The organism is Mesorhizobium sp. M4B.F.Ca.ET.214.01.1.1 (assembly GCF_004791545.1).
In the GTDB taxonomy this organism is placed as follows: Bacteria; Pseudomonadota; Alphaproteobacteria; order Rhizobiales; family Rhizobiaceae; genus Mesorhizobium; species Mesorhizobium abyssinicae.
Genome location: NZ_SRUX01000011.1, coordinates 169,604 through 226,182, shown reverse-complemented (window position 1 = coordinate 226,182; position 56,579 = coordinate 169,604). Strand labels below are relative to the sequence as shown.

Genomic DNA, 56,579 nt, shown 5'->3' with positions numbered 1-56,579 from the left:
CGCCCCGAACGTACCGATCGGGCTTTCGACCGCGAAATCCTTGAACCCATAGGTTCCATCGAGCCTTTCCCATACCGGCAGCGCGGCAAGCAGCAGCGACTTGAGCTGCGCCTGGTTCGCCTTCAGCGCCGCTTCGTCCTCATTGGCCACGGCAAAGGCCAGCAGGTCGAGCAGCGGCTTGCTTCGCACGCCCTTGCCGTTCGCGGTCACCGACAGCTCCGGCGACTTTATCGTCACCGGAAATTTCATTCCGCTCTCGGGATCGTCGAAATTGACCGCCTCTGTAAAGCTCGACATCTTCTGCGTCATCGTGACGTCAACGCCGCCATTGGCGGCCTTGGTCGCGGCGAAGTTCGCCGTGCCGGCGCCGAAGCTGGCGTCAACATGCTGTTTGGCGTCCTTGGACGTCATCGTCATGCTGGCTATGGTGCTGACGCCGCTGGTGAAGGCTGCGAGCGCGGGGTCATAGACGCCGCTGCCCTTGCCGTCCTTCACGGTGAACTGGGTGCTTTGCAGCCCTTCCGGCCCGTTGAACTCGAAGGACGCGCTCTGCGAGAAATCCATCGAGACGTCCCAGGATCCATCGCTGCGCGGCTTCACCTTCAAGGCATAAGGCGCGACGTCGAACTTCAGCAGCTTCTGGTCCGGCAGGGCCTCGACCAGCGCCTTGAAATCAATGGCGATCCGGTAGGCGTCGCCTTCGACGGAGACCTTCAGCACGCCGGTGTCGAGCGCCTTCTTGCCGACGTAGCGGGACAGGTCCTCGGAAAGCTGCTTGGCGCCTTGGCTATCGACCGTCTGGGCGAAAGCCGGCGCGCCGAGCGCGAGAAGGAAAACTAGGGGCAGGACACGCTTCACGTCGATTCTCCGTTTGGGCTCGGAAGACAAAATCGCTTCGCGCTGCTGGTAGGCAAATACCATCACAGCCGCAAGACAAAGGCTAGTCGCCTTCCTAAAGCACCAGCCGCATCAGCGGCCGGCCGGGCTTGCGCTCGACAAGCCGCTCGAAGCCCGCCTTCTCGAACACCCGTGACGAGCCGACGAACAGGCCGATCGAACGCGAATCGCGCGACAGGTCGATCGGGCAGGCCTCGACCAGCCGCGCGCCGTTCCGGCGGGCAAAGTCGATGCCGCCTTCGACGAGGCGATGGCTGATGCCCCTGCCCCGCGCCTTGACGCGGATGAAGAAGCACGAGATCGCCCAGACTCCCGCGTCGGCGGCATCGGCCAGATCGACCGGCGCCGACCCCCTGCCCTGGTTGTTCCATTCGGGCACGTCGGCGCGCGGCCCGATCTGCATCCAGCCGACCGCCTTGCCATCCTCGAAAGCCAGTAACCCCGGCGGCGGCCCGGCTTCGATGCGCGCCTTGATATGGTCCTTGTTGCGCTGCTTGTCGTTGGCCCGTCGTACCGCCGGCGCCAAACGGAAATGCGTGCACCAGCAGCCGTAACAGGCGCCCTGCTTGCCGAAAAGATCCTCGAAATCCGCCCAGAGCTCGGGCGCCAGCGGCGCGATGGTCGTGCTCATGCGTTCTCCCCAGGCCAACCTTGTTGCTTGCCCTGCGCTGTCGTACCATTGCGTTTGTTCTCTTTATGTTCGCAGCAATGGCGGCTCCTGTCAACAATCCCGAACACGGTTTTTGCCGTGACTGCCTGGCCTTGCAGCGCGGCGATGCACGTCGCTGCGAGCGCTGCGGCAGCCCCAGGCTTGCTCGCCATGCCGAACTCTACCGGCTGCATCTTGCCCATATCGACTGCGACGCCTTCTACGCCGCCATCGAAAAGCGCGACAATCCCGCGCTGAAGGACCGCCCAGTGATCGTCGGCGGCGGCCGGCGCGGCGTCGTCTCCACCGCTTGCTACATCGCCCGCATCCACGGCGTGCGCTCGGCGATGCCGATGTTCAAGGCGCTGGAAGCCTGTCCTGAGGCGGTGGTCATTCCTCCCGACATGGAGAAATATGTCCGGGTCGGGCGTGAAGTCCGCGCGTTGATGCAGGCATTGACGCCGCTGGTCGAGCCGCTCTCCATCGACGAGGCCTTCCTCGATCTTGCCGGCACCGAGCGCCTGCACGGCATGCCCCCTGCCCTCGTCCTGGCGCGTTTCGCGCTGTCCGTGGAAAAGGAGCTCGGCATCACCGTCTCGGCCGGTCTTTCCTACTGCAAGTTCCTCGCCAAGGTGGCGTCCGACTTCCGCAAGCCGCGCGGCCTTTCGGTGATCGGCGAGGCCGAGGCGATGGACTTCCTGGCCGAACAGCCGGTGACGATGATCTGGGGCGTCGGCAAGGCCTTCGCCGCCACGCTGGGACGCGACGGCATCCGCAGCATCGGCCAGCTTCAACGCATGGAGCGGGCCGAGCTGATGCGCCGCTATGGCGTGATGGGCGACCGGCTTTACCGGCTCTCGCGCGGCGAGGACGACCGCCGGGTCGACCCGGATGGCGACGCCAAGAGCGTGTCGGCCGAGACCACCTTCGACACCGACATCGGCGCCATGGCCGAACTGGTGCCGGTGCTGCGGGCGCTGTCGGAAAAGGTCTCGGCGCGGCTGAAGAAATCGGGCATTGCCGGGCGCACCGTGGTGCTGAAGCTGAAGACACAGGACTTCAAGCTCCGCACGCGCAACCGCCAGCTTGCCGATCCCACGCGTCTGGCCGACCGGATTTTCCAGACCGGCCTCGACCTCTTGCGCCGGGAAGCCGACGGGACAAAATACCGGCTGCTCGGCATCGGCGTCAGCGATCTGTCCGATGACGGGAAGGCCGACCCGCCCGACCTGGTCGACATCCAGTCGCGCAAGCGCGCGCTGGCCGAGGGCGCCATCGATTCATTGCGCGACAAGTTCGGCAAGAAGGCCGTGGAAACCGGCTATACGTTCGGCAGGGGCCGCGGCGCCAATCCGCCGGAGCCGATCGAGGAGTGATCGAATCCGGCTTCCGCCACTCACGTGCGTTTGAGATCGATCCGGCTTGTCACCACCGTCTTGCCGGTTTTCGGATCGGCGTCTGTCACGGTGAGCCGCATGCCGTCCCCGCTGGTCTTCTCGACGGTTAGCCGCGCTGTCCGGTCGCCATTCACCTCTTTGGCCCATCGGATTGCGAGGCTGAGCGCATTGCCCGACCGCTTGCCATTCAACTGCGCCGGCCCGGTACGGGAGCCGACATAAACGCCGGTATAGCCTTTGCCGTTGGATTTCAAATCCGCGCTGATCGCCCGCGTCACCAGCACGAGACCTCGGCAATTGCCGTCGAGCGACAGCGAAGTCGACGTCGCGCCGGAATTGAAGGTGCAGGAGACGTTCACCGTCGGCGCATTGGTGGTCACCTTGACGGTGCCGTTGCCGGCGAAACTGCCCTGGAACGAGCGCAGGAAATCGGCATCGTCGGCATGCGCGGGGCTCACGGCGGTCAGGCCGCCGGCGAGCAGAAGCAGCAGCATTGATTTCATCAAAGGTCTCCCCCGGTAGAATCGGAAATGCCTAAGCGCGGATATAGGGACTCGAACGCCTGCGGCGACCCCAGGTTCCGCCTTCAACGTGACTGTTTTTTAACGAGGCTGGCCCAGTCGAATGCGCCGACTAGCGGTTGCCCTCGAAGGTCCGGCTTGCGACATAGCGCGCATGGCACCCGCTCCCTCGATCCCCAAGGCCGCGTTCTGGATGGCGCTGTCGATCGCCTCGTTCCTGGCGATGTCGGTCGCCGGCCGCGCCACGACGGCGGAGCTCAACGTCTTCCAGGTGCTGGAGCTGCGCTCGGTCATCGGCTTCCTCATCCTGCTGCCGCTGGTGATGATGAGCGGCGGCTTCGCGGCGATGCGCACCGAGCGTCCGCTCGCCCATCTTGCCCGCAACATCGTCCACTATTCCGGTCAGGCCGCCTGGCTCTACGCGCTCACCCTGATCCCGCTGGCGGTGCTGATCTCGATCGAGTTCACGACACCGATCTGGACCGCCATCCTCGCCGTCAGCTTCCTTGGCGAAAAGCTTTCGCGGCCAAGGCTGGCGGCGATCGTGCTCGGGCTGATCGGCGTGGTCATCATCGTACGGCCCGGGCTAGGCACCATGAATCTGGGGGAGCTTATCGTACTGGGCGCAGCGGTTTGCTTCGGTACCTCGGTGGTGTTGGTCAAGTCGCTGACCCGCACCGACAGCGTCGTCAGCATCATCTTCTGGATGCTCATCATCCAGTCCGTGCTCGGCCTGGCTCCGGCGCTCTACGAATGGCGCAACCCGCCGCTCGAGCTCTGGCCGTGGATCGTGGTGATCGCCTTCACCGGCATGTCGTCGCATTTCTGCATGGCCCGCGCCCTTACCCATGCCGACGCCACACTCATCTCGCCTATGGATTTCCTGCGCGTGCCGCTGTCGGCGTTGATCGGATGGCTGCTCTACCACGAGCAGATCGATGTCTTCACCGCCGGCGGCGCACTGCTGATCCTGACGGGCAACCTGCTCAACCTGAAAAGGCACCGCAGCCGGCCGAGATCGCCGCTTCATAGCGGCGCTGCGCGCCACCTCCGCGACATCAGACCGGCCTCGCCTCGATAACGCTGATGCGTGGCCCCGCTTCGATGATATCGGCGACCTCGAAGCCGCCCTTTGCCAGCAGCGACCGAAACTCTTCGGCCGTGCGCTCCTCGCCGCCGGGCGCGACCAGCATGTTGAGGTCGGCGAATTTGGCCGTCGCCCCTTCATTGGGCGGCGCGAGCACGGCCTCGAACACCAGCAGCTTCCCGTCCGCGCGCATGGCCTTGCGGCAATTTTTCAGGATCGAGATGTTGGTCTCGTCGTCCCAGTCATGCAGGATCCATTTGAGCAGCAGCGCGTCCGCCGCTGAGGGCAGCGCCGCGAGGAAATCACCACCTACGATGTCGCAACGTTCGGCCACGCCTTTCTCGGCCATCACCCGGCCGGCCGCAGCCACCACATGCGGCTGGTCGAACAGAATGCCGCGGCTGCGGGGATTGGCGGCGAGGATTTCGGCGAGCAGCGCACCTTGCCCGCCGCCGACATCCATGATGACCGGGAAGCGCGAGAAATCATAGGCCGCAAGGATCGCCGCCGCGACGCCGCGCGAGTTCGCCGCCATCGCAAGATCGAAAATGCCGGATTCCTCGGGGTGTTCGGCCCGGTATTCCCAGACGCCCTTGCCATGCGCGTGGCGGAACGCATTCCTGCCGCACTGGATGCTGTAGAGCAAATCGCTCCACGCCTGCCGATAGTAAGGCCGACCGACAAACGCCGCCCAGGGCGCTGCTGAATGCTCGGCGTCGGAGCGCAAGGCGCCGCCGAGCGGCGTCAGCGAGAACTGCCCGTCTTCCGCCTCGTGAAATATGCCGGCCGCCGCGAGCGCGCGCAGCAAGCGGTAGAGCGCGCGCGGATGGGTGCCGGTCAGGCTCGCGAGATCGACGGCCGAGCGCTTGCCATCCTTGATGTGGTCGGCGATGCCGAGCATCGCCGCGACCGAGATCGCTTGCGACACCCGGTACTCATTGACCATGCGTATCACTTCGAAAGCGGCTGTTCGCGGGTCCATGCCTCCCCCCATCCGCAGGCTTGGAGATGGTACCGCTTCTCCTAGATAAGTTCCACTTCCACCACGCCCTGCACCGCGCGCATGGCGGACGCGATTTGCGGCGAGACGCGGTAACGACCCAAATCGATCTCGATCTCGCCCTGCGCTTCTCCCTTGAGAAGGATGATGCTGACCTGGCTGTCGCCGCGCTGCTTGAGCTGGGCCTGAATGATCGACGATGGCCTATCGTCCCTGACAAAGATGCGTAGGGCCTTCTGGATGCGGCTGGCCTCATCCTCCAGCGACTGCACCGTCTGGATGCGCAGATTGATGCCCTCCGGCCTGTCTTCGGCCGAAACCGTGATCACCACCGAGCGGCCAGGCTCCAGCATGTCGCGAAATTGCGCCAGGCCTTCGGAGAACAGCACCGCCTCGTATTGCCCCGTCGTGTCGGAAAATTGCACCACGCCCATCTTGTTGCCGGTGCGCGTCTTTCGCTCCTGCTTGGTGGTGACCGTGCCGGCGAGTCGCCCGGCGGCGGCACCTCGCTTGACGGCGGCCGAGAACTCCGCCCAGTTCTGCACCCGCATCTTCTGCAGCGCCGCTTTGTACTCGTCCAGCGGGTGCGCCGAGAGATAGAAGCCGACCACCTGGAATTCGCGGTGCAGCCGGTCGGCCGCCAGCCACGGTTCGGTCGCCGGCAAATTGAGCGCCTGCGACTGGGCGCCGAGCGAGGCGCCGAATATGTCGGCCTGGCCGGAGACGGCATTCTGCTGCGCCAGAGAGGCCAGCCCCATCATCCGCTCGACGCCGGCCATCATGGCGGCGCGGTCATGGCCGAAGCAGTCCAGCGCGCCGGCCATGATCAGGCTTTCGAAGACGCGCTTGCCGACGATCTTCGGATCGACCCTTTCGCAGAAGTCGGCCAGGCTCTTGAATGGTTTTTCGCCGCGCATGGCGACGATGTGCTCGACCGCCGCGTCGCCGACGCCTTTGAGCGCGGCCAGCGAATAGAAAATCTTGTTCTGGCCGACCTCGAAGGGGCGGAAGCTCGACATCACCGACGGCGCCACCACCTCGATGCCGAGCCGCAGCGCATCCTGGCGGAAATCGGCGAGCTTGTCGGTGTTGCCCATGTCGAGCGTCATCGATGCCGCGAGGAATTCGACCGGATAGTGCGCCTTGAGGTAGGCGGTCTGATAGGACACGACCGCGTAAGCCGCGGCGTGCGACTTGTTGAAGCCGTAGTCGGCGAACTTCGCCAGAAGGTCGAAAATGAAATCGGCCTGCGGCTTGCCGACGCCGCGCTCGACCGCGCCCGTGACGAAGCGCTCGCGCTGCTTGTCCATCTCGGCGCGGATCTTCTTGCCCATGGCGCGGCGCAGAAGGTCGGCTTCGCCGAGCGAATAGCCGGAAAGCTCCTGCGCGATCTGCATCACCTGTTCCTGGTAGACGATGACGCCCTGCGTCTCCTTCACCAGATGGTCGATCTTGGGATGGATCGAGGCCATCTCCTCCTCGCCATGCTTGCGGGCGTTGTAGGTCGGGATGTTCTCCATCGGGCCGGGGCGGTAGAGCGCCACCAGCGCGATGATGTCCTCGATGCAGTCCGGCCGCATGCCGATCAGCGCCTTGCGCATGCCGGCGCTTTCCACCTGGAACACGCCGACCACCTCGCCGCGCGACAGCATGGCGTAGGTATCGGGATCGTCGAGCGGGATCGTTGCGAGATCGATGTCGATGCCGCGACGGCGGATCAGCTTCACCGCCGTTTCCAGCACGGTCAGCGTCTTCAGGCCGAGGAAGTCGAACTTCACCAGCCCGGCCTGCTCGACATATTTCATGTTGAACTGGGTGACCGGCATGTCCGAGCGCGGATCGCGGTACATCGGCACCAGTTCCGACAAAGGCCGGTCGCCGATGACGATGCCGGCGGCATGCGTCGAGGCATGGCGATAAAGGCCTTCGAGCTTCTGCGCCGTATCGAGAAGCGTCTGGACGATCGGCTCCTTCTCCGCCTCCTCGGCGAAGCGCGGCTCGTTGGCGATGGCGTCCGCCAGCTTGACCGGATTAGCCGGATTCTGCGGCACCATCTTGGAGAGCTTGTCGACCTGGCCATAAGGCATCTGCAGCACGCGGCCGACGTCGCGCAGCACCGCGCGCGCCTGCAGCGTACCGAAGGTGATGATCTGCCCGACCTGGTCGCGGCCGTATTTCTGCTGGACGTAGCGGATCACCTCCTCGCGCCGGTCCTGGCAGAAGTCGATGTCGAAGTCAGGCATCGAGACGCGATCGGGATTGAGGAAGCGCTCGAACAGCAGCGAGAAGCGCAGCGGGTCGATATCGGTGATGGTCGTCGAATAGGCGACCAGCGAACCGGCGCCCGAACCGCGTCCCGGCCCGACCGGAATGCCTTGCGACTTCGCCCATTTGATGAAGTCGGCAACGATCAGGAAGTAGCCCGGGAATTTCATCTTCTCGATGATGCCGAGCTCGAAATCGAGCCGCTCGCGATATTGCTCGACCGTATAGCCCGGCGTCGGACCGTGCGCGGCCAGCCGCGCCTCCAGCCCCTCGCGCGCCTGGCGGGCGAGCTCGGCCGCCTCCGCCTTCTCCGCCGCATCCTTGTCGGCGATATCGCCGCCGGTGAAGCGCGGCAGGATCGGGCTGCGGTTCTTCGGATAGTAGGAACAGCGCAGCGCGATCTCGACCGTGTTGTCGATTGCTTCCGGCAGGTCGCAGAACAGCTTCGCCATCTCCGCCTGGCTGCGCAGGAAATTGTCCGGCGAGAGCCGCCGGCGATTGTCGGCGGCGACCACCGAACCCTCGGCGATGGCGACCAGCGCGTCATGCGCCTCATAGTCGTCGCGCCTGGAAAAGAACGCCTCGTTGGTGGCGACTAGTGGCAGATCGTGGCTGTAGGCAAGGTCGACCGTCGATTTCTCGATCATGCGGTCGTAGCCCTGGACCCGCTCCAGCTCGACGTAGAGCCGATCGCCGAACATCGCCTTCAGCGTCAGCAGCCGCTGCTCGGCGAGGTCGCGGCGGTCCTCCTTCAAGGCGCGGCCGATCGGACCGCGCGGACCGCCGGTCAGGCAGATCAAGCCGTCGGATTGTCCCTCGAGCATCGCGCTGGTCAGGTGCACCGGCTCGCCGGGCGGCGTTTCCAGATAGACCCGGCTGATCAGCCTGACCAGATTGGCGTAGCCGGCCTCGGTGGCGGCGATCAGCACGACGGCGTGCATCTCCGGCCCCTGGCGGCGGCGGTCGCGCTGGCCATCGCCCGCCTCGCCGGAAAAGGCGAGATCGATCTGGCAGCCGAGGATCGGCTGGATGCCGTCCTTCACCGCCTTCTGCGCGAATTCCAGCGCCCCGAACAGATTGTTGGTGTCGGTGACGGCGATCGCCGGGCACTCGTCCTTGACCGCATGGCCGACGATGGCGCCGAGCTGCAAGGCGCCTTCGAGCAGCGAATAGGCAGAGTGCACGCGCAGATGGATGAACGGCCGCGCCGGCGTTTCCGGACGCGCTTCCTTTACCGCTGCTTCGCGCAGCAACGGGTCGCGTGGAAGTCGTTCATCCGCCATGGGGCTCGCGTCGCTCGAAAGGACTCAACAATCAGTGCAGATGTATTGTCCGGGAGCGCGGGATGCGAGTCCAGCGATCTCCTGTGCACAGGTCAGGCGAATTCCATGATCACCGCATCGACGGTGAGACTGTCGCCCGGTTTTGCGTTGAGCCTGGACACGGTGAGGTCGCGTTCGGCGCGCAGCACGTTCTCCATCTTCATCGCCTCGACCACGGCCAGCGTCTCGCCGGCCTTGACTTCCTGTCCCTCGGCGACGGCGATCGATACGACGAGGCCCGGCATCGGGCAAAGCAGCATCTTCGACGTATCCGGCGGCAGCTTTTCCGGCATCAACCTTTCGAGCTCGGCGGTGCGCGGCAGCATGGCCTGGGCCGTCACCGACATGCCTTTCCAGGCGATGCGCAAGCCGTTCAGCGCCGGGCGCACCTGTGCCGCGACCGTGTTGCTCCCGACCGTGCCGCGCCAGATGAGATCGCCCGGCCGCCAGTCGGACGCCACCGTCAGCGGCTTGCCGCCATCGATCGACAGATCGACTTCCATGGGGATCGAGACCATGCCTTCGAGAACAGCGGCCGAAAGGTAGTCGGCGCCGATCTTGACCACCCAGTCCCGCTTGAGGATGCCCGAATGCGGCGCCAGCCGTCCGCTCAGCCGGTCGAGCCGGTCGCGGCGCAGCAGTTCCATCGCCGTTGCGACCGCCGCCAGCACCGCCTTTTCTTCGGCGTCCGGCGCGATCGGCGCGAATCCGTGCGGATATTCCTCGGCGATGAAGCCGGTCGACAGTCGCCCCTCCCGCCAGCGCGGATGCTGCATCAGCGCCGCCAGGAACGGAATGTTGTGCTCGATGCCATCGACGACGAAACTGTCGAGCGCCTCCGACATGGCGTCGATCGCCTCGAGCCTGGTCGGCGCCCAGGTGCAAAGCTTGGCCACCATCGGATCGTAGAACATCGAAATCTCGGAGCCTTCGGTGACCCCGGTATCGTTGCGGATGACCACATCGCCGAACGTCCCCTCCTCCGGCGGCCGATAGCGCGTCAGCCGGCCGATCGAGGGCAGGAAATTGCGGTACGGATCCTCGGCATAGAGGCGGCTTTCCACCGCCCAGCCGTTCAGTTTCACGTCGCTCTGCTTGATGGCGAGCTTCTCGCCAGCGGCGACACGGATCATCTGCTCGACCAGATCGATGCCGGTGACGAGCTCGGTCACCGGGTGCTCGACCTGCAATCGCGTATTCATTTCAAGGAAATAGAAGTTCTTTTCGCTGTCGACGATGAATTCCACCGTGCCGGCGCTCTGGTAGCCGACGGCCCTGGCCAGCGCCACCGCCTGCTCGCCCATCGCCTTTCGGGTCGTGGCGTCGAGGAATGGCGACGGCGCCTCCTCGACCACCTTCTGGTTGCGCCGCTGGATCGAGCATTCGCGCTCGCCGAGATAGAGCGCAGTGCCATGCGCGTCGGCCAATACCTGGATCTCGATATGGCGCGGATCGACCACGAACTTCTCGATGAAGACTCGGTCGTCGCCGAACGAGCTTTTCGCTTCCGAGCGCGCCCGATCGAAGCCGTCGCGCACTTCCGCCTCGCCCCAGGCGATGCGCATGCCCTTGCCGCCGCCGCCGGCCGAGGCCTTGATCATCACCGGATAGCCGATCTCGCCGGCTATTCTTTCGGCATGGTCGGCGTTCTCGATGACGCCCAGCCAGCCGGGCACTGTCGACACTTTCGCCTCGTTGGCGAATTTCTTCGATTCGATCTTGTCGCCCATCGCCCTGATCGCCTTGGGCTTCGGGCCGATGAAGACGATGCCTTCCTTCTCCAGCGCCTCGCAGAAGGCGGCGCGTTCGGAAAGAAAGCCATAGCCGGGATGCACGGCCTCCGCTCCGGTCTGCTTGCAGGCGGCAAGGATCTTGTCGGCGAGCAGATAGCTTTGCGCCGCGGGCGAAGGCCCGATATGCACGGCTTCGTCAGCCATCTCGACATGCACGGCGTCGCGATCGGCGTCCGAATAGACCGCGACGGTGGCAATCCCCATCTTGCGCGCCGTCTTGATCACACGGCAGGCGATCTCGCCGCGATTGGCGATCAGGATCTTCTTGAACATTCGGGCGTCGTTCCTCCGGCGAGAAACCAGTTCTATGGACAATCCCGCCATGGCTCAAGTGGCCGGGCGACGAGCATCCGCCCTGCCCGGATTGCGAATACCGCGCCGAAAAACGTCGCAAGGAAGTTGGCCGCCGTCGCCGAACTCTGTAGAGTGGCGCGTGGCTCATTGCGGAGGGCTGGCGGGCATTTCGCTTCGCCGGGCAGGCTCAACAAGCCGGCCACATCAGAGTTTGTCTATTGCCTTGGGAGGAACTGCCTCATGAAAACGCGCGCCGCTGTTGCTGTCGCCGCCGGAAAGCCGCTGGAGATCATGGAGGTCGACCTCGAAGGGCCGCGCGACGGCGAGGTGCTGGTCGAGATCAAGGCGACCGGCATCTGCCACACCGACGAGTTCACGCTGTCGGGCGCCGATCCGGAAGGCCTGTTTCCGGCGATCCTCGGCCATGAAGGCGCCGGCATCGTCGTCGACGTCGGCAGGGGCGTGACCTCGGTCAAGAAGGGCGACCACGTCATCCCGCTCTACACGCCCGAATGCCGCCAATGCCCGTCCTGCCTCTCGCGCAAGACCAACCTCTGCACCGCGATCCGCGCCACGCAGGGGCAAGGCCTGATGCCGGACGGCTCGTCACGCTTCTCGATCGGCAAGGACAAGCTGTTCCACTATATGGGCTGCTCGACTTTCTCCAACTTCACCGTGCTGCCCGAGATCGCGCTGGCCAAGGTCAATCCCGACGCTCCGTTCGACAAGATCTGCTACATCGGCTGCGGCGTCACCACCGGCATCGGCGCGGTGATCAACACCGCCAAGGTCGAGCAAGGCGCCACCGCCGTGGTCTTCGGCCTCGGCGGCATCGGCCTCAACGTCATCCAGGGCCTGAAGCTTGCCGGCGCCGACATGATCATCGGCGTCGATCTGAACAACGACAAGAAGCCGTGGGGCGAGCGGTTCGGCATGACGCATTTCGTCAATCCGAAGGAGATCGACGGCGACATCGTGCCTTATCTGGTCAACATGACCAAGCGCGGCGCCGACCAGATCGGCGGCGCCGACTACACCTTCGACTGCACCGGCAGCACCAAGGTGATGCGCCAGGCGCTCGAGGCCTCGCATCGTGGCTGGGGCAAATCGGTCATCATCGGCGTCGCCGGCGCCGGCCAGGAGATTTCGACACGTCCGTTCCAGCTGGTCACCGGCCGCACCTGGATGGGCACCGCCTTCGGCGGCGCGCGCGGCCGCACCGACGTGCCGCGGATCGTCGACTGGTACATGGAGGGCAAGATCCAGATCGATCCGATGATCACCCATACGCTGAAGCTGGAGGACATCAACAAGGGCTTCGACCTCATGCATGAGGGCAAGTCGATCCGCAGTGTCGTGGTTTACTGAGGAAGCCGCACGCCGCCGGCCTACCGGCCAGCGACCTCTGTGGTGAAACATGGGAGGAATGGAATGCCGGAAAAACTGCATCCTAGAATCGACAATGGCCTGCCCAAGGAAAGCGCGAGCTTCTCCGGCGGCACGCTGGTCTGCGCCTGCACCAGCAAGCCGGTGAAGGTGAAGGTCAAGGGCCAGATCGCCCACAACCACGCCTGCGGCTGCACCAAATGCTGGAAGCCCGAGGGCGCGATCTTCTCCGTCGTGGCCGTTGCCGGCACCGGCGACGTCACCGTCGTGGAGAATGGCGACAAGCTGAAAGTGGTCGATCCGAGCGCGCTGATCCAGCGCCATGCCTGCACCGGCTGCGGCGTCCACATGCACGGACCGGTCGAGCGCGACCATCCGTTCAAGGGCCTGAGCTTCATCCATCCCGAGCGTTTCGAGGAGGACGGCTGGTCGCCTCCGGGCTTCACCGCCTTCGTCTCCTCGATCATCGAATCCGGTGTCGATCCGAAACGCATGGACGGTATCCGCGCCCAGCTGAAGTCGATCGGGCTCGAACCCTATGACTGCCTCAACCCCGGCCTGATGGACTACATCGCCACCTGGACGGCCAAGAAGTCCGGCGCCTTGCCGGCCTGACAAGTTCGAGAATTTCTGCCATGGGGCCGGTCAAAACCGGCCCCATGTTCGTTTTGGAGGGACGATGCCCGCACCCATCATCTACGTCGATGCCGACGCCTGCCCGGTCAAGGCGGAGGTCGAGAAGGTGGCGGAGCGCCACGGCGTCATGGTCACCTATGTCTCCAATGGCGGCCTGCGCCCATCGCGCGATCCGATGATCCGCAACGTCGTTGTATCCAAGAGCGCCGATGCCGCCGACGATTGGATCGTGGAGAATGCACTGTCCAACGACATCGTGGTGACGGCCGACATCCCGCTTGCCGCGCGCACCGTGGCGCTCGGCGCGCATGTGTTGGGCCCGACCGGCCGTCCCTTCACGCCTGAAACCATCGGCATGGCGGTGGCGATGCGCGACCTCAAGCAGCATCTGCGCGAGACTGGTGAAAGCAAAGGCTACAATGCCGGGTTCACGCCGCAGGACCGCTCGCGCTTTCTTGGCGAACTCGACCGCATCTTGCGGCGGGCGCTGAAATCCGCCACACCGGACTGATCTGGAGGCCGGGCCATGGGTGACGACGACACATCCGTCAAAACGCCGATGCATCCGCATATCCAGTTCGCTTTGTCGGCGGCCATTGGCATTGTCGCTTTGTTGCTGGCCTCGCTGCTGCGCGTGCCGCTCGCCTATTCGATCGGCGCGAATGTCTTTTTTGCCACCTACATCATTCTCGTCCTCGCCTTGATGCCGAGGCTTACCGGCCGCTATCTCAGCAAGAACGCGCGCGCTACCGATCTCCCGGTACTTGGTATCTTTGCGGTTACCCTTTTCATCGTCGGCGTCGCCACCGTTTCGCTGTTCCATCTGATCAACCAGAAGGAGGCCGCGCATCCATTCGAGCTCAGCTTCGCCATCCTGTCGATTCCGCTCGGCTGGTTCACGATCCACGCCATGGCCTCGCTCCACTACGCGCATGTCTACTGGATGAACGGCGAAGAGATCGACGTCGCCACCAAGAAGAAGGTTCCGGTCGGTGGTCTGGATTTCCCCGGCGACAAGCGTCCCGAGGGCTGGGATTTCCTCTATTTTGCGACCGTCATCGGCATGACCGCGCAGACCGCCGACACCGCCATCACCACCTCGCACATGCGCCAGGTGGTGCTCATCCATTCGATCCTGTCGTTCTTCTTCAACACGGTGATCGTCGCGGCGGCGGTGAATCTCGCCGTCAGCCTGAGCAGTCCTTGACCGCTTGCCCGTAATAAATCCGTGATCGGATGAAACATCGCTTTGGCTGGCGACGTATTGGGAGGAGAACGAAGAGCTACAAGGCCGGGAGAACGAAGGACGATGGAAACCGTTGCCAGGAGCGAGCCCGCCGCCGATGCGCAAGCCGCATCGAAGGACGCGACGCTGATCTACCGCCAGTCCCGCTGGACGCGACTGACCCACTGGCTCTGGGCGATCGCGCTGTTCTTCATGCTGCTTTCCGGCCTGCAGATATTCAACGCCCGCCCCCAGCTTTATATCGGCAAGGAATCCGGCTTCGGCTACAACAACACCATCTTCGCCATCGGCGCCGAAAACACCGACCAGGGTCCGCGCGGCTACACCGAAATCTTCGGCAAACACTTCGACACGACCGGCGTGCTCGGCTGGTCCGGACCGCCCGGACAGGAGTCGCCCCGCGCTTTCCCGTCCTGGGCGACGATCCCCTCCTACTATGATCTCGGCACCGCCCGCGTCGTTCATTTCTTCTTCGCCTGGGTGCTCTCCGCCACCTTGCTCGTCTGGCTGGTCGCCGGCCTGATCAACGGCCATGTCAGGCGCGATCTCGCCCCGCGCCTCGACGATCTCCGGCGATTGCCGCGGGACATCGTCGACCACGCGAAGCTGAAGTTCCATCACACGCGCGAATACAACACGCTGCAGAAAATGGCTTATGGCGGCGTGCTGTTCGTGCTGTTGCCGCTAATGATCATCACCGGCCTCGCCATGTCGCCGAGCATGAATTCGGTGCTGCCCTGGCTAAATGATGTGCTCGGCGGCCGGCAGACGGCGCGCACCATCCACTTCACTGTCATGGTGCTGCTCGTCGGCTTCTTCATCATCCACATGCTGATGATCCTCGCCGCCGGCCCGATCAACGAATTGCGCTCGATCATCACCGGCTGGTACCGCACCGACCCGCCGGCGCATGACGACAGCTCGTCCGAGAGGAGCGCCTGATATGGCCAAGTTTCAAATCAACCGCAGGAAATTCCTCACCTCCGCCAGTCTCGGCCTGTCCGGCATCGCGCTGTCGGGCTGCGATGCCTTCGACGGCGGGCTCGGCATCGGCGGCGGTCTGCGCAGCTTCCTCGAGAATGCCAATGGCCTGACATACCGGGCCCAGCGCCTGCTCGCCGGCCGCGACGCGCTGGCGCAGGAGTTCACCGAGGCCGATATCCGCCAGCCGCAGCGGCCGAACGGCGTCACCGCCCCCGACGACGACACCTATAAGGGCCTGCTTGCCAACAACTTCGCCGACTGGCGCCTCGAGGTCTCCGGCCTTGTCGAGAAACCGCTGTCGCTGACCCGCGAGCAGCTGCAGAATATGCCGAGCCGCACCCAGATCACTCGCCACGACTGCGTCGAGGGCTGGAGCTGCATCGCCAAATGGACCGGCACGCCGCTGTCCCTAGTTCTCGACCAGGCGGTGGTGAAACCCCAGGCCCGGTATGTGATGTTCCACTGCCTCGACACGATCGACCGCAGCCTCTCGGGCGACGTCAAATATTACGGCACCATCGACCTGATCGATGCCCGCCACCCGCAGACGATCCTCGCCTACGGCGTCAACGGCAAGCCGCTGCCGGTCGAGAACGGCGCGCCGCTGCGCGTACGCGTCGAGCGCCAGCTTGGCTACAAGATGCCGAAGTATCTCTACAAGATCGAACTGGTCGACAGCTTCGCCGCGATCGGCGGCGGCCGCGGCGGCTACTGGGAAGACAATGGCTACGACTGGTACGGCGGCATTTGATTTTCCTCGCCTGCGGGCTGAGCACGATCTTGCGCCGACCGAGCTCAACGCCATTGAGGAACGTCTCGACGGCGACAACCGGCGTCTGACAGGCCGCGACGATGATCGCGGCCTAGTCTTTCTGCTGCGGGACACAGCCGGACGCCCGATTGGCATCGCTGCGGGCCATTCCTGGGCGGGGATCGCCGAACTAAAGCTGATGTGGGTCGACGAGGCCTGTCGAGGTCTTGGCCATGGCAGTAAGCTGCTCGATGCCTTCGTAGCCGAGGCTTCCGCGAGAGGAGTTCGACGCATCTGGGTCGCAACGCACGACTTCCAGGCACCGGGTCTCTACGAGAGGGCGGGCTTCGAGCGTATGGGCGAATTCGCCGGGTGGCCCGAAGGCCATTCCAACATCATTCTCTGCAGGACGGTCGCCGCCTAGGCGACCTTATCCAGCAGCGGCTTCAGTGCCGGATGGATTTCCGGCGAGGCGTGCTTGATCAGCGTCAGCAGCGCGCGCTCGTTCTCGCTGAGCGGCCGGTTCGGGCCGATCCGCTCCGCCAGCCACTTCGCTTCGCCGGCGTCGACCGTCTCGGCGCGGCGGGCCATTGCCTCGACGGCCCGGTTCCTGGCTTCCCAATCGGCCTCGATATCGTCGGGCGAGCGGTAGGCCTCCATGATGCCGGCAAGCCCGCCGGAAACCATGCGGCCGAAGAAGCCGCCGATGTTCGGCTCGCCCGCATCGAGGAAGTTCTCCTGGCGCAGCGCCACATCCCGCGTCGGCGCTTCGTAGCCGGCCGAGCACATGACGAAGTTGGCGATCGCCTTCACGAACAGTTCGTTCCAGGACGGATCGTTGCTGGCCACCGCCGTGCTCTCGTTGATCCTGAACAGCACGTCTGCCTCGGCGCGGGTTATCGCGATATTGCCGTCGCCGCCGTAGGCGTAGAGGATGCGGCGCAACAGGTCGACTTCGGCCTTGGCCACCAATCCCGGAACCAGTTGGCCGCCCAGCATCAGCGGCCCCTTGCCGTCGACCACCGCATGCGAGACCTGCTCCAGCGCATAGGCGGAAAGCCGGCTGGGCGACGATTTGGCTTTCTCCAGCACATGCACCAGGAGCTCGAGCTCGGTCAGGCTGTCGACCATGCCGTCGCGCGAGATCGTCCGGATCAGCCAGTCGGCATTGTCCTCGGAGATATAGCCCGTCGGCTTTTCCTGGTGGACGATGTAATCGGTGACCGCCTCGACGAAGAACGCCGGCCATTCCTGGCATTTGTCGCGCGCCGTCTGGTCGAGCGCGAACAGCGCCTCGGCCTCGCCACGGCTTACCACGCCGTCACCAAATACTTCGCGGCGCAGCATCACCACGTCTTCGGCCGTGATTCGGTTCTTGGAGGTCAGCCCCGCCACCGGAGCGCTCATGATCAGTTCGCCCATTTTTGTCCCCGTCGCCGCCGGCCTTAGCCGGACCCAAAGGTCGTTTCGACCCAACATACCAGCAGTGTCTTGAAAAACCGGCAAACCGCGTGGTTAGCGAAGACTTGTCAGCAAGATGTCGCAGGCAGGTGACAAGGTGTCGTTGACGGGCTATGGATGAGGAGTCGAGGGCTCAACCCTGAGTCCTACCTGTTTGCGGGAGAGAGCAGCGAGAGCTGCCGCCGAAGGGGAAATCGCCCGAAATCTCTCAGGCAAAAGAACCGTAGACGGGAAAGACACTCTGGAAAGTCGGGGCTCGTGCCCCGCGCCGAAGGTGTAAGCGCTGCCGACAGAGTTACGGGGCGCGAGTCTCTCAGGCTTCAGACAGAGGGGCACGGACTGGTCGCCATCAGCGGCCGATTGCGTGCGACTCTGGAGATGACATGACGGGCGACGAAACCAAACACCTACCCCTCGAAGATCTGCATACGGCTGCTGGCGCGCGCTTTGGTGCGTTCGCCGGCTGGTCGATGCCGCTCACCTATCCTGCCGGGGTGATGAAGGAGCACCTTCACACCCGCGAGCATGCCGGCCTGTTCGACATTTCGCACATGAAGCTGTTCCTGGTTAGCGGCCCGGGCGCGATTGCCCTGCTCAACCGCGCCTGCCCGCTCGATGCCGGCGCGCTTGAGATTTCCCAGTCGAAATACACCTTCTTCCTCAACGAGGCCGCCGGCATCATCGACGACCTCATCATCACCAGGCTTGGCGACGACCGCTTCATGGTCGTCGCCAATGCCGGCAACGCAGCCGTCGACGAGAAGCATCTGCGGGCACTGGCCGGGGATTTCGAGGCAAAGGTGGATGCGCTCGACCGCGTCTTCCTCGCCATCCAGGGTCCCGAGGCCTGGGCCGCCCTCGCCCGCGCCGGCATCGAGACCGGCTCGCTGCTGTTCATGCACGGCATCGAGCCGCGCCAAAACTGGTTCATGAGCCGTTCCGGCTACACCGGCGAGGACGGCTTCGAGATCGGTCTGCCGGAAGCGGATGCGCGGGATCTGGTCGCGACATTGCTCAAGGACGAGCGCGTCGCTTGGATCGGCCTTGCAGCTCGCGACAGTCTGCGGCTGGAAGCGGGGCTCTGCCTCCACGGCCAGGACATCACCGAGGAATTCGACCCGACCAGCGCCGGCCTGATGTGGGCCATCCCCAAGGACATCCGGGCGACCGGCTCCTTCATCGGCGCCGACGCGCTGCGCGCCATCCTGGAGCGCGGCCCGGCGCAGAAACGTGTCGGGCTGAAGCCGGAGGGCCGCCAGCCGGTGCGTGCGGGCGCTGCCCTGTTCGACGCCGACGGCAATCGGGCCGGCCATGTCACATCGGGCGGTTTCGGCCCCTCGGCTGGCCATCCGGTTGCCATGGGCTATGTCAACACAGCACTGGCCAAGCCCGGAACAAAACTGTTCGCCGATGTGCGCGGGGCGAAAATCCCGATCGATATCAACCCCTTGCCCTTCACACCTCATCGCTACCGCAAAGGATAAGTCCCGATGGCAAAAACCTATTTCACCGAAGACCATGAATGGCTCCGTGTCGAGGGCGGCGTCGCCACGGTCGGCATAACCGACTATGCACAAGAGCAGCTCGGCGATCTCGTCTTCGTCGAATTGCCGGAAACCGGCCGCAAGCTGACCAAGGGCGACACCGCCGTCGTGGTCGAGTCTGTCAAGGCGGCATCCGACGTCTATGCGCCGGTCGACGGCGAGATCACCGAGGCCAACAGCTCGCTCTCGTCGGACCCCTCGCTGGTCAATTCGGCCGCCACCGGCGACGGCTGGCTGTGGAAGATGAGGCTTTCCAACGAAAGCCAGCTCGAAGGCCTGCTGGATGAGGCCGCCTACAAAGCCCATATCGGCTGAAAAGCAGGACAGTTACGATGACCGCAGCACCATACCCCTTCTCGGCCCGCCATATCGGCCCCGGCCTCAACGATGTCCGAGCGATGCTGGCCGTGATCGGCGTTCCGTCGGTCGAGACGCTGATCAGCCAGGCCGTGCCGAGATCGATCCGCCTCGACCTGCCGCTGACCCTGCCCGCGCCGGCCAGCGAAGCCGAGGCGCTGGCCGAATTGTCTGCGACGATGGCGAAGAACAAGGTGCTGAAGAGCTTCATCGGCACCGGCTATCACGGCGTCCACGTGCCGCCGGTCATCCAGCGCAACCTGTTCGAGAACCCGGCCTGGTACACCGCCTACACGCCCTACCAGGCCGAGATCAGCCAGGGCCGGCTGGAAATGCTGTTCAACTTCCAGACCCTGGTCACCGAATTGACCGGCCTGCCGGTGGCGTCGGCCTCGCTGCTCGATGAGGCGACAGCCGTCGCCGAAGCCGTCGGCATTGCGCTGCGCCATCATCGCGACAAGCGCACCAAGGTGGCGCTTGCCGGCACGCCGCACCCGCAGACGCTGGACGTCGTGCGCACCCGCGCCGAGCCGCTCGGCACCGAGGTCGACGGCGAGACGATCGACGACAACACCGCCGCTCTTCTCGTTTCCTGGCCCGACACGTTCGGCGTCTACGGCGACCACAAGGCGGCGATCGAGAAAGCCCGCGCCACCGGCGCGCTGGTCATCTTCATCGCCGATCCGCTCGGCCTGACGCTGACCGACACGCCAGCCAAGCTCGGCGCCGACATCGCCGTTGGCCCGATGCAGCGCTTCGGCGTGCCGATGGGTTTTGGCGGCCCGCATGCCGCCTATTGCGCCGTTTCCGACAAGTTGACCCGGCTGATGCCTGGCCGCCTCGTCGGCCAGTCGACCGACAGCAAGGGGCGTCCCGGTTACCGGCTGGCGCTGCAGACGCGCGAGCAGCACATCCGCCGCGACAAGGCGACCTCCAACATCTGCACCGCCCAGGCGCTGCTCGCCAACATGGCGACCGCCTATGCGATCTGGCATGGTCCCGCCGGCCTGCAGGCGATCGCCGAGCGCATCCATGGGCTCGCCAGCCGCCTGGCCGCCGGCCTAACCGCATCGGGCGTTTCCGTGCTCGGCGCCAGCCACTTCGACACGGTGACGGTCGAAGTGAAGGGCAAGGCGAAATCGATCGCCGCCGCCGCCGAGAAGATCGGCCGGCTGCTGCGCGTCATCGACGCCGACCATGTCGGCGTCGCCTTCGACGAAACCTCGACCGAGGCCGACCTCGAGGCGATCGCCGCGCTGTTCGCCGCCAAGGCCGCCGCAGCGGCCGATCGCACCGTACCGGGAAAACCGCGCGGCAAGGAGTTTTTGACCCAGCCGGTCTTCCACGAGAACCACTCCGAGACCGACATGATGCGCTTCCTGCGCCGGCTGGCCGACAAAGACCTTGCGCTCGACCGCGCCATGATCCCGCTGGGATCCTGCACCATGAAGCTCAACGCTGCGGCCGAAATGATGCCGGTCAGCTGGCCTAGCGTCGCCAACCTGCATCCCTTCGCGCCTGCCAGCCATTCGGCGGGGTATCGCGCCATGGTCGGCGAACTGGAGGGCTGGCTGTCGGAGATCACCGGCTTCGACGCGGTCAGCCTGCAGCCCAATGCCGGCAGCCAGGGCGAATATGCCGGGCTGCTCGCCATCCGCGCCTATCACCGCTCGCGCGGCGAAAGCCATCGCACCGTATGCCTGATCCCCTCCTCCGCGCATGGCACCAATCCGGCAAGCGCGGCTATGGCGGGAATGAGCGTCGTCGTCGTGCGCTGCCTGGAGGACGGCAATATCGACATGGACGATATGAGGGCCAAGGCCAACGAGCATTCCAAAAATCTCGCGGCGCTGATGTTCACCTATCCCTCGACGCATGGCGTTTACGAGGAAGGCGCGCGCCACCTCTGCGCCCTCATCCACGAACATGGCGGCCAGGTCTATTTCGATGGCGCCAACCTCAACGCCCTGGTCGCCCTTGCCCGTCCCGCCGACATCGGCGCCGACGTCTGCCATATGAACCTGCACAAGACCTTCTGCATCCCGCATGGCGGAGGCGGCCCCGGCGTCGGCCCGATCGGCGTCAAGGCCCACCTGAAACCCTATCTGCCGGGTCATGTCACTGAAGGCTCTGCGCATGCGGTGGCGGCAGCACCCTTCGGCAGCGCGTCCATCCTGCCGATCACCTGGATGTACATCCGCATGATGGGCGCTTCCGGACTGAAGCAGGCTACCGAGACCGCCATCATCTCGGCCAACTATGTGGCGACACGGCTCGCGCCGCACTTCCCGCTCCTCTACAAGGGCAGGCACGATCGCATCGCCCACGAGTGCATCCTCGACACCCGCGTGCTCAAGGAGAGCGCCGGCATCAGCGTCGATGACATCGCCAAGCGCCTGATCGACTACGGCTTCCACGCGCCGACCATGTCGTTCCCGGTCGCCGGCACGCTGATGGTGGAGCCGACCGAGTCCGAGCCCAAGCGCGAGCTCGACCGCTTCTGCGAGGCGATGATTGCCATCGCCGGCGAGGCGGCCAAGGTGGCGAAGGGCGAGTGGCCGCTCAACGACAACCCGCTGGTCAACGCGCCGCACACCGCGGCGGAGGCGCTGGCCGGCGAGTGGTCGCATCCCTATTCGCGGCTGGAGGCGGCCTATCCCGCCGGCGATGCCGACACGTCGGCCAAATACTGGCCGCCGGTATCGCGCATCGACAATGTCGCCGGCGACCGCAACCTCGTCTGCTCCTGCCCGCCGCTGTCGGAATATCTGGGCGCCGCCGAGTAGCCTGGCCGGCAATCAGGCGGAACGCAGGGCCGGCCCGCCGGCCTTGCTCTCCTTGTCGAGGACGAGCACGCGGTTCCGTCCGGCGTGCTTGGCGGCATAGAGCGCCTTGTCCGCCTCGGCCAGCACTTCGTCCAGGCTGCTGCCGCCGGCCGCGCCAAAGCCGATGCCGCCACTGACGGTGCTTCGCAACGGACCGCGCGGCGTCGGCACGACCTCGGCGCCGAAGGCGACGCCGATCTTGCTGGCAAGATCGTAAGCTTTCTCTTCCGTCATGCGCGAGATGACCAGCGCGAACTCCTCGCCGCCCAGGCGGAAGGCATCGACGCCGTTCCTGCCGTACTTCCTGATGATCGCGGCGAAGCGGCACAAGACCTTGTCGCCAACCGGATGGCCGAACAGGTCGTTCGTCCTCTTGAAATGGTCGAGGTCGAACATGACGACCGCCATGAACGGACCGAAGGCACGCTCGCCGTAGAGCGAGTTCAGCGCCCGCCGGTTCATCAGCCCTGTCAGCGGATCGGTCAGCGTCTCGGCCTTCAATTCGATCTGCGCCTGCAGATGATGCAGCGAAAGCGTCAGCGCGCCGAGACCGGTCATGCAGGCGACCGCCACGACGGTATTCAGCCGCTCCGCCCAGTTATCGGGCGCCACGCCGAGCACCCATTGTCCATGGATCGCCAGCATCGCGCCGCATAGCGCGAAGGACACCGCACAGGTACCGCTGAGAAACGAGACGACCAGCAGGATCCGACGATCGTGACCGCCCTTGGTCCAGAACATCACCCCGATCACGGCGAGCAGCGCCGTGACGGTCGTATAGGTGATGATGAAGCCGACACCGTCAAAGCCGAGATAGGTCACGAGCGCGCAGACGGCCATGGCCGTCACCGTCGGCACAACGACGCTGCCCTGGTTGCCGACACCCAGATATTGCATGGCCGACAGGCAGATGATGAGGAAGCCGAGGCTGAGCAGCGCCAGCACCGCCTGGCAGAGCCAGGGGTTGGGCTCTTTGGTGTACTGCCAGAACAGCACGACATGCGCAACGAGCACGAGGATGCCGCACGCCACCGTCAGCACGAAGCGCGCCCGCGGAGCGGTGAACCAGATCGCCAGCATGGTTATGCTTAGGCACGTGCCCGACAGCGCCGCGGCGAGCAGGAGCGAACTAAAATCCAACATTCTTGAGCGCAGCCTCTTGGGAGTCGTCGGTTGCACCCCCATTCTAGGTTAACGGCGGCCCGCCGACACCGTTTTCCGCTAACCTTTCGACCCTACTTTCAGACAAGGTTTACAAAGCGTCCACTACTTGGCATGGCAGATATGAAGACTAGGAACGTTATGGTTTATATTGGAACAGTTCTGTTGCGACCCCGTGTCGATCCCTCCCAAGGAGGACGCACGCCGATGTTGTGAATCGGACAAGCCAGCGGACGAGGCGGGCCGTCCGCCAGCGCGAAACCAACCGGCGAATAGCCGGTGAATTCGAGCGGAACGACCCAGTCCAGCCTGGTAAGGCCTCTAGCTCTTGTTCAGCAGTGCCAGATTGGCGTCGACGACGGTCTGGTCGGCCATGTGGGCCTTGGCCTCGAGCAGCAGGACCCTGGCCTTCTTCTTGTTGCCGCGCAGCAGCTGCGAATAGCCCATATTGTTGACGATCTGCGGCTTGCGCCCGGCGACCTTCAGGAGCTGGTCGTAGGCGCGGTCGGCGAAGTCGAAACGGCCGAGCTCGTCATAGGAAGCGGCGAGCCCCATCCACGCCTCGGCATTGTCGGCCTTGAGCTCGACCGCCTTGCGGAAATGCTTTTCGGCAAGGCCGTAATTCGCTTCGCGGAACTGCGCCTTGCCTTCCGCCAGGTCCGACGCGCTGACGTCCTTGGACGTCGGCTGGATCGCGGTCGTCTTGGTCGTGTCGACGGCGTTGTTGGTCGTGCAACCGGTGATCATCAAGACGGCTGCCAGTGCGGCCGCTGCCGTGGGAAGTCTGTGACGCATGCCCCTGCCCCATCGCCCGATTTGCCGGGTCGTTCTTCAGGAAGCACTCTACAAGAGGGCGATTAACCTTCGGTGCCGAAACGCGCCTAAGAATTGGTTTCGAACAAAGGTCCAATTCGACCCAAGGTCTGTTGAGACTCAGGTCAGGCCGAGCCGGAGTCGGAGACGGGCGCGAAGCGACCAAACTAGGCGGATTCCGAGAACCGGCGCGGAGCGTAAACCTTAGTGCGCCGTCATTTTGACGATGATGGGAATGATGGCGATCATCAGCACCACGGGCAGGATGCACACCGTCACCGGCACCGACATCTTGGCCGGCAAGGCATGCGCCTTTTCCTCGGCGAGCGACATGCGCTTGTGGCGCATTTCGTCGGAGAAGACGCGCAGCGCGCCCGACAGGCTGGTGCCCAACTCCTTCGACTGCTGCAGCAGCGTTGCGAAGGAGCGCACCTCGTCGAGGCTCAAGCGATCGGCGAGCGCCTTCAACGCGTCGTCGAGGCTGCGGCCAGCCCTCAGCTCCAGCGAAACCAGCTGCAGGTTCTGGCTGAGTGCCGGATAGGTCTTGGCGAGCTCCTTAGAGACGCGCTCGATGCCGGCCTCCATGCTCATGCCGGCATCGGAGCAGACGATCATCAGGTCCATGAAGTCGGGAAAGCCATTGCGGTATTCGCGCATCTTCTCGCGCACCTTCTGGCTCAGCACCAGGCCGGGCAGGAAGTAGCCGGCGGCGCCCGAAAGGATGACGAAGCTCCAGCGGCTGGTCATGGTCGAATCGGCGCTGGCCATCCAGTGGTTGACCAGGAAGGCGCCGAGAGCCAGACCGATGAAGGCCGCGAAGCGGATCAGGAAGAAGGTGCCGATCGCGCGCGGTTCCATGTAGCCGGCCTGGATGAGCTTCATGCGCAGCCGCGCGACATTTTCCGGGTCGCTCTTGGCGTAGAATTCCTGCGCCCGCTTTACCGCCTTCTCGCGCACCGCGTTGGAATTCTTGCGCGGCGCCGGTTCGGCCTGTTCGACGGGTTTGCTCGCCTCCTCGACCTTCAGCCGGCGCTTGACCTCGTTGCGGTCGCCCTTGGCAACGACCAGCGGCCAGGCCACCGCGCTGCCGCCGAGCAGGAGCAGCAGCACTGCCACCGGCATCAGCGAGGTCGGCGCGAGCGAGGCGAGGAATTCGATCACGCGCTGCATGTCAGAACCGGAAGTTCGACATCTTGAACATGATGGCGTTGCCCAGCATCAGCCAGGTTATCGAGCCGCCCAGCAGGTACCAGGTCTTCGCTTCGCCCCACACCTCGCGATAGAACCGCGGCATCAGCACCATGATGGCGGCGAACAGCAGCGCCGGCACCGCCGTCAGGATGTAGGCGGACATGCGGCCCTCGGTCGAAATCGCGCGCACCTTTCGGCGCAGCTTGCCGCGCTCGCGGATCGTCGACGACAGCCCGTCCAGGATTTCGCGCAGATTGCCGCCCGAGCTGGTCTGGATCGAGACCGCGGTGACGAACAGCGGCAGGTCTTCGTGGCCGACGCGGTCGAACAGCGAGTTCAGCGCCGACACCAGGTCCGAGCCGTAGGTCACCTCGTCGGCGATGACGCCGAACTCGGTACCGATCGGGTCCGGCATCTCGCGCGCCACCATGGCGATGGCCACCGGCACCGGATGGCCGGCCTTGAGGCCGCGCGTGATCAGTTCCAGCGCCTCCGGCAACTGCATGCCGAACCGCTTCAGCCGGCGGCCGCGCTGGAAACGCATCGCCATGACCGGCAGCACCGGCAGCAGCACGACAAACAGGAGAAGGCCCATCAGCAGCGGCAGTCCGTACCAGACGGCCACGCAGCCCAGCACCAGCGCCACGCCGGAGGTGATGGTCAGGAACTTGGACAAGGGCATCGTCATGCCGGACTGGGTGCGCAACGCGCGGAACCGGTCGAGCGAGAACGCCGAGGCGCCGGCCTCCAGGCCGCGTTCCTTGCGCAGCTGGATCAGCACCTGCTCCTGGCTGATCTTGTTCTCCTGCAGCTTCATGCGCCGGTTGATGGCCGTGCGCTTGTCGCTGCGGCCGGCATAAAGCAGGTAGCACACCTCGGCGATCATGATGCCGGTGAGCGCGGCGGCGGCGTAGACGACGTAGATCGCGCTAAAACCCTCGAACACCGTTCACTCCTGCGGACGGCCGGGTTCGAAATACTTGCCCGGGAATTCGATGCCCATGGCGCGCAGGTCCTCGAGGAAACGCGGGCGGATGCCGGTCGCCTCGTAATGGCCGAGGATCTTGCCGTCGGCCTCCATGCCGGTGCGCACGAAGCGGAAGATCTCCTGCATCTGGATGACGTCGCCTTCCATTCCGGTCACCTCGGCGACGCTGGTCACCTTGCGCTTGCCGTCCGACAGGCGGGTCAACTGCACGATGATGTCGATGGCGCTGGCGATCTGGCTGCGGATCGACTGCACGGTCATCGGCATGCCGGTCATGCCGAGCATCTGCTCAAGGCGCGAAATGGCGTCGCGCGGCGTGTTGGCGTGGATGGTCGCCATTGAGCCTTCATGGCCGGTGTTCATCGCTTGCAGCATGTCGAAGGCTTCCTCGCCGCGGCACTCGCCGAGGATGACACGGTCGGGACGCATGCGCAGCGCGTTCTTGACCAGGTCGCGCTGTTTCAATTCACCGTGGCCTTCGATATTGGCCGGGCGCGTCTCCATGCGCGCGACATGCGGCTGCTGCAGCTGCAGTTCGGCCGCGTCCTCGATGGTGATCAGCCGCTCGTCCTCGGGGATGAAGGCCGACAGCGCGTTCAGCATCGTCGTCTTGCCGGTGCCTGTGCCGCCCGAGATGATCGTGGTCTTGCGCGCGTGCACGGCCGCCGCCAGCACCTCGGCCATGTTCTGGGTGATGGCGCCGAACTCGACCAGCTTGTGCAGGCCGAGCTTGTTCTTGGAGAATTTCCGGATCGACACCAGCGGCCCGTCGACGCCGACCGGCCGGATGGCTGCGTTGAAGCGCGAGCCGTCGAGCATGCGCGCGTCCACCATCGGCGCCGATTCATCGACGCGGCGGCCGACAGCGGCGACGATTTTGTTTATGATTCGAAGCAGATGCGCCTCATCCTTGAACGGGATGTGCACCTGCTGCAGCTTGCCGCGCCTTTCGACGAAGCAGTTCTGGTGGCCGTTGATCAGGATGTCGTTGATCTCCGGGTCCTTGAGCAGCGGCTCCAGCGGGCCGAGGCCGACCATCTCGTCGACGATGTCGTCGACCAGCGCGTCGAGTTCGGCGGTGTTGATCGCCATCCGCTCCTGGCGGGTCTTTTCCGAGACGAATTCATGCACCTGCCGGCGCATCTCGTCCTTCGGCAGGCGCTCCAGCGCGACGAGGTTGATCTCCTCCAGCAGCATGCGGTGGATGCGCACACGCGCGTCGAGCACCTTGTTGGTGTTCTTGCCGGGCGCTGCTTCGGCCTTGGGCGCCACGGGCTTGCGGGTCGTCGGGATGACGACGGCATGGTGCGCGACCGGAGCGGCCTCGGCCGGGCGCTGGGGACGCAGGTCGCGGTTCTGCAGGGTTGAAAAGCGGCTGGTCATCCGGCCTTCCTCTTCAAGAGACCCTTGCCGATGCCGAACAGCGACTTCGACTTGACCGTCGTCGTCACCGCTTCCTCGGGCAAGATGATCTTCTTGAGATCGTTGACGACATTGGCGTTCGGATCGATGTCGTGCAGCGGCACGCCACGGTCCACGGCTTCGCGCACCAGCCGGTAGTTGTTCGCGATGCCGCCGACGAAATGCTCGCCGAGGATGTCCTGGACGTCGGCCTGCTTGATGCCGTTGTCGAACATCTTCTGCTCGAAGCGGTTGACGATGACGTTCGGCTTCACTTCCCTGCCGGCGGTCTCGTAGATCGCCTGGATCAGGCGCTGCGTGTGGCGCAGGCACGGCACCGTCATCTCGGCCACGATGTAGAGCTTGTTGGAACCGAGCAGCACCGTCTCGGTCCACGGGAACCAGGTGCGCGGCATGTCGATGACGACATTGTCGAAATAGGCCGAGACGAGATCGAGCATGCGCACCACGACGTCGGTCTTGAAGGAGCGCATTTCCGATGGGCGCGTCGGTGCGGCCAGTACGCACAGCCCGCTCGCATGCTTGGACAGCATCACATCCAGCAGCTGCCGGTCGAGCCGCTCAGGCTGGTTCTCGATTTCGGTGATGTCGAAGCGCGGCTCGAGGTCGAGATATTCGGCGCAGGCGCCCTGCTGGAAATTGAGGTCGACGACGCAGGTCGAGGCGCCGCGCGTCACCGAATGATGCAGCTGGAAGGCGGTCTGCAGCGCCAGCGTCGTGGTGCCGACGCCGCCGGCGGCGGGCATGAAGGTGTAGATCTGCGACTCGGTGTTTTCCTCGCGCCCCGGCCCTTGCAGCGCCCGCACCACGGAACGCACCAGGTCGGCGGTGGTGATCGGCTTGACCAGGAAGTCGGCGACCTGGAGCTGGACCAGGATGCGCACCGCCGCGGCGTTGAATTCCTGCGTGACCACGACGACCGGCACGCGGCCCTCCAGCCGGCGCATGACGCGCTGCAGCGACTCGATCTCCTCCAGCTTGGCCGCGTCCATGTCCACGATCAGCGCGCCGAAATCCGCCTCCTGGACCTCGCCGCGCAGCTCGGTGACGTTCTTCTCGACCGTCAGAAGCTCGATGACGTCCGAGGCGGCGAACGCCGTGCGGGTGTCCTGCAGGAACGTCCTGTCGGTGGATACGAGCAGGATCTTCTTGCTCTTGATGCCGCTTGCCATGTCGTCAACCCGTCAGGTCAAAGAAATCAGTTGGTTGTCGTGCTCGTCTGCGCCGTCTTCTCGCCTGCCGCCTGGTCGGCGCCGCCGCTGGCGGTCGCGCTGCTGCGCTGCGCCGGCACCAGCAGCCTGGTGTTCTGGACGCCGTATTTCCATGGATCGACCATCTGCATGACCGTATTGGCCGCCTGCGCGTTGCCGGCGGCGGGCGACACGCCCTCGGTGCGCACATAGTCGTCGCTGGTGCAGCCGCAGAGGCCGGCGAGCAACAGGGCTAGCATCAGTCGCGGAACCGGACGCATGGCTTCAATCCTTCGGCAGATCGAGGAAATGCCCGGCCGTCGGCGCGGCAGGCTGGGTGACGCGGCCATCGGCCATCGCCACGGCGCGGTTTGAATCGGAAACCTTCACTTCCTCGGTGTTGTTGAGGAAATAATCCGAATTGCTGGCCGGCTGCGTGCCGTCGGTCGGCTCGACCATCTTCTTCGACGGATCGACCGGCTTGACCAGATAGGGCGTGACGATGATCACCAGATCGGTCTCGCGCCGCTGATAGGCCTTGGACGAGAACAGCGAACCCAGCACCGGCAGCTTGCCGAGACCTGGAAGGCGCGACGTGGTGATGTCGTTCTGCGACTGCAGCAGGCCGGCGATCATGAAGCTCTGGCCGTTCTTCAGGTCGATCGAGGTCTTGGCCCGGCGCACGATGAAGCCCGGCACCGAGATCTCGCCGATATTGTAGGAGGCCGACGCATCGATCGACGACACTTCCGGCGCGATGTCGAGGCTGACCAGCCCGTCCTTCAGCACGGTCGGGGTGAAATCGAGGCTGACGCCGTATTTCTTGTAGCTGACGCTGATCTTGCCATTTTCTTCCGAGACCGGGATCGGAAATTCGCCGCCGGCGAGGAAGCTTGCCGTCTGGCCCGAGCGGGCGATCAGGTTCGGCTCGGCCAGCCGCCGGGCGAGGCCGCGCTCCTCCAGCGCCTTGATGGCGATGTCGATCGAGACGCCGTTGGATAGCAGCCGGCCGATGATCTCGCCGGTTCCCGCCGCCGGGATCGTTCCCGGATCGATCGTCACGTCGCGGCCGCCGAGGCCGTACGCGAAATTGGCGCTGTATTTGGCGCCGAGATCAATTCCGGCCTGGCGGTTGATCTCGACGAAGCGGACGTTGAGCTGGACCTGCTGCGAGGACGAGATGTTGACCGAGTTGATCACCTCCTCGTTGCCGGAAAAACGGCTGGCGATCTTGTTCGCCTTCTCGGCGGCGACCGCATCGTCCGCCTCGCCCGACAGCACCACGCGGCCGTTGGCCGAGCCGACGTTGATCTTGGCGTCCGGCACGCTGGCGCGGATGGTGTTCGCCAGCTGCTCGGTGTCGAGCGTCACCTCGATGTCGATCGTGCCGACCAGCTGCTTGCTCTCGTTGAACAGCGCGATGCCGGTGGTGCCGAGGTTGTTGCCGAGCACATAGAAGGACTTGTCGGTCAACGGGTTGACGTTGGCGATCTCCGGATCGCCGATGACGATCTGGTAGAAGGCCGCGCTCGTCATGATCGTCCGCGGCTTGCCCTTGGCAACCTTGATCGAGGCGTTCTTGGTCGCCGAGACATAGACGACGTCATTGCCGGCTCGCGCCGGCCCGCCGAACGCAAGCACTCCAGCCCCGGCCAGCGCAACCGCCACGACGAGCGCGCCTGCGAGGCGCAGCCCCTGCGTCAAGCTATGTGTGTTCAGCCCAAACATTATCCCTGTCCCCGCCGGTCCCCACCGGCTATTGCTGCTGCTGGTCCGGCGAAGGCACCTTGTACTCTTCCGCCTGCGTGCCGCGCGTCACGATGATCGTCTTGAACTTCGGCTTCTCAGGCTCCGTGGCCACCGCGTTGAACAGCGAGCCGGCCGCCGCCCCCGCGGTTGCCGCCACCGAACCGCCGAAGGACGAGATCGTGGTGAGACCGTCCGTGCCGGCGCTGCTGTCGCTGGCCGAGCGGAGCGACAGCGACAGCGTGCCGACGGTGCGGGCCAGCGCCACCTGCTTCGCGCCGTCGGTCGTCACCTCGAGGGTCACGGAATTGGCAACCTGCGGCTCGGTCTGGCGTTCGTCAGCGCCCTGGCCGACCGACAGAACCTTGGCATCGGCGACCACGATCTCGGACGTGATCGTCGAGCCGGATGCGCCCTGCGCGTTCTTGGCCACTTCCTGGATATCGCCGGCGTCGCGGGTCAGCACGACATCGACGCGGTCGCCCGGCGTCACGAAGCCGCCGACGCCGGCGATCTCATCGGTGCGGATGGTCACCGCCCGCATCCCCGGCGACAGCATGTTGGAGAGCGTCGCGCGGCCGTTCGGCCCCGACAGTTTGGTGAGCAGCACCGGCTCGTTGACCTCGATCGGCGACAGCACCACGCGGCTGCCTTCCTTGAGCAACTCGTCGACGGAGGTGAACGCGCCTTGCGGCAGGGAATCCTGCGGCCACGGGATTTCGTTGAGCTGAGCCTTGTCGAGCTGCATGCCGTAGCGCAGCGGCGCGTTCGCCACCACGATGGTCTTGAACTCGACCTTGGGCGCCTGGGGCACCACGATCGAGGCCGTTTTCTCTTCGGAATCGGCTCTCGCCTGGCTCTTGACCCAGAAATCGGCGGCAAAGATCGAGATCGCGCCGAAAACGGCGGCGATGCCGATCATGGTTATGGCCTTGCCCCTCACGCGAAACCCCTGACGCCCGTGGTCTTTTGTTCGTTAGGGCTTACGCTAGGGGTTATTGTTAAAGAAACACGTATCCGAACCCGTTGGATTCGACCTATTTCAGCCGGCTTGGTTATCGAAAGGTTTTAGGATAAGAGGGCTCCAAACCCCGAACGGAACAGGAACCTCGTTCGCCCGTCAAAAGCGTGGCAGTATCGAGGAGTGATTCGCAGTACCGGACTCTAGGCGAGCATGGACGACAACAACGACCTTTTCGGCAACCTGGAAAAGCAACCGCAGCCGGTTCGCGCCAGCACGCGCCCTGCAGACCCCCTGGTGCAGGCGGCGGCCAGGCGCCCGGCCGCCTCGCGCGACGGCAGCGAGGGCTACAGCGCCGCCGACATCGAAGTGCTGGAGGGTCTGGAACCGGTGCGCCGGCGGCCCGGCATGTATATTGGCGGCACCGACGACAAGGCGATGCACCACCTGTTCGCCGAGGTCATCGACAATTCGATGGACGAGGCGGTCGCCGGCCACGCCACCTTCATCGATGTCGAGCTTTCGGCCGACGGCTATCTGACCGTCACCGACAACGGACGCGGCATTCCGGTCGATCCGCACCCCAAATTCAAGAAGCCGGCGCTCGAAGTCATCATGACGACGCTGCATTCCGGCGGCAAGTTCGACAGCAAGGTATACGAGACCTCGGGCGGCCTGCACGGCGTCGGCGTCTCCGTGGTCAACGCGCTGTCCGACCACCTCGAGGTCGAGGTCGCGCGCGGGCGCCAGCTCTATCGCCAGCGCTTCTCGCGCGGCATTCCGGTGAGCGGTCTGGAGCACCTCGGCGAGGTGCACAACCGCCGCGGCACCAGGACCCGCTTCCATCCCGACGAGCAGATCTTCGGCAAGGGCGCCGCCTTCGAGCCGGCGCGGCTCTACCGCATGACGCGCTCGAAAGCCTATCTGTTCGGCGGCGTCGAGATCCGCTGGACCTGCGATCCCTCGCTGATCAAGGGCAAGGACACCACCCCAGCCAAGGCCGAGTTCCATTTCCCGGGCGGTCTCAAGGATTATCTGAAGGCTACGCTCGGCGACGAGTTCCAGGTCACGCGCGAAGTCTTTGCCGGCAAGAGCGACAAGCAGGGCGGCCACGGCTCGCTCGAATGGGCCGTGACCTGGTTCGGCGGCGACGGCTTCCTCAACTCCTACTGCAACACCATCCCGACCGCCGAGGGTGGCACGCACGAGGCCGGCTTCCGCAACGTGCTGACCAGGGGCTTGCGCGCCTATGCCGACCTGATCGGCAACAAGCGCGCCTCGATCATCACCTCGGAAGACGTCATGATCTCGGCCGCCGGCATGCTGTCGGTGTTCATCCGCGAGCCGGAATTCGTCGGCCAGACCAAGGACAGGCTGGCGACGATCGAAGCCATGCGCATCGTCGAGACGGCGCTCCGCGATCCGTTCGACCACTGGCTGGCCGACAATCCGCAGGAAGGCTCCAAGCTTCTCGACTGGGTGATCGCGCGCGCCGACGAGCGCGTCAAGCGGCGCCAGGAGAAGGAAGTGTCGCGCAAGAGCGCGGTGCGCAAGCTGCGTCTGCCGGGCAAGCTCGCCGACTGCACGCAGAACGCTGCGGCCGGCGCCGAGCTGTTCATCGTCGAAGGCGATTCCGCCGGCGGTTCGGCCAAGCAGGCGCGCGACCGCGCCAGCCAGGCGGTGCTGCCGCTGCGCGGCAAGATCCTCAACGTCGCCAGCGCCGGCAGCGACAAGCTGGCGGCCAACCAGCAGATCTCGGACCTGGTTCAGGCGCTCGGCTGCGGCACGCGCTCCAAATACCGCGACGAGGATTTGCGCTACGACCGCGTCATCATCATGACCGACGCCGATGTCGACGGCGCCCACATCGCGTCGCTGCTGATCACCTTCTTCTACCAGGAAATGCCGAATCTGGTGAACGGCGGCCATCTCTATCTGGCGGTGCCGCCGCTCTATTCGATCCGGCAGGGCGGCAAGGTCGCCTATGCCCGCGACGACGCGCACAAGGACGAGCTGCTGCGCACCGAATTCACCGGCCGCGCCAAGGTCGAGATCGGCCGCTTCAAGGGCCTGGGCGAGATGATGGCCTCGCAGCTCAAGGAGACGACCATGGACCCGAGGAAGCGCACGCTGCTCAGGGTCGACGTGATCGAAGCCGCGGCGGCGACCAAGGACAGGGTCGACGAACTGATGGGCACCAAGCCGGAAGCCCGCTTCCGCTTCATCCAGGAACGCGCCGAATTCGCCGAGGCGGACGTGCTGGATATCTGAGTGCTGACCGGTCCATAAAGGCTCCGTTGCGGAGACGAGCATGTGACCTTGGCGCGGCTGAAGGGTCTTATCGAGGCGAGGTTCGGTGGGCTGACCCGGCCGACGCGTTCGGACTGGATCTTCGCCCTGCGCACCGTTTCGGCCGGGCTGATCGCGCTGCTCGCCGCCTACGCCCTCAAGCTCGACCACCCGCAATGGGCGATGATGACGGTGTTCATCGTTGCTCAGCCCGTCGCCGGCATGGTGCTGGCCAAGGGTTTCTACCGCCTGCTTGGCACGCTGGCAGGCGGGTTAGCGGCGATCGGCATCACCTCCCTGTTCGGCGCCAATCCCTGGCTGCTGGTCGTCGTGCTCGCGATGTGGATCGGGATCTGCACGCTGGTCTCGTCGCTGCTGCGCAACCCCGAAGCCTATGGCGCCGCGCTTGCCGGCTACACCGCGATGATCATCGGCCTGCCTGCCTTCGGCCAGCCGCACCTCGTCGTTGACCTTGCCGTCGCGCGCTGCGCCGAGATCGTGCTTGGCATCGTCTGCGCCGGCCTCACCAGTCGGCTGATCCTGCCGAAGCTGGCCGCCGACGCCATCATCTCCAGGCTGAAGCGCAGCATCCTCGACCTTGCCACCTATGCCGGCGGCGCCTTTTCGGGCGGTGACGCCGCCACCCTGGCCGGTCTGCAGAGGAAGCTGATCGCCGACGCCCAGACGCTGGCCGAGATGCGCACCTACGCAAGGCTCGAAGCGCCGAGCTTTGCTCCCCGCGCCCATCCGGTCCGGCGCACGATCGGCCAGCTCCTGTGGGCGCTCTCGGCGGCACGCGCATTGCATTCGCATGCCGCGCCGAAGAATGCCGCCCTTATCCCGGTCCGCAGCGAATTGCAGGCCCTGGTCGGCGAAATGGCGACCAGCCCGGGCGCGCTGGATGACACCGGCCCGTGGGTGGCGCGGCTCGACGCGATCGCCCATGAGGCGCGGCAGACGCCCGAGGCGTCACCGGATCCCGAAAGCGACCGCCTCGGCGCCATCACCCGCCTCACCATCGCCGCCGATTTTGCCGAAGCGCTGAAGCAGGTGCTGCGCGGGCTGGACGCGCTCCGTTCGCCGGCTTCGCGGCCCTCGCGCGACCGCCGCCAGCCGGCGCTCGTCGTCCATCGCGACTATCATGCCGCCTGGCGCAACGCCGTTCGGGCGGGCCTTGCGACGCTGTTGGTCACGGCGTTCTGGCTGACGACGAAATGGTCGGAAGCCGCCGGCACGGTCATCCTCGTCGCCGTCGTCTCCAGCCTGTTCGCCGCCCGCCCCGACCCTGTCGACTCGGCGTGGGGTTTCTTCAAGGGGACCTTGCTTGCGCTGCCCTTTGCGTTCCTCGTCGGCCAGGTCGCACTGCCGGCGCTCCCCGGCTTCGGCTGGTTCACGCTCTTCGTCGTGCCGATCATGGTGCCGGCGGCTCTCGGCATGGCCAATCCGCGCCATGTCGGCGTCGCCACCGCCTTCGCCATCAATTTCCTCGCCTTCCTCAGTCCGCATCAGGCCATGACCTACGATCCTGGCCCGTTCCTCGCCGGGTCGGCGTCGATCCTGGTCGGCATTCTCATCGCCATCGGCGTCTTCATCGTCGTGCTGCCCGCCGATCCATGGGTCACCGTCAACCGCATCCTCCAGGCCATGCGCGAAGACCTGGCCCGGCTTTGCCTGCATGAACGCGTGCCCCGAAGGTCGGCCTTCGAGAGTCTGGCCTATGACCGGGTCAACCAGTTGATGCCGCTGTTGCAGCGCGTCGGCAGGAAGGGCGACGCCGTGCTCGGCGGTAGCATCGCGGCGGTGACCGTCGGGCTCGAGATCCTGCGGCTGCGCAGCGCCCAGCAGGATGCGGAGATCCCGCCGGAAACGGTTCTCTCGATCACCAATTTCCTGCGCGGGCTAGCGCGCGAGCTGCTGTTTCGCAGGCCTGGCGAACCGCAGACGACGACCATCGCCGTCGCCAGGCAATATGCGGCGAGCATCGCCGAGCGCAGCGACAAGGCCGAAATGCTGCAGGTCGCCGCCTCGCTGCGCATCATCGCCGCCGCGATGGAGGACTATCCGGATTTCTTCGCGAAGGGCCGGGCTGACGCCGGCTAGGCCGCTGCGATCGCCAGCGCATGCCCTCGCGCGTTTTCGCGCAGCGCGTCGAGATGGATCGACTTCACCAGCCCGGCAAGGTCGCCCTCGGCCGATTGCCCGCCGAGCTCCTTCAGCATCAGCCAGCTCACTTCCTGCACGCCGGCGACGCGTTTGCCATTGGCCACCTCGCGCCACACTTTGAGCGCGCGCAGGATGATGCCGTGGGTGGCCGCGGCAAGGCCGGCGCTGCGGAACAGCGCCTGCAGCGCTACGTCGTGCCCACCGGCGAGCAGCGCCCTCACCCGTTGCTCGGACTGCTGGGCAAGCGCCACCAGCGCAGAACCGAAGAAGTCGACCTTGCCATGCGCGATGGTGCGGATGATGAAACTCGCTGTGAGGTCGCCGCGCAGGCGCAGATGTTCGATCAGCGCGGCGTGTTCCTCCGCCCGCGTGCCTTCGATCAGTGTCACCGAGGCCTTCACGCAGGCATCGCGCATGACGCGATCGGCTCTTGCCGCGCCCATCAGCGCCAGCACCAGCGGCGAGCCTTTCAGCGTCTCGCCGAGCTTGACCAGCAACATGTGCCGGCAATCGGCGGGCAAGCGCTCGTCGGCGATCAGCGCCTCGCGCACCAGCGGCAGATGGCCGTGGCGCTCAGCCATGCGGCGGAAGCTCAGCGATGCGATATCGGCGCCGCTGTTGGCGAGCAGCACGGCGCAGGCCTCCGGCTCGCCGATTTCGGCGATCGCCGCCGCCAGCGCCATCGAGACGACCGGCCGGTCGGCAATCAGTTTCTGCGTCGCCTTCTGGCCGCCGGCGACCCGGTCGATCAAATCGGCATCGGTAAGCAGTGGCGAACGCGCCAGCACCATGGCGGCCACTTCCGGCTGGTCGGAGGCCAGCGCGCTGATGATCTGGATCGGCGCGTGATGGCTCATCGACAGCGCCTCGGCGAGCGCGAGCCGCACTTTCGACGAGGCGTCGTCGAGCAGCAGCGTCAACGCCGCTTCCGCGGCGCAGCGGTCCTCGAAAGGCAGGTCGGACTTGATATAGGCGCGAGCCAGCGCGCTGGCCGCGGCGGCGCGTTCGGCAACCCTTGCCGTATCGATCCATTTTAGAAAATGCGAAACAATCATGCCGACCAGCTTGCGCCCTTGCCGGAACGTCCCGGCCCCGTTGGAAACCGTAGGCCTGAAATGGTTTACGAACGGTTCACCATGTTTATTAACTGGCTTGCGGGCACCGCAGGCAGCGCCTATCAACCCATGAGCCGTTGAGGAGATCGTGCATGGCCGGGCTTTATCTCGAAGAGTTCGTCGTCGGCCACGTCTTCCGCCACACGCTGCGCAAGACCGTCACCGAGAGCGACAACATGCTGTTTTCGGTGATGACGCTGAACCCGCAGCCGCTGCACATCGATTTCGACTTCGCCGCCAAGAGCGAATGGGGCAAGCCGCTGGTCAACTCGCTGTTCACGCTGGGGTTGATGATCGGCATTTCGGTCAACGACATCACCGTCGGCACCACCGTCGCCAATCTCGGCATGAAGGAAACCGTGTTTCCGCATCCGGTCTTCCATGGCGACACCATCCGTGTCGAAACCACGGTGATCTCGGTGCGCGAGTCCCGCTCAAAACCCGATCGCGGCATCGTCGAGTTCGAGCATCGCGCCTACAACCAGGATGACGTTCTCGTCGCCAAATGCACCAGGCAGGCGATGATGATGAAGAAGGCGGCCTGATGCGCTCGCTGCTGTTCGTTCCCGGCGACTCCGAAAAGAAGCTCGAAAAGGGTTTCGGCGCAGGCGCCGACGTCGTCATCGTCGACCTCGAGGATTCCGTCGCAGCCGGCAACAAGCCCGCCGCGCGCGACATCGCGGCGCGTTTCATCGCCGGGCACAGGCACCAGACGGCCTCCGCGATCTATGTACGTGTCAACGATCTGTCGACCGGCCTCACCGACGACGATCTCGCAGCCCTTGTTCCCGTTCGACCCGACGGCATCATGCTGCCGAAGTCGAACAGCGGCCAGGATGTCCAGCAGCTCTCGGCCAAGCTTAGGATGCACGAGGCCGAGAACGGCCTGCCCGACGGCGCGATCAGGATCCTGCCGATCATCACCGAGACGCCGGTGGGCGTACTGGCGGCGGGGAGTTACGCCGGAACCAGCGCGCGGCTCGCCGGCCTCACCTGGGGCGCCGAGGACCTGTCGGCCGCGATCGGCGCCCGCGCCGCGCGCGGCGAGAACGGCCGTTACACCGATGTCTTCCGTCTCGCCCGCGCCATGACCATCCTTGCGGCCGGTGCGGCCGAAGTCGCGGCGATCGACACCGTCTTTCCGGATTTCCGCGACATGGCCGCCTTCGAAGCCGAATGCCTCGAGGCCGAGCGCGACGGCTTCACCGGCAAGATGGCGATCCATCCGGCCCAGGTGCCGGTCATCAACGCCGCCTTCACGCCGTCGGCAGAAGCCGTAAAACACTCACAGGCAATCGTCGATGCCTTCGCGGCGGCCGGAAATCCGGGCGTGGTCGGCATCGACGGCAAGATGTACGACCGGCCACACCTGCGCCTGGCCGAGCGTCTCCTGGCGCGCGCCCGCGCCGCGGGGATTTCCGCCTGACCGTTACCAGACCAGCGGAATCAGGCGGTAGCGGACATTGGCCGCGTAGTCGTCATAGCCCCGCAGGCCGGTCCGCAGCGCCTGCTCCTCGATGAAGGTGCGGATCGCCAACAGCCCGACGAAGAAGAGCACCGATGCCAGCCCCCACCAGGAACCAAGCAGAAGCGCCGTGCCGGCAAAATAGAGGATGGCGCCGGCGTACATCGGATGGCGGACATAGCTGTAGGGACCTGTGGTGATCACATGCTGTCCGCGCTCGTCCTGGATCTTCACGACGGGCGCCGCGAAGCTGTTCTCCAGCATCGTCAGGTAGCAGATCCAGAGTCCAACCAGCAGGATCACCCCGCCGATCACCAATACCCACAACGGAACCGCCGACCAGCCGAAACGGAGGTCGAGCCCAATCAGAGCCAGCCACGCGAAAATGGCGACGAGCAGTGTCGAAAGCAGCACCTTGTCGACCAGGGGCTGGTTCTTCTGGATGGGAGGGCTGAGCCGCTCGTTCATCAGGCCGGGATCGCGACGGGCCAGCGACATGCCGAGCGTCAGGCTGAGCCCGATCATCACCACCAGATACACCCAGGCTCCCGGCCAGTTCAGCGTGCCGGCCGAGAGGAACAGCACGGCGCCCATGACGCCGAACCACACGAATGTCTGCAGGATCAGTCTCGCGATCATGACCAGCCTTTCGTGACTTGCCCCGCCGGCGTCTGCCCGAGCTCTGTTCAGCCCTTTTCCCAGCGCGGCCGGCGCATCGAGAAGGTCTGGTCGACGCTGGCATAGTCCATGTAGCCGAGCCGGCCGACATTGCCGGCTCTGACGATGTCGAACATGCCGTCCTTCAGGTAAGCGTCGTCGATGTGGATTCCGACCACCTCGCCGGCGACGACGACGGCACTGGTCTGCGTGCCATCGAGCGCGCGCGGCCGGATGATCTCGGTCACCCGGCATTCGAGCGCGGCGGGCGCCTCGGCCACCCGGGGCGGCGCGACGAGGCGCGACGGCGCCATGGTGAGATCGGCGTAACCGAATTCGCTGACGCCGCGCGGCGCGTCGACCGCAGTGCGATTCATCTTCTGCGCCAGCTCGCGGCTGACCAGATTGGCGACGAACTCGCCGGTCTCCTCGGCGAAGGTGGCGCTGTCCTTCTCGCCCTCGGACGAGAACCAGACGATGAAGGGCTTTGTCGAAAAGGCGTTGAAGAACGAATAGGGGGCGAGGTTGATCTTGCCTTGCCGGTCGATGGTCGAGATCCAGCCGATCGGGCGCGGCGCCACGATCGCCTTGGACGGATCGTGTGGCAGGCCGTGGCCCTTCGACGGTTCGTAGAACATCTGGCCTCTAGCCTGCCCAAGGTCCGGAATAGTCGGCATAGAGTTTTGCCGGATCTGGCCGCGGCCGCTCCGGCGCCGGTCCCTCGTAGGAGCCGATATGGACGAAGCCGATGACGCGCTCTTGCGGCGCCAAGCCAAGGATCGCCCGGCCCTCCGGCACGTCGGAATACCAGTTGCTGATCATGTTGGTGCCGTAGCCCAGCGCGTTGGCCGCGATCATCAGATTCATAGCCGCCATGCCGCCCGAGAGGAACATCTCCCATTGCGGGATCTTCGGATTCTCCTTCGGCACCGACACCACGCCGATCACCAGCGGCGCACGCGAGAAGCGCGCCAGCTCCTGGTTGCGCCGGCCCTCGGGCAGCGGTCCCTCGCGCTGCTCGGCCAAGGCCGCCAGCTTCTTGCCGATCTCGATGCGCGCCTCGCCGCGGTAGAGGATGAAGCGCCAAGGCTCGAGACGGCCGTGATCCGGCACGCGCGTGGCGGCGGTGATCAGGGTGGCGATCTCGGCGTCGCTGGGCGCCGGTTCCTTCAGGTCCGGGATCGGCGCGGAGTTCCGGGTCAGCAGGAAGTCGATGATCGGCGACGCCATGGGCGCAAGTCTCCTAGAAGATAAGTTTTGGGCTGAAGCGCGCCGGCGGGAATTCGGGCGGCTCGGGCAATGGCGCTTCGCGCCGGACGGCAAGAGCCTTGTAGACTCTTAAGCCTTGAAATTGCCACCGCCTTGGGCTTCAACGCAAGGCATGTTTGAGGGGACACTGCGCCTTTTCCTGGTCTGGCTCGCGGCCGCACTGCTCGCAGTGCCGGTTTCGCCGGTTTTTGCGCAGAACGCGGACGGCATCAGCAATCTGAAGCTGCCGGGAATTTCGAGCTATGCGACGCCGAAAGGCGACACGTCGCTGGCCTTGAGCGGCGGCGGCGCCATTACGCTATCGGCGCAACTGACCGACAAGGGCGCCGACATCACCCGTGGCATCGTCTGGCGGGTCTTCAAGCCCGAGCCGGCCAGCGACGGCCAGCTGCCGATGGTGGCTTCGGCGCATGGCGGCACCGCCGTGTTCCAGCTCGAGCCCGGCAGCTATCTTGTCCATGCTTCCTACGGACGTGCCGGCGCCACCAAGCGCATCACCGTCGGCAAAGAGGCCAAGCGCGAAAGCCTGGTCCTCGACGCCGGCGGCCTCAAGCTCGACGCCGTGCTGTCGGGCGGCGTGCACATACCGCCGAAAAAGCTGCGTTTCTCGATCTACGAGGACAAGGTCGAGGCCAATGGCGACCGCGCGCTGATCGTCCCTGACGTCGAGCCGAACGCAGTGGTGCGGCTGAATGCCGGCACCTACCATGTCGTCTCCACCTACGGCTCGGTGAATGCCGTCATCCGCTCCGACATCCGCGTCGAGGCCGGCAAGCTGACCGAAGCGACCGTCGAGCATCGCGCCGCCGAGATGACGATGAAGCTGGTGCGCGAGGCCGGCGGCGAAGCGATCGCCGACACCTCCTGGTCGCTGCTCAACGAATCCGGCGACCCGATCAAGGAAACCGTCGGCGCCTTCGCCTCGATGGTGCTGGCCGAAGGCGACTACACCATTATCGCCAAGAACCGCGACCGCATCTACCAGAAGGATTTCACCGTCGTCGCCGGCCAGAACCAGGAGATAGAGGTGCTGGCCACAGAGGCTTCGGCGATCGATCCCGAGGAAGGCGCGGACTGATCGATCTGCCCGTCAGGCCGCCTTGCGCATGCGGCGCGGCAGAAATTGCACGCGACCGCGCGGCGCGATCGGCGCCAGGTCGAAGACGCCGCGATGGAGCCGGTTGAGCAGCGCCTTGCGGTCGCGCAGCGGCTCCAGTTCGTTCCAGGTCAGGATATCGCCGACGCGCACGTCGATGGCCTTGCCCGACAGCCGCGCGAATTCACGGATGAGCAGCGACAAGCGCAGCGTCAGCGACGCCTTGCCGACGAACTTCGCCACCCGCCCTTCGCGCTCGGCCATGTTCATCGGACCGCTGACCAGATGGAACAGCCGGCCGTTCTGGCCGGAAAAATGCATGGGGACGACCGAGGCCTTGGCGTCCTGGATGAGCCTGGCCGGGAACATCTTCCATGGCAGGTCGATTGCTCGGCCGAATCCCTTCGGCGCGGTGGCGACGCCGCCGGCCGGGAAGACAACGATGGTGATGCCTTCCTTCAAGAGCCGCACCGCCTCATGGCGCACCGCCAAATTGTTCTTCAGCGCCTCCTTAGTCTCGGAAAAGTCGATCGGCAGCGAATAGGGTTCCATCTCGCGGATCTTGAGCAGATCCTTGTGGATCATGACGCGGAACGGCCGTCCGAGCTGCTCGGCCAGCGACAGCACGGCAATGCCGTCGCCGATGCCGAACGGATGGTTGGCGACGATCACCAATGGCGTGTCGGGCAGCTTCGCCGGCGGCCATGGAGCGGCGTTCCGGACCCTGACGTCGATGAGTTCCAGCATGCGGCTGAACACGCGCTCGCCGCTCGGCGCCACCTGGCGCCGCCAGAAATCATAAAGTGCTGCAAAACGGTCGCGGCCGGACAGGCCCTCGACCGAATGGATGAGCCAGCGCGTCAGCGCCGGCTGATGCGAACTGGCATAGGAAAGCTCGGGAAACGGCCTTTCCCGCAGTTTCAGCTTGAGCATGGCGGCTCGTTACAGGCTTGGCGTGACAGGCATATGAAAATGGCGGTGGAACGCTCCACCGCCATGCCATCGGGAATGTGCGGGTCAGGCAGCGCGTTTGCGCTTGCGATCCGGCGTTACCGCTTCCTCGCTCAACCGTGCGATCGCCTCGGCCAGGCCGAGCGATTCCTGGTCGCGCGACCCCAGCCGGCGGATGTTGACCGTCTGCTCCTCGGCTTCGCGCTTGCCGCAAACGAGGATGACCGGGACCTTGGCCAGCGAATGCTCGCGGACCTTGTAGTTGATCTTCTCGTTGCGCAGGTCCGCCTCCGCCAAAAGTCCGGCGGCTTTGAGCTTGGCCACCACCTCGTTCGCGTAGTCGTCGGCATCCGAGGTGATCGTCGCCACCACCACCTGCAGCGGCGCGAACCACAGCGGGAAATGGCCGGAATAGTTCTCGATCAGGATGCCGAGGAAACGCTCCATCGAGCCGCAGATGGCACGGTGCACCATCACCGGCTGCTTCTTTTCCGAATCCGAGCCGATGTAGAAGGCGCCGAAGCGTTCCGGCAGGTTGAAGTCGACCTGCGTGGTTCCGCACTGCCATTCGCGGCCGATGGCGTCCTTCAGCACATATTCGAATTTCGGGCCGTAGAAGGCGCCCTCGCCCGGGTTGATCGAGGTCTTGATGCGATTGCCCGACCGAGTGCGGATCGTGTCCAGCACGCCGCTCATGATCTCCTCGGCATGGTCCCAGGCCTCGTCGGTACCGACGCGCTTGTCGGGCCGCGTCGACAGCTTCACGCTGATCTCGTCGAAGCCGAAGTCGGCATAGGTGGACAGGATCAGGTCGTTGATGCGCAGGCACTCGGACGCAAGCTGCTCCTCGGTGCAGAAGATATGCGCATCGTCCTGCGTGAAGCCGCGCACGCGCATCAGCCCATGCAGCGCGCCCGAAGGTTCGTAGCGATGGACATTGCCGAATTCCGCAAGCTTGACGGGCAGGTCGCGATAAGACTTCAACCCATGCTTGAAGATCTGCACATGGCCCGGACAGTTCATCGGCTTCAATGCGAACACCCGGTCGTCGTCGGTGTCGTCGCCGGCCACCGTCACCTTGAACATGGCGTCGCGATACCAACCCCAGTGGCCCGATGTCTCCCACAGGCTCTTGTCCAGAACCTGGGGTGCGTTGACCTCCTGATAGCCCTGCTCGTCGAGGCGCCGGCGCATGTAGTTGACCAGGTTCTGGAACATCTTCCAGCCCTTGGCATGCCAGAAGACGACGCCAGGGCCCTCTTCCTGGAAATGGAACAGATCCATCTCGCGGCCGAGCTTGCGGTGATCGCGCTTCTCGGCCTCTTCCAGCATCGTCTGGTAAGCGTCGAGCTGCGCCTGGTCGGCCCAGGCCGTGCCGTAGATGCGCGTCAGCATCGGGTTGTTGGAGTCGCCGCGCCAATAGGCGCCGGCCACCTTCATCAGCTTGAAGGCGTTGCCGATCTGCCCGGTCGAGGCCATGTGCGGTCCACGGCAGAGGTCGAACCAGTCGCCCTGCGCGTAGATCTTGAGGTCCCGGTCGTCCGGGATGGCGTCGATCAGCTCCAGCTTGTAGCGCTCGCCCTTGTCGGCAAACACTTTCTTCGCCTTCTCGCGCGACCAGACTTCCTTGCTGAACGGCTTGTTGCGCTGGATGATCTCGCGCATCTTCTTCTCGATCACCGGGAAATCGTCGGGCGTGAACGGTTCGTTGCGGGCGAAGTCGTAATAGAATCCGTTCTCGATCACCGGCCCGATGGTCACCTGCGTTCCCGGCCACAGTTCCTGCACGGCTTCCGCCAGCACGTGCGCCGCATCGTGCCGGATCAGTTCCAGCGCGCGCGGATCCTCGCGGGTGATGATCTCGACCTTGCCGGACTTGCCGAGCGGATCGGAAAGGTCGCGCACGGTGCCGTCGATGGCATAGGCCACGGCCTTCTTGGCCAGCGACTTCGAGATCGATTCGGCAAGGCCGGCGCCGGTCATCGCCGCGTCGTAGTCGCGGACGGAGCCATCGGGAAATGTCAGGGAAACGGAATTCAGCATGGAGTTCTCCTATCCAGTCCCGCAAACGAGCGCGGGTGGTGAAATGCCGGATGCGTCCGGCGGCGGCAGTCTTTTATGGGCAGATGCCGCCGCCGTAAAGCTGCAGCACCCCTCTATTTGACCAGGCCGGGCAAATCCTTCAGGAACCCTGCCCGCGTCTTCGGACCCTTTGGCATATCGCTGCGGTTCGTGTCGACGACCAGCCGGGCAAAGACGATCCGGCGCTCGCCCTTTGCGGCCCAGCCGACGAACCAGCCGAGCGAGCGCTCGTCCTCGCCGCCCTTGCCCAGTCTCGTGCTGCCGGTCTTGCCCTGCACCGCCCAGCCCCCGGCCTCGAAGCTCGGGACGATCGCCTCCGCCATCTGATGCGCCTTGGCCGAAACCGGCATCTTGCCGGCAAGCAGCAGCCGCAAGAAGGCAGTCTGCTCCGCAGGCGATATCTCCAGCGAGGAATTCACCCAGGAATGTGTGAGGCCGTCATTCTTGCCGGCATTGCCGGAGACATCCATGTTGCCATAGCCGAATTTCGAAACGTAGCCGGCGAAGCGCTCGCTGCCGACCTTGCGCGTGATTTCGCGGGAGTACCAGAGCACGGAATCGCGCTCCCAGACTGTCGGATCGACCGTCTTCCGATCGCGCTTCACCGCGTTGAACTCAGGCTTGTAGTCCCAGCTCGGCGTATGTTCGTCGGTGAGAACACCGGCATCATAGCCGATGAGCGCCAGCGGCACCTTGAAGGTCGAGGCCGGGCTGAAGCGCTGGTCGCAGACACCGTCGCGATAGAGTGTGTCACCGCTCGCCGCATCCTGGATCAGCGTGCATTCGATATCTCCGAGCGGCGCCGACTGCGCGCGCATCGGGAACCCGAGCAGCCAGGCCAGCAGGAAGAGAACGGCGGCAAAAACGAACGGAAGGCGATCTATCTGGCGCATGGCAGTCTCTCTCCTGAAGGGTACAGGAGCGACTTAGCGGGGCCTCTTGTCTCGATTTTGTCTCAAATGCGCGAGTTCACAGCAACATGCGGTTAACCTAACCAGATCGTTAAGACTTGATGGTCCGGCCACCGCTCCGTGGCAGACCCTCAGGCCTCGAGATCGCCGCGCTTCTTGCCGATCTGGCGGTAGCGCCAGGGCGTGAACCAGAGATAGCGTTTGGCGAGCGTCTCGGGCACAAGGTCGATGCCATGCGTTCCGAACGGACCGCAGCGCAGCACCCGGAAAAGCCCCATCCAGCCGCCGGCCCACAGGCCGTGGCGGGCGATCGCCTCATGCGCGTATTCGGAGCAGGTCGGCAGATGCCGGCAGGAATTGCCGACGAAGCCGGACAGCGTCAGTTGATAGAGACGGACAAGCGACGTGCCGAAGACACGGCCCGGCGTCCTGCGCCAGGGTCCCGGCCAGTTGCGCCCGCGCCGGACCGGCCCGGCGCCGTGCGCATGCCCTTGGTGATCGTGCACCGCAATCTCCGCATCGCCGCGTTCTCCCCGCCATAGATGTGGAGGTTGCGCGCCGAACGCAATCCCATGTCGGCGATCGTCCTCACGGCCGCGCACGACGGATGCGATGGCGATCGATCGACGCGCTTTCGCCGCGGCCGTGGCCGGGCCATCGTTCGCCGCATCCGCTCTGCTGCGTGTCGCCCCGCCACTGGAACGTCGCGATCCGCATGACATCGTGAAGAATGTTCAGGAACTGGATCATGTCAGCTCTCCTTTGAGTGCCGATTAGACCGCCGCTGGTCTTCTCCCTCAAACGAGTATAACGTCCAGGTCGGATAACTTGAGGTTATGCGAATGAAACGCGGCCGCCTGCCCCTCACGGCTCTCAGAAGTTTCGAAGCCGCCGGCCGGCATCTGAGCTTCAGCCGCGCCGCCGAAGAGCTTTTCGTTTCGCAGGCCGCCATCAGCCGTCAGATCAGGGAACTCGAAGCCTTCCTGCGCCAACCGCTGTTCCATCGCCTGCATCGGCGGGTCGAGCTGACGGATGCGGGGCAACGGCTGCTCGACCGATTGGTCAGAAGCTTCGACGACATCGACCGGGTGCTTTCTGACCTGGCGGCCTCGCCCGCGCAATCCGTGGTCCGCGTCAGCGTCGAACCATCGCTCGCCGCCGTGTGGCTGGTCCCGCGGCTCAATCGCTTTCGCCAATTGCGGCCCGACATCGACGTGTCGCTGGAAGTCGATGTGCGACCGATCGAGTTCCGCAGCGATCAGCCCGAACTCGCCTTGCGTTTCAGCGCGCACGCCACGTCATGGCCGCGCGCTGAAGCCGAGCGCCTGGTCTCGACTGTCGATTCACCTGTCTTGTCACCGGGCTTGCTGGCATCGGGCCCTCCCCTGGAAAAGCCGATCGACCTTCGCCATTACACCCTGCTGCACGAAGAAAACCGCCAGGGTTGGGCGCGCTGGTTCCAGGCTGCCGGCGTGCCCGCCGACGCGGTAGCCGCGCGAGGCCCGATGCTGGCCGACATCTCGCTTTCGAAGCAGGCGGCCCTGCTCGGCCATGGCGTGGCCCTCGGCGATCTCCTACAGGTCGGCGAGGAACTCGCGTCAGGCACTTTGATAAAGCCGTTCGACATCGATGTTGCTTCCGGCGCCTATTGGCTGGTGGCCAGGAGCTTGCGGGATCTGCCGGAACCCGCCAAGGCGTTCGCCGAGTGGATCAGAAGCGAGTTCGCCGTGACCAGAAGAGCTGCCTAGCCCGATCCTCAGGCCGCCTGCCCGGCCCGCTTCCTCTCGATCTGGCCGATGGCGTCGACCACGGCATCGAAGGTCAGCATGGTCGAGGCATGGCGCGCCTTGTAGTCGCGCACCGGCTCCAGGAATTTGAGGTCGGCGAAGCGGCCCTCGGGCGGCGCGCCGTTTTCCTTCAACATCTTCAGCATGGTTTCGCGCACTGCGCGCAACTCATCGGCGTGGGCGCCGACGACATTCTGGGCCATGATCGAGGACGAGGCCTGGCCGAGCGCACAGGCCTTCACGTCATGCGCGAAATCGGTGACGACGTCGCCGTCCATCTTGAGGTCGACGGTGACGGTCGAGCCGCACAGCTTGGAATGCGCGCGCGCCGTCGCATCGGGCTGCTCGAGCCGGCCGATCCGGGCGATGTTTCCGGCGAAGCCGAGGATTTTCGCATTGTAGACGTCGTCGATCATATTTTTCCAATCTGTCGCCGCCCAGCGAACAAGGATTGCCGCTGATGCGTCTTTCATTCGCTCGGCACGACCATATATAATGCTGGCAGTCGGGCATCGACAAGGCAGCCAAAAGCCGCCATCGCTGCCCAAATTTGTTCACGCCGCTTGCGGGCTGGAAACCGGGCGAGTTTCTAACACCCGAAAGGTCGTGGTCCGTTCAACTCGTTCCTCCTGAGAGAGGGACTACGGGAGACGCCTTTTATGGATGCCGTCATCAAGAAACTCATGCCACCCTCCGAATACATGGAGAAGCCGATCACCGATCGGCCGAGCGAAGCCGAGGTCGAGGCCGCCGTGCGCACGCTGCTGCGCTGGACCGGCGACAATCCGGATCGCGAGGGCCTGATCGACACGCCGAAGCGTGTGACCAAGGCGTTCCGCGAAATGTTCAACGGCTACGACATGTGCCCGGCCGACGAACTCGGCCGCACCTTCGAGGAAGTCGCCGGCTATGACGACCTCGTCATCGTCAGGGACATAAAATTCCATTCGCATTGCGAGCACCACATGGTGCCGATCATCGGCAAGGCGCATGTCGGCTACCTGCCCGACGGCAAGGTCGTCGGCCTTTCCAAGATCGCCCGCGTCGTCGATATCTTCGCCCATCGCCTGCAGACGCAGGAAGCGATGACGGCGCAGATCGCCGGCGTCATCCAGGACGTGCTCAATCCGCGCGGGGTCGCCGTCATGATCGAGGCCGAGCATATGTGCATGGCCATGCGCGGCATCCGCAAGCAGGACTCCACCACGCTGACCTCGACCTTCACCGGCGTCTTCAAGGACACGCCCGAGGAGCAGGTCCGCTTCGTCACCATGGTGCGCGGCTGATCGTCGGCCGTCACCTGCCAAAGGCGTAGGCTTAGTCGAAAATGGTGGTTTCCGAGGTCCGGAGCTGAGCGTATGAAAAGTACGTGAGCACTGGAAGCGGCGGAAGCCGCCATTTTGCATGGCCCAGCCTCCCCTGAATATCTTTAATAGCTAAGGACCGGCGATGTCGGCACTGCAATTCCCAGAGGCTCCATCAGACAAGAAAGCGCTGGAGGAAGGCACCGCCTTTTCGCCGCGCTTCGATGCAGCCGGCCTTGTCACCGCGGTCGTCACCGACGCCGAGGACGGCAAGCTGCTGATGGTCGCGCACATGAATGCCGAGGCACTGGCGCTGACGCTGGAAACCGGCATCGCCCACTACTGGTCGCGCTCCCGCAACGCGCTGTGGAAGAAGGGCGAGACCTCGGGCAATGTCCAGACCGTCGTCGAGATGCTCACAGATTGTGACCAGGATTCGATATGGCTTCGCGTGAAAGTGTTGGGCCACGACGCAACCTGTCACACCGGTCGACGTTCCTGCTTTTATCGGACGGTGGGGCTGAACGACGGCAAGGCGGTGCTTGCCGACGACGGCAGCAGGCCGCTGTTCGATGCGGGTGAAACGTATCGGAAGCCGGTGTGAACCATTCAATATTCACAAACCACTCATGTTCACTATTCTCAAACATCCTTGCTGTAGAAGGAATGTGGGATAAGGGGAGATTATGATGCTCGAATGGGCGTCATTACGTGGCAGACCAGATGTTCGAGAGGCCAACGGCCCCTCCTCGTCCGGCGGCGCATCCGACCAGAAGCCTGGCAAGAAGACGGGTATTTCGCTGGCGCTCGGCGGTGGCTGCGCGCGCGGCTGGGCCCATATCGGCGTGCTGCGCGCGCTCGACGAGGCCGGCATTGAAGTGTCGATGATCGCCGGCACCTCGATCGGCGCCCTGGTCGGCGGCTGCTACCTGGCCGGCAAGCTGGACCAGTTGGAGGAATTCGCCCGCAGCCTGACCAAGCGGCGCATCTTCGGCCTCCTCGATCTCAATCTGCGCGGCAGCGGCCTGTTCGGCGGCCTGAAGCTCGACGCAAGGCTGCGCGAGCATATGGCCGGCATCCGCTTCGAGGACCTGTCGAAGCCCTTCGTCGCCGTCACCTCGGAAATCCGCACCGGCCATGAGATCTGGCTGTCCAACGGTTCGCTGATCACGGCCATGCGCGCTTCTTATGCGCTGCCGGGCGTGTTCGAGCCGGTGAACTGTAACGGCCGCGTTCTGGTCGACGGCGCGCTGGTCAACCCGGTGCCGGTTTCGGTCTGCCGCGCCTACGAGCAGCCGCTCGTCGTGGCGGTCAACCTCCACTATGACCTGTTCGGCCGCGCCGCCGTCATCAAGCACAGCGCCGGCGAGCTGGTCATCGAGAAGGACGCGCCTCAACCCGGCCACATCGATGCTGCGCACCAGTCGCACCAGACGCGGCTTGGCATCACCGGCGTCATGGTCGAAGCCTTCAACATCATCCAGGACCGGATCTCGCGCGCCAGGCTCGCCGGCGACCCGCCCGACATGTCGCTGCAGCCCAAGCTCAGCCATATCGGCCTGACCGAATTCCATCGCGCCGACGAGGCGATCAGCCTCGGCTACCAGGCGACGAAGGCGCAGATCGGCGAACTGACCCGGCTGCAGACCGTTCTCGCCTAATTCACGATCACCCGAAAGCCTCAGGCCAGCGCCGCGTCGGTGATGCGGAACTGCACCGTGCGGTTGCCGTTCCAGTAGTTGCCGGACAGCGACCCGGCGATATGCACCGTCCTGCCCCGGTTCCTGAACAGGAATTCGCCGAGCGCCGTATCGACGGCGCGAAAGGCGATCGCCTGGATGCGGCCGCCGCTTTGCGACTGCAGCTCGGCGCGGATGTGATTGGTGCCGACCGGCCGCGCGTCGGTCAGCCGGTGGCGCGGCAGCGCGAACACCGGCGCGACATGGCCGGCGCCGAACGGACCGGCCTTTTCCAGCGCGTCGAGCAAGGCGAGCGTCGCCCCCTCGGCGGCGAGCGCGCCGTCGATCGCCAGGCTCTCCTCGTCCTGCAGCCTGAACACATCGGCCGCCGCGCGCTCTTCGAAAAAGGCGCGTAGCGCGCCGAGCCCGGCCCGCTCGACCGTGATGCCGGCCGCCATGCCGTGGCCGCCGCCCTTGACGATCAGCCCGGCATCGGCCGCCTCGCGCACCAGCCGCCCGAGATCGAAGCCAGACACCGATCGCCCGGAGCCGGTGCCGACGCCATTGGCGTTGAAGGCGATGGCGAAGGCCGGCCGCCGTGCATGGTCCTTGAGCCGCGAGGCGAGCAGCCCGACAATGCCCGGATGCCAGGTCTGGCTGGCGGTGACGACGATGGCCGGGCCATTGCCGCCGGCAAGCTCGGCATCGGCTTCGGCGCGGGCCTCGGCCAGCATCTCCAGCTCCATCTGCTGGCGCTCCTGATTCAGCCGGTCGAGCGTCTCGGCGATCGTGCCGGCCTCGACCGGATCGTCGGTGGCAAGCAGGCGGCTGCCGAGCGCGGCGTCGCCGATGCGCCCGCCGGCATTGATGCGCGGCCCGATCAGATAGGCGAGGTGGAAGGTGCTGATCGGCTCGCCGATGCGCGACACCCGGGCAAGGGCTGCCAGACCCTCGTTCTTCTGCTGGCGCGCCACCTGCAGCCCCTTGACGACGAAGGCGCGGTTGACGCCGGTGAGCGGGACGACGTCACAGACGGTGGCCAGCGCCACCAGGTCGAGCAATGACAGAAGGTCCGGCTGTGCCGCCTCGGGCAGCCGGCCGCGCAGCACCTTCGCCGTCTGCACCAGGCAGAGGAAGACGACGCCGGCGGCGCAAAGATGGCCCTGCCCGGAAAGATCGTCTTCGCGGTTGGGATTGACCACCGCATTCGCCGCTGGCAGCGGTCCGCCGACCTGGTGGTGGTCGAGCACCACGACATCGGCGCCCGCTTCCTTCGCCGCCTCGATCGAGACGGCGCTGTTGGTGCCGCAGTCGACGGTGACGATCAGCTTGGCGCCGCGCGAGACGAGGTCGCGCATGGCTTCCGGATTGGGGCCGTACCCCTCGAAGATGCGGTCGGGAATATAGATTTCCGACGGCACCGAGAAATGCGCCAGGAACCGTTTGAGCAGCGCCGACGACGCGGCGCCGTCGACATCGTAGTCGCCGAAGATCGCCACCTTCTCCTTGGCGACGATCGCTTCCGCGATGCGCGCCGCCGCCCTGTCCATGTCGGTGAGCGAGGCCGGGTTCGGCAACAGGTCGCGGATCGTCGGGTCGAGGAAGCGCTCGGTCTGCTCGGCAGTGACGCCGCGTCCGGCCAGCACGCGTGCGACGATGTCGGGCACGCCGTGGCCCTGGGCGATGGCGAGCGCGTTCATATCCTGCCGTTCGGTCAGCCGGTGCTCCCAGGAGACACCGGTGGCCGACTGCCTGACATCCAGGAAAAGCCGTCTTTCGCCCGTCATGCGACGCGCCGCCCGCATATTTTCATAGTGCCGATACTAATATGCGACGGCTAATCGGGACGGAATCAAAACTTTTCCAGATCCTGGTGGCGCGCCTTGATCTCGCGCACCGTCCGCGACGAGGACCGCAGCACGATGGTGTGGGTGGTGATGAAGGTGCGGCCGAACTTGACGCCGTCGAGCATGTTGCCGTCGGTGACGCCGGTTGCCGCGAACAGCACGTCGCCGCGCGCCATGTCCTTCGCCTGATAGACCCGTTTCGGATCGGAAATGCCCATCTTGGCGGCGCGCGCCACCTTCTCCGGCGTCTCGAGGATCAGCCGGCCCTGCATCTGGCCGCCGGTGCAGCGCAGCGCCGCCGCCGCCAGCACGCCTTCCGGCGCGCCGCCGGTGCCGAGATAGATGTCGATGCCGGTTTCTTCCGGATCGGTGGTGTGGATGACGCCGGCGACATCGCCGTCGCCGATCAGCCGGATCGCCGCGCCCGTCGCGCGCACCGCATCGATCAGCTTGGCGTGGCGCGGGCGGTCGAGGATGCAGGCGGTGATGTCGGACACCGCGACACCTTTGGCCTTGGCCAGACTGGCGATGTTGTCGGCCGGCGCGGCATCGATGTCGATGACGCCGTCGGCATAGCCGGGACCGATGGCGATCTTGTCCATATAGACGTCGGGCGCGAACAGCAGACTGCCCTTTTCCGCGATGGCGATGACCGCCAGCGCGTTGGGCAGGTTCTTGGCGCAGATCGTCGTGCCTTCGAGCGGATCGAGCGCGATATCGACCGCCGGGCCTTTGCCGGTGCCGACCTCCTCGCCGATGTAGAGCATCGGCGCTTCGTCGCGCTCGCCCTCGCCGATCACCACCGTGCCCTTGATGGCGAGGCGGTTGAGCTCCTGGCGCATGGCATCGACCGCGACCTGGTCGGCCGCCTTCTCGTCACCCCGCCCGCGCAGTCTGGCGGCCGCCACCGCTGCCCGCTCGGTGACGCGCACCAACTCCATGGTGAGTATCCGGTCGAGGCCGGCGACAATGTTCTGCGCGATGTTCATAAGCGGCAGTTCCTCGTTGAAACGCTGCCTCCCGCCAGAGGCGCGTTTCTTGTGTCAAAGCTCCGTGACAACGGCAAGACTTGGCCGCGGATTTTTTGAAATCCCAGCAATATCAATCGATTAAAGGAGAGTTTGGCTATTCCGCCCGCTCGATGCGGATCACCTGCGGCTTGTCGGTCAAATGGCCGTCCTTGGTGATGCCTTCGACAGCCTTGCGCACCGCGGCCTCCGTCGTCTCGTGGGTGACGAGGATGACGGTCTTCTGGGCGTCGGTTTCAGGCCCGGCCGCCTGCTGGACGATCGATTCCAGCGAGATGTCGTTGTCGGCCATGCGCTTGGCGATCGCTGCGAAGACGCCGATGCGATCGTGCACGGTGAGCCGGATGAAATAGCCGCCGGCATGGCTGCGCATCTGCGCCCTTTTGTAGGGCTTCAGCTCCTTCGCCGGGCGGCCGAAGACCGGACCGTGCTGGAAGCCCGGCCGGCTCTTGGCGATGTCGGCAATATCGCCGATCACCGCCGAGGCGGTAGCGTTGCCGCCGGCGCCGGGGCCGGAAAGCAGGAGCTCGCCCAGGATGTCGGTCTCGATCGCCACCGCGTTGGTGACGCCGTGCACCTGCGCGATGACGGAAGCCGTCGGCACCATGGTCGGGTGCACGCGCTGCTCGATGCCGCTCTCGGTGCGCTGCGCGACGCCAAGCAGCTTGATGCGGTAGCCGAGGTCGCCGGCCGCGCGGATGTCGGCCTGGGTGATGTTGGAGATGCCTTCCATGTAGATGTCGTTGGCGGCGATCTTCGTGCCGAAGGCAAGGCTGGTCAGGATCGACAGCTTGTGCGCGGTGTCGTGGCCCTCGATGTCGAAGGTCGGATCGGCTTCGGCATAGCCGAGCCGTTGCGCGTCCTTCAGGCAGGCGTCGAAGGTGATGCCCTCGGCTTCCATGCGGGTCAGGATATAGTTGCAGGTGCCGTTGAGGATGCCGAAGACGCGGGTGACCGAATTGCCGGCCATCGCCTCGCGCATCGTCTTGATCACCGGGATGCCGCCGGCGACCGCCGCTTCGTAGTTCAGCAGCACGCCCTTCTTCTCGGCGATCTCGGCCAGCTGCACGCCATGCTTGGCCAGCAGCGCCTTGTTGGCGGTGACCACATGGCGACCGGCCTCGAGTGCTGCTTTCACCGAGGCCCGCGCGGGCCCCTCGTCGCCGCCGATCAGTTCGACGAAGACGTCGATATCGGCCGTCTCCGCCATCCTGACCGCATCGTCGAACCATTGAGCGCCACCAAGGTCGACGCCGCGGTCGCGCTTGGGATCGCGGGCCGAGACGGCTGCCACGACGATGTCGCGGCCGCACTGGCGGGTGAGCTCGGCCGCCTTGTCGCGCAACACGCGCGCCACCGAGGCGCCGACCGTGCCGAGGCCGGCAATTCCAACACGCAACGCTTCAGCCATGTCCGGCGATGCCCCTCAAAAATTCGATCGGTGATGTCAGGCGAACTCAGCGGTGCGCGGAGAGCGGCACCACATTGTTGGGCTGCTTGGCGGTGGACGCCAGGAAGCGCTTGATGTTGCGGGCCGCCTGGCGGATGCGGTGCTCGTTCTCGACCAGCGCCACGCGCACGAAATCGTCGCCATGCTCGCCGAAGCCGACGCCGGGCGCCACCGCCACGTCGGCGTGCTCGATCAAGAGCTTGGAGAATTCGAGCGAGCCGAGGTGACGGAACTGCTCCGGGATCGGCGCCCAGGCGAACATCGAGGCTGCCGGCGCCGGAATGCTCCAGCCGGCACGGCTGAAGGAATCGACCATCACGTCGCGGCGCTTGTGATAGACCTCGCGCACCTCGGCGATGTCGGCGCCGTCGCCGTTGAGCGCATGCGCCGCCGCCACCTGGATCGGCGTGAAGGCGCCGTAGTCGAGGTAGGACTTCACCCGCGTCAGCGCCGAGATCAGCCGCTCGTTGCCGACGGCGAAGCCCATGCGCCAGCCGGGCATGGAAAAGGTCTTCGACATTGAGGTGAACTCGACGCAGACGTCGATCGCTCCCGGCACCTGCAGCACCGAGGGCGGCGGATTGCCGTCGAAATAGATCTCGGAATAGGCGAGATCCGACAGGATGATGATGTCGTTCTTCTTGGCGAAGGCGACGACGTCCTTGTAGAAATCGAGCGATGCGACCAGCGCCGTCGGGTTCGACGGATAGTTGAGGATCAGCGCCAGCGGCTTCGGGATCGAGTGCCGGATGCCGCGCTCGACCGCCGGGATGAAGCCGTCGTCGGGTTCCACCTGCAGCGAGCGGATGACGCCGCCCGACATGATGAAGCCGAAAGCGTGGATCGGATAGGTCGGATTCGGGCAGAGGATCACGTCGCCGGGCGCGGTGATCGCCTGCGCCATGTTGGCGAAGCCTTCCTTCGAGCCAAGCGTCGCCACCACCTGCGTGTCGGGATTGAGCTTCACGCCGAAGCGGCGCTGATAGTACGCCGCCTGGGCGCGGCGCAGGCCCGGAATGCCGCGCGAGGAGGAATAGCGATGCGTGCGCGGATCGCGCACCACTTCGCACAATTTGTCGACGATGGCCTTCGGCGTCGGCAGGTCCGGATTGCCCATCCCAAGGTCGATGATGTCGGCGCCGCGCGAGCGGGCGCTGGCCTTCAGCCGGTTGACCTGCTCGAACACGTAAGGCGGAAGCCGGCGGACCTTGTGAAATTCTTCCATGTCAGTTCCAGACATTCAAAGGTGGTTTTCGGCGCGCGATATATCCCTAATTGCAGCTAGGGTCGAGGGCGGGATCGCATTTCGTCTCGATCTGCTTCAGCGCCTGGTCGCCATGGTTCTTGGCCAGCGAGTTGAGCGCCGCCGGGCTTGCGGTCTGGCCGCCGCCACCGCTCTTGGCGAGTTGCGCCTGCTGCTCGCCCTTCAACTGGGCAAGCTTGGCGTCCGTCTCCTCCTTGGTGAGCTGCTTGGCGGCCACTTGCGGCGGAATGTTGAGGTTCGGATAGGAACCGGTGTCCTTCGGCCCTTCGACGCCGGCGACCGGCGCCGTATTCGAAGTGTTGCTGGTCGAGCAGCCGCCCGCCGCCAGCATGCCG

At 65.1% G+C, this 56,579-nt stretch carries 52 protein-coding genes and 1 riboswitch (2 of these 53 running past the window's edge); of the genes, 21 read left to right on the top strand and 31 right to left on the bottom strand.

Translation table 11 applies throughout. The annotated features are described in order from the left end of the window. Together EN857_RS22265 and EN857_RS22260 are read right to left on the bottom strand one after the other, a co-directional pair. Positions 1-858: the 5' portion of a hypothetical protein gene (locus EN857_RS22265; RefSeq protein WP_128346567.1), read on the bottom strand. Its footprint begins 684 nt before the window's first position; the window shows 858 of its 1,542 coding nt (coding positions 1-858); its start codon is at positions 856-858; its stop codon lies beyond the left edge, outside the window. A 94-nt stretch (positions 859-952) separates the two neighbouring features. After that, positions 953-1,528 carry a GNAT family N-acetyltransferase gene (locus tag EN857_RS22260; protein WP_127391874.1) on the bottom strand — a complete coding sequence of 192 codons (576 nt, stop codon included), beginning with the start codon at positions 1,526-1,528 and terminating at the stop codon, positions 953-955. Between the two features lie 65 nt (positions 1,529-1,593). Between EN857_RS22260 and EN857_RS22255 the strand changes: the two genes are divergently transcribed. Beyond that, on the top strand, positions 1,594-2,922 hold the full coding sequence (locus EN857_RS22255) for a DNA polymerase IV (RefSeq protein WP_127391873.1): 1,329 nt from the start codon (positions 1,594-1,596) through the stop codon (positions 2,920-2,922). Positions 2,923-2,942: 20 nt separating this feature from the next. Here the strand turns inward: EN857_RS22255 and EN857_RS22250 are convergent, their stop codons facing one another. Further along, positions 2,943-3,446, bottom strand: coding sequence for a hypothetical protein (locus EN857_RS22250; protein ID WP_127391872.1), 504 nt, complete (start codon positions 3,444-3,446; stop codon positions 2,943-2,945). Between the two features lie 172 nt (positions 3,447-3,618). Between EN857_RS22250 and EN857_RS22245 the strand changes: the two genes are divergently transcribed. Next, a complete protein-coding gene (locus tag EN857_RS22245) occupies positions 3,619-4,545 on the top strand; it encodes a DMT family transporter (RefSeq protein WP_127391871.1) in 927 nt (308 codons plus the stop codon). Here EN857_RS22245 and EN857_RS22240 read toward each other — a convergent pair. The 3 genes from EN857_RS22240 to EN857_RS22230 form a co-directional block, all read right to left on the bottom strand. After that, positions 4,523-5,533: a methyltransferase gene (locus EN857_RS22240; RefSeq protein ID WP_127311401.1), complete on the bottom strand. Its 1,011-nt coding sequence runs from the start codon at positions 5,531-5,533 to the stop codon at positions 4,523-4,525. The genes EN857_RS22245 and EN857_RS22240 overlap by 23 nt on opposite strands. A 41-nt stretch (positions 5,534-5,574) precedes the next feature. Beyond that, positions 5,575-9,099 (bottom strand): DNA polymerase III subunit alpha, encoded by a 3,525-nt coding sequence (dnaE, locus tag EN857_RS22235; RefSeq protein ID WP_127391870.1) that lies wholly within the window; start codon positions 9,097-9,099, stop codon positions 5,575-5,577. A 92-nt stretch (positions 9,100-9,191) separates the two neighbouring features. Next, positions 9,192-11,204 carry an acetyl/propionyl/methylcrotonyl-CoA carboxylase subunit alpha gene (locus EN857_RS22230; protein WP_127391869.1) on the bottom strand — a complete coding sequence of 671 codons (2,013 nt, stop codon included), beginning with the start codon at positions 11,202-11,204 and terminating at the stop codon, positions 9,192-9,194. Between the two features lie 261 nt (positions 11,205-11,465). On the opposite strand from EN857_RS22230, the gene EN857_RS22225 reads away from it, so the two are divergent. The 7 genes from EN857_RS22225 to EN857_RS22195 all read left to right on the top strand — a co-directional run bounded on the left by EN857_RS22225 (position 11,466) and on the right by EN857_RS22195 (position 16,652). Beyond that, on the top strand, positions 11,466-12,593 hold the full coding sequence (locus EN857_RS22225; protein WP_127391868.1) for an S-(hydroxymethyl)glutathione dehydrogenase/class III alcohol dehydrogenase: 1,128 nt from the start codon (positions 11,466-11,468) through the stop codon (positions 12,591-12,593). 63 nt (positions 12,594-12,656) lie between these two features. Continuing rightward, positions 12,657-13,226 (top strand): S-(hydroxymethyl)glutathione synthase, encoded by a 570-nt coding sequence (gfa, locus tag EN857_RS22220; protein ID WP_127286468.1) that lies wholly within the window; start codon positions 12,657-12,659, stop codon positions 13,224-13,226. 64 nt (positions 13,227-13,290) lie between these two features. Then, positions 13,291-13,758, top strand: coding sequence for a YaiI/YqxD family protein (locus EN857_RS22215; RefSeq protein ID WP_127286469.1), 468 nt, complete (start codon positions 13,291-13,293; stop codon positions 13,756-13,758). A 15-nt stretch (positions 13,759-13,773) separates the two neighbouring features. Continuing rightward, positions 13,774-14,454 (top strand): DUF1345 domain-containing protein, encoded by a 681-nt coding sequence (locus tag EN857_RS22210; protein ID WP_127311423.1) that lies wholly within the window; start codon positions 13,774-13,776, stop codon positions 14,452-14,454. A gap of 102 nt (positions 14,455-14,556) precedes the next feature. Next, positions 14,557-15,435: a cytochrome b/b6 domain-containing protein gene (locus tag EN857_RS22205; protein WP_127286470.1), complete on the top strand. Its 879-nt coding sequence runs from the start codon at positions 14,557-14,559 to the stop codon at positions 15,433-15,435. Between the two features lies 1 nt (position 15,436). Continuing rightward, the gene (locus EN857_RS22200) at positions 15,437-16,228 is read left to right on the top strand and encodes a molybdopterin-binding protein (protein ID WP_127286471.1); all 792 of its coding nucleotides are present in this window, start codon (positions 15,437-15,439) and stop codon (positions 16,226-16,228) included. Beyond that, positions 16,200-16,652 (top strand): GNAT family N-acetyltransferase, encoded by a 453-nt coding sequence (locus tag EN857_RS22195; RefSeq protein WP_127391867.1) that lies wholly within the window; start codon positions 16,200-16,202, stop codon positions 16,650-16,652. Before EN857_RS22200 ends, EN857_RS22195 begins: the two co-directional genes overlap by 29 nt. Here EN857_RS22195 and EN857_RS22190 read toward each other — a convergent pair. Beyond that, entirely contained in the window at positions 16,649-17,650 is a 1,002-nt protein-coding gene (locus EN857_RS22190; RefSeq protein WP_128346878.1) for a hypothetical protein, read from the bottom strand. The two genes, EN857_RS22195 and EN857_RS22190, sit on opposite strands and share 4 nt — an antisense overlap. 186 nt (positions 17,651-17,836) lie before the next feature. Next, a riboswitch (glycine riboswitch) is annotated at positions 17,837-17,923 on the top strand. Between the two features lie 149 nt (positions 17,924-18,072). Here EN857_RS22190 and gcvT point away from each other — a divergent pair. Genes gcvT through gcvP form a run of 3 tightly spaced genes read left to right on the top strand, consistent with a single transcriptional unit; the run spans position 18,073 to position 22,376 of the window. Next, positions 18,073-19,173 (top strand): glycine cleavage system aminomethyltransferase GcvT, encoded by a 1,101-nt coding sequence (gene gcvT, locus EN857_RS22185; RefSeq protein WP_127391506.1) that lies wholly within the window; start codon positions 18,073-18,075, stop codon positions 19,171-19,173. 6 nt (positions 19,174-19,179) lie between these two features. Beyond that, positions 19,180-19,548 carry a glycine cleavage system protein GcvH gene (gene gcvH, locus EN857_RS22180; protein ID WP_127287394.1) on the top strand — a complete coding sequence of 123 codons (369 nt, stop codon included), beginning with the start codon at positions 19,180-19,182 and terminating at the stop codon, positions 19,546-19,548. 17 nt (positions 19,549-19,565) lie between these two features. Beyond that, positions 19,566-22,376, top strand: coding sequence for an aminomethyl-transferring glycine dehydrogenase (gene gcvP, locus EN857_RS22175; protein WP_127391507.1), 2,811 nt, complete (start codon positions 19,566-19,568; stop codon positions 22,374-22,376). Positions 22,377-22,388: 12 nt separating this feature from the next. Here gcvP and EN857_RS22170 read toward each other — a convergent pair whose 3' ends face one another. The 9 genes from EN857_RS22170 to cpaB all read right to left on the bottom strand — a co-directional run bounded on the left by EN857_RS22170 (position 22,389) and on the right by cpaB (position 31,869). Continuing rightward, on the bottom strand, positions 22,389-23,558 hold the full coding sequence (locus tag EN857_RS22170) for a GGDEF domain-containing protein (RefSeq protein ID WP_127391508.1): 1,170 nt from the start codon (positions 23,556-23,558) through the stop codon (positions 22,389-22,391). A 339-nt stretch (positions 23,559-23,897) separates the two neighbouring features. Continuing rightward, positions 23,898-24,371, bottom strand: coding sequence for a tetratricopeptide repeat protein (locus EN857_RS22165; RefSeq protein ID WP_127285766.1), 474 nt, complete (start codon positions 24,369-24,371; stop codon positions 23,898-23,900). A gap of 222 nt (positions 24,372-24,593) precedes the next feature. Beyond that, positions 24,594-25,559, bottom strand: a complete 966-nt coding sequence (locus EN857_RS22160) for a type II secretion system F family protein (protein WP_127285765.1) — start codon at positions 25,557-25,559, stop codon at positions 24,594-24,596. A 1-nt stretch (position 25,560) separates the two neighbouring features. Continuing rightward, a complete protein-coding gene (locus EN857_RS22155; RefSeq protein WP_135858389.1) occupies positions 25,561-26,526 on the bottom strand; it encodes a type II secretion system F family protein in 966 nt (321 codons plus the stop codon). Between the two features lie 3 nt (positions 26,527-26,529). Beyond that, positions 26,530-27,951 carry a CpaF family protein gene (locus tag EN857_RS22150; protein WP_127285763.1) on the bottom strand — a complete coding sequence of 474 codons (1,422 nt, stop codon included), beginning with the start codon at positions 27,949-27,951 and terminating at the stop codon, positions 26,530-26,532. After that, positions 27,948-29,162 (bottom strand): response regulator, encoded by a 1,215-nt coding sequence (locus tag EN857_RS22145; RefSeq protein WP_127310889.1) that lies wholly within the window; start codon positions 29,160-29,162, stop codon positions 27,948-27,950. The genes EN857_RS22150 and EN857_RS22145 overlap by 4 nt, the downstream gene beginning before the upstream one ends. A 26-nt stretch (positions 29,163-29,188) precedes the next feature. Next, on the bottom strand, positions 29,189-29,461 hold the full coding sequence (locus EN857_RS22140; protein WP_127391509.1) for a hypothetical protein: 273 nt from the start codon (positions 29,459-29,461) through the stop codon (positions 29,189-29,191). 4 nt (positions 29,462-29,465) lie between these two features. Next, positions 29,466-30,908 (bottom strand): type II and III secretion system protein family protein, encoded by a 1,443-nt coding sequence (locus EN857_RS22135; RefSeq protein ID WP_127391510.1) that lies wholly within the window; start codon positions 30,906-30,908, stop codon positions 29,466-29,468. 28 nt (positions 30,909-30,936) lie between these two features. Beyond that, positions 30,937-31,869 carry a Flp pilus assembly protein CpaB gene (gene cpaB / locus EN857_RS22130; RefSeq protein ID WP_245493463.1) on the bottom strand — a complete coding sequence of 311 codons (933 nt, stop codon included), beginning with the start codon at positions 31,867-31,869 and terminating at the stop codon, positions 30,937-30,939. A gap of 231 nt (positions 31,870-32,100) precedes the next feature. On the opposite strand from cpaB, the gene parE reads away from it, so the two are divergent. Beyond that, on the top strand, positions 32,101-34,158 hold the full coding sequence (gene parE, locus EN857_RS22125; protein ID WP_127391511.1) for a DNA topoisomerase IV subunit B: 2,058 nt from the start codon (positions 32,101-32,103) through the stop codon (positions 34,156-34,158). Between the two features lie 42 nt (positions 34,159-34,200). Continuing rightward, on the top strand, positions 34,201-36,276 hold the full coding sequence (locus EN857_RS22120) for an FUSC family protein (protein ID WP_135858387.1): 2,076 nt from the start codon (positions 34,201-34,203) through the stop codon (positions 36,274-36,276). Here EN857_RS22120 and EN857_RS22115 read toward each other — a convergent pair. Next, positions 36,273-37,394, bottom strand: a complete 1,122-nt coding sequence (locus EN857_RS22115) for a DUF2336 domain-containing protein (protein ID WP_127394196.1) — start codon at positions 37,392-37,394, stop codon at positions 36,273-36,275. The genes EN857_RS22120 and EN857_RS22115 overlap by 4 nt on opposite strands. Before the next feature lie 152 nt (positions 37,395-37,546). On the opposite strand from EN857_RS22115, the gene EN857_RS22110 reads away from it, so the two are divergent. Together EN857_RS22110 and EN857_RS22105 are read left to right on the top strand one after the other, a co-directional pair. After that, positions 37,547-37,999, top strand: a complete 453-nt coding sequence (locus EN857_RS22110; RefSeq protein ID WP_127283329.1) for a MaoC family dehydratase — start codon at positions 37,547-37,549, stop codon at positions 37,997-37,999. Further along, positions 37,999-38,880, top strand: coding sequence for a CoA ester lyase (locus EN857_RS22105; protein WP_128346530.1), 882 nt, complete (start codon positions 37,999-38,001; stop codon positions 38,878-38,880). Before EN857_RS22110 ends, EN857_RS22105 begins: the two co-directional genes overlap by 1 nt. Positions 38,881-38,883: 3 nt before the next feature. Here the strand turns inward: EN857_RS22105 and EN857_RS22100 are convergent, their stop codons facing one another. The 3 genes from EN857_RS22100 to EN857_RS22090 are packed head-to-tail and all read right to left on the bottom strand — an operon-like array spanning position 38,884 to position 40,806. Then, a complete protein-coding gene (locus EN857_RS22100) occupies positions 38,884-39,558 on the bottom strand; it encodes an isoprenylcysteine carboxylmethyltransferase family protein (RefSeq protein WP_127393969.1) in 675 nt (224 codons plus the stop codon). 47 nt (positions 39,559-39,605) lie between these two features. After that, entirely contained in the window at positions 39,606-40,214 is a 609-nt protein-coding gene (locus EN857_RS22095; protein ID WP_127393968.1) for a flavin reductase family protein, read from the bottom strand. 7 nt (positions 40,215-40,221) lie between these two features. Then, complete coding sequence (locus EN857_RS22090; RefSeq protein ID WP_127393967.1) at positions 40,222-40,806, bottom strand: nitroreductase; 585 nt, start codon at positions 40,804-40,806, stop codon at positions 40,222-40,224. A gap of 151 nt (positions 40,807-40,957) precedes the next feature. Between EN857_RS22090 and EN857_RS22085 the strand changes: the two genes are divergently transcribed. Beyond that, positions 40,958-41,923 (top strand): hypothetical protein, encoded by a 966-nt coding sequence (locus EN857_RS22085; protein ID WP_127283324.1) that lies wholly within the window; start codon positions 40,958-40,960, stop codon positions 41,921-41,923. A 12-nt stretch (positions 41,924-41,935) separates the two neighbouring features. Here the strand turns inward: EN857_RS22085 and EN857_RS22080 are convergent, their stop codons facing one another. The 5 genes from EN857_RS22080 to EN857_RS34845 form a co-directional block, all read right to left on the bottom strand. Continuing rightward, positions 41,936-42,874: a GNAT family N-acetyltransferase gene (locus tag EN857_RS22080; protein ID WP_128275423.1), complete on the bottom strand. Its 939-nt coding sequence runs from the start codon at positions 42,872-42,874 to the stop codon at positions 41,936-41,938. Between the two features lie 84 nt (positions 42,875-42,958). Beyond that, a complete protein-coding gene (gene thrS, locus EN857_RS22075) occupies positions 42,959-44,935 on the bottom strand; it encodes a threonine--tRNA ligase (protein ID WP_127394046.1) in 1,977 nt (658 codons plus the stop codon). 113 nt (positions 44,936-45,048) lie between these two features. Continuing rightward, complete coding sequence (gene blaOXA, locus EN857_RS22070) at positions 45,049-45,867, bottom strand: class D beta-lactamase (protein WP_128346531.1); 819 nt, start codon at positions 45,865-45,867, stop codon at positions 45,049-45,051. A 149-nt stretch (positions 45,868-46,016) separates the two neighbouring features. Beyond that, positions 46,017-46,391: a membrane protein insertion efficiency factor YidD gene (gene yidD, locus EN857_RS22065; protein WP_127283320.1), complete on the bottom strand. Its 375-nt coding sequence runs from the start codon at positions 46,389-46,391 to the stop codon at positions 46,017-46,019. An 82-nt stretch (positions 46,392-46,473) separates the two neighbouring features. Beyond that, entirely contained in the window at positions 46,474-46,635 is a 162-nt protein-coding gene (locus EN857_RS34845; protein WP_187331291.1) for a hypothetical protein, read from the bottom strand. A gap of 92 nt (positions 46,636-46,727) precedes the next feature. Here EN857_RS34845 and EN857_RS22060 point away from each other — a divergent pair, with 92 nt between their 5' ends. Beyond that, on the top strand, positions 46,728-47,633 hold the full coding sequence (locus EN857_RS22060) for a LysR substrate-binding domain-containing protein (protein WP_127283319.1): 906 nt from the start codon (positions 46,728-46,730) through the stop codon (positions 47,631-47,633). Between the two features lie 8 nt (positions 47,634-47,641). On the opposite strand, the gene EN857_RS22055 is transcribed toward EN857_RS22060, so the two are convergent. Continuing rightward, entirely contained in the window at positions 47,642-48,088 is a 447-nt protein-coding gene (locus tag EN857_RS22055) for an iron-sulfur cluster assembly scaffold protein (protein WP_127283318.1), read from the bottom strand. Positions 48,089-48,331: 243 nt separating this feature from the next. On the opposite strand from EN857_RS22055, the gene folE reads away from it, so the two are divergent. The 3 genes from folE (at position 48,332) to EN857_RS22040 (ending at position 50,637) form a co-directional block, all read left to right on the top strand. After that, positions 48,332-48,958: a GTP cyclohydrolase I FolE gene (folE, locus tag EN857_RS22050; protein ID WP_127283317.1), complete on the top strand. Its 627-nt coding sequence runs from the start codon at positions 48,332-48,334 to the stop codon at positions 48,956-48,958. Positions 48,959-49,121: 163 nt separating this feature from the next. Next, entirely contained in the window at positions 49,122-49,580 is a 459-nt protein-coding gene (gene hisI / locus EN857_RS22045) for a phosphoribosyl-AMP cyclohydrolase (protein WP_127283316.1), read from the top strand. 85 nt (positions 49,581-49,665) lie between these two features. Beyond that, entirely contained in the window at positions 49,666-50,637 is a 972-nt protein-coding gene (locus tag EN857_RS22040) for a patatin family protein (RefSeq protein WP_127311330.1), read from the top strand. A gap of 20 nt (positions 50,638-50,657) precedes the next feature. Here EN857_RS22040 and recJ read toward each other — a convergent pair whose 3' ends face one another. The 5 genes from recJ to EN857_RS22015 form a co-directional block, all read right to left on the bottom strand. Next, entirely contained in the window at positions 50,658-52,442 is a 1,785-nt protein-coding gene (recJ, locus tag EN857_RS22035; RefSeq protein ID WP_127283314.1) for a single-stranded-DNA-specific exonuclease RecJ, read from the bottom strand. A gap of 65 nt (positions 52,443-52,507) precedes the next feature. Next, positions 52,508-53,491, bottom strand: a complete 984-nt coding sequence (glpX, locus tag EN857_RS22030) for a class II fructose-bisphosphatase (protein WP_127283313.1) — start codon at positions 53,489-53,491, stop codon at positions 52,508-52,510. 136 nt (positions 53,492-53,627) lie between these two features. Further along, positions 53,628-54,941 carry a homoserine dehydrogenase gene (locus tag EN857_RS22025; protein ID WP_128346125.1) on the bottom strand — a complete coding sequence of 438 codons (1,314 nt, stop codon included), beginning with the start codon at positions 54,939-54,941 and terminating at the stop codon, positions 53,628-53,630. 46 nt (positions 54,942-54,987) lie between these two features. Beyond that, the gene (locus EN857_RS22020) at positions 54,988-56,205 is read right to left on the bottom strand and encodes an LL-diaminopimelate aminotransferase (protein ID WP_127283311.1); all 1,218 of its coding nucleotides are present in this window, start codon (positions 56,203-56,205) and stop codon (positions 54,988-54,990) included. A 46-nt stretch (positions 56,206-56,251) separates the two neighbouring features. Then, positions 56,252-56,579, bottom strand: the 3' portion of a protein-coding gene (locus EN857_RS22015) for a hypothetical protein (RefSeq protein ID WP_187331290.1). It continues 83 nt past the right edge of the window; only the last 328 of its 411 coding nucleotides appear in the window; its start codon lies off the right edge, out of view; the stop codon is at positions 56,252-56,254.

What these genes read in the sequence shown, in the direction of transcription:
- EN857_RS22230 (WP_127391869.1), bottom strand. Translation starts at nt 11,204, where the DNA reads ATGTTCAAGAAGATCCTGATCGCCAATCGCGGCGAGATCGCCTGCCGT.
- EN857_RS22100 (WP_127393969.1), bottom strand. Translation starts at nt 39,558, where the DNA reads ATGATCGCGAGACTGATCCTGCAGACATTCGTGTGGTTCGGCGTCATG.
- EN857_RS22025 (WP_128346125.1), bottom strand. Translation starts at nt 54,941, where the DNA reads ATGGCTGAAGCGTTGCGTGTTGGAATTGCCGGCCTCGGCACGGTCGGC.
- EN857_RS22055 (WP_127283318.1), bottom strand. Translation starts at nt 48,088, where the DNA reads ATGATCGACGACGTCTACAATGCGAAAATCCTCGGCTTCGCCGGAAAC.
- glpX (WP_127283313.1), bottom strand. Translation starts at nt 53,491, where the DNA reads ATGAACATCGCGCAGAACATTGTCGCCGGCCTCGACCGGATACTCACC.
- EN857_RS22225 (WP_127391868.1), top strand. Translation starts at nt 11,466, where the DNA reads ATGAAAACGCGCGCCGCTGTTGCTGTCGCCGCCGGAAAGCCGCTGGAG.
- EN857_RS22165 (WP_127285766.1), bottom strand. Translation starts at nt 24,371, where the DNA reads ATGCGTCACAGACTTCCCACGGCAGCGGCCGCACTGGCAGCCGTCTTG.
- EN857_RS22090 (WP_127393967.1), bottom strand. Translation starts at nt 40,806, where the DNA reads ATGGCGTCGCCGATCATCGACTTCCTGCTGACCCGGAACTCCGCGCCG.
- EN857_RS22080 (WP_128275423.1), bottom strand. Translation starts at nt 42,874, where the DNA reads ATGCTCAAGCTGAAACTGCGGGAAAGGCCGTTTCCCGAGCTTTCCTAT.
- EN857_RS22250 (WP_127391872.1), bottom strand. Translation starts at nt 3,446, where the DNA reads ATGAAATCAATGCTGCTGCTTCTGCTCGCCGGCGGCCTGACCGCCGTG.
- EN857_RS22110 (WP_127283329.1), top strand. Translation starts at nt 37,547, where the DNA reads ATGGCCGGGCTTTATCTCGAAGAGTTCGTCGTCGGCCACGTCTTCCGC.
- EN857_RS22020 (WP_127283311.1), bottom strand. Translation starts at nt 56,205, where the DNA reads ATGGAAGAATTTCACAAGGTCCGCCGGCTTCCGCCTTACGTGTTCGAG.
- EN857_RS22040 (WP_127311330.1), top strand. Translation starts at nt 49,666, where the DNA reads ATGCTCGAATGGGCGTCATTACGTGGCAGACCAGATGTTCGAGAGGCC.
- EN857_RS22105 (WP_128346530.1), top strand. Translation starts at nt 37,999, where the DNA reads ATGCGCTCGCTGCTGTTCGTTCCCGGCGACTCCGAAAAGAAGCTCGAA.
- EN857_RS22255 (WP_127391873.1), top strand. Translation starts at nt 1,594, where the DNA reads ATGTTCGCAGCAATGGCGGCTCCTGTCAACAATCCCGAACACGGTTTT.
- EN857_RS22145 (WP_127310889.1), bottom strand. Translation starts at nt 29,162, where the DNA reads ATGGCAAGCGGCATCAAGAGCAAGAAGATCCTGCTCGTATCCACCGAC.
- EN857_RS22095 (WP_127393968.1), bottom strand. Translation starts at nt 40,214, where the DNA reads ATGTTCTACGAACCGTCGAAGGGCCACGGCCTGCCACACGATCCGTCC.
- EN857_RS22150 (WP_127285763.1), bottom strand. Translation starts at nt 27,951, where the DNA reads ATGACCAGCCGCTTTTCAACCCTGCAGAACCGCGACCTGCGTCCCCAG.
- EN857_RS22170 (WP_127391508.1), bottom strand. Translation starts at nt 23,558, where the DNA reads ATGTTGGATTTTAGTTCGCTCCTGCTCGCCGCGGCGCTGTCGGGCACG.
- gcvP (WP_127391507.1), top strand. Translation starts at nt 19,566, where the DNA reads ATGACCGCAGCACCATACCCCTTCTCGGCCCGCCATATCGGCCCCGGC.
- EN857_RS22210 (WP_127311423.1), top strand. Translation starts at nt 13,774, where the DNA reads ATGGGTGACGACGACACATCCGTCAAAACGCCGATGCATCCGCATATC.
- EN857_RS22115 (WP_127394196.1), bottom strand. Translation starts at nt 37,394, where the DNA reads ATGATTGTTTCGCATTTTCTAAAATGGATCGATACGGCAAGGGTTGCC.
- EN857_RS22200 (WP_127286471.1), top strand. Translation starts at nt 15,437, where the DNA reads ATGGCCAAGTTTCAAATCAACCGCAGGAAATTCCTCACCTCCGCCAGT.
- EN857_RS22195 (WP_127391867.1), top strand. Translation starts at nt 16,200, where the DNA reads ATGGCTACGACTGGTACGGCGGCATTTGATTTTCCTCGCCTGCGGGCT.
- EN857_RS22260 (WP_127391874.1), bottom strand. Translation starts at nt 1,528, where the DNA reads ATGAGCACGACCATCGCGCCGCTGGCGCCCGAGCTCTGGGCGGATTTC.
- thrS (WP_127394046.1), bottom strand. Translation starts at nt 44,935, where the DNA reads ATGCTGAATTCCGTTTCCCTGACATTTCCCGATGGCTCCGTCCGCGAC.
- dnaE (WP_127391870.1), bottom strand. Translation starts at nt 9,099, where the DNA reads ATGGCGGATGAACGACTTCCACGCGACCCGTTGCTGCGCGAAGCAGCG.
- EN857_RS22215 (WP_127286469.1), top strand. Translation starts at nt 13,291, where the DNA reads ATGCCCGCACCCATCATCTACGTCGATGCCGACGCCTGCCCGGTCAAG.
- blaOXA (WP_128346531.1), bottom strand. Translation starts at nt 45,867, where the DNA reads ATGCGCCAGATAGATCGCCTTCCGTTCGTTTTTGCCGCCGTTCTCTTC.
- gcvT (WP_127391506.1), top strand. Translation starts at nt 18,073, where the DNA reads ATGACGGGCGACGAAACCAAACACCTACCCCTCGAAGATCTGCATACG.
- gfa (WP_127286468.1), top strand. Translation starts at nt 12,657, where the DNA reads ATGCCGGAAAAACTGCATCCTAGAATCGACAATGGCCTGCCCAAGGAA.
- EN857_RS22160 (WP_127285765.1), bottom strand. Translation starts at nt 25,559, where the DNA reads ATGCAGCGCGTGATCGAATTCCTCGCCTCGCTCGCGCCGACCTCGCTG.
- EN857_RS22240 (WP_127311401.1), bottom strand. Translation starts at nt 5,533, where the DNA reads ATGGACCCGCGAACAGCCGCTTTCGAAGTGATACGCATGGTCAATGAG.
- EN857_RS22135 (WP_127391510.1), bottom strand. Translation starts at nt 30,908, where the DNA reads ATGTTTGGGCTGAACACACATAGCTTGACGCAGGGGCTGCGCCTCGCA.
- EN857_RS22245 (WP_127391871.1), top strand. Translation starts at nt 3,619, where the DNA reads ATGGCACCCGCTCCCTCGATCCCCAAGGCCGCGTTCTGGATGGCGCTG.
- hisI (WP_127283316.1), top strand. Translation starts at nt 49,122, where the DNA reads ATGTCGGCACTGCAATTCCCAGAGGCTCCATCAGACAAGAAAGCGCTG.
- EN857_RS34845 (WP_187331291.1), bottom strand. Translation starts at nt 46,635, where the DNA reads ATGATCCAGTTCCTGAACATTCTTCACGATGTCATGCGGATCGCGACG.
- recJ (WP_127283314.1), bottom strand. Translation starts at nt 52,442, where the DNA reads ATGACGGGCGAAAGACGGCTTTTCCTGGATGTCAGGCAGTCGGCCACC.
- folE (WP_127283317.1), top strand. Translation starts at nt 48,332, where the DNA reads ATGGATGCCGTCATCAAGAAACTCATGCCACCCTCCGAATACATGGAG.
- EN857_RS22190 (WP_128346878.1), bottom strand. Translation starts at nt 17,650, where the DNA reads ATGGGCGAACTGATCATGAGCGCTCCGGTGGCGGGGCTGACCTCCAAG.
- EN857_RS22085 (WP_127283324.1), top strand. Translation starts at nt 40,958, where the DNA reads ATGTTTGAGGGGACACTGCGCCTTTTCCTGGTCTGGCTCGCGGCCGCA.
- EN857_RS22060 (WP_127283319.1), top strand. Translation starts at nt 46,728, where the DNA reads ATGAAACGCGGCCGCCTGCCCCTCACGGCTCTCAGAAGTTTCGAAGCC.
- gcvH (WP_127287394.1), top strand. Translation starts at nt 19,180, where the DNA reads ATGGCAAAAACCTATTTCACCGAAGACCATGAATGGCTCCGTGTCGAG.
- parE (WP_127391511.1), top strand. Translation starts at nt 32,101, where the DNA reads ATGGACGACAACAACGACCTTTTCGGCAACCTGGAAAAGCAACCGCAG.
- EN857_RS22205 (WP_127286470.1), top strand. Translation starts at nt 14,557, where the DNA reads ATGGAAACCGTTGCCAGGAGCGAGCCCGCCGCCGATGCGCAAGCCGCA.
- EN857_RS22140 (WP_127391509.1), bottom strand. Translation starts at nt 29,461, where the DNA reads ATGCGTCCGGTTCCGCGACTGATGCTAGCCCTGTTGCTCGCCGGCCTC.